Below are 43,278 nucleotides of genomic sequence, written 5' to 3'. Positions count from 1 at the left end.
TGGAAACTTGATAATGTTCCTCAAGTCTTAGCTCATCGTTGTGCTTATCTTAATGGATTAATCTTTGCCCACTAAATAAAAACTGGGATGCTCCCAAAGCGATCGCACTTGCTTCAAAAAAATATGATTTGCAATTTCAACAGTGATTGCATACATGAATCGGCTGTAGGGGCATACAGCTGTACGCCACTACCTATGTATCTGTATCTGATATTTGATGAAATCAGATTAAATTTTCACCCGTGTGCTTAACTCAAGCGTATTAAGCTATAACCAACTTTGATTAATTTTAATTCCTCGGCTTTGCATTACTTCTTCAAATAAATTTGTTGGTAGTGCTTCTTCCACAGCAAAAACACCTGGTTTATTGAGTTTACCTTCTAGCATTAATTGGGCAATACTACCTGTGCCGTAACCAGAAGCCACTGCTGTATTTTCATGCACTACAGTTGAACAATAAACGGCGGTTTCACCATTTTTTTGCCCTGTAACTTCTGAACGAACTGCTACCCCAATTCCACTAAAATTATTAGTGATATCTGTCATTGAATGGCTGACATGAGACAGAAATTCAATCATATAACGACGCTGCATTAACCACTTGGGAAAAACATGTGCCGCAATCCAAGTTAGGTGATTGTAAAAATCGGGAACAGAACCAAACTTAGTAATTACAGTTTTTACGGATGGGAAAGCTTTGGGCAGTGTAAAGGTTTCTGGCATATCAAACCAGTAAACTCCGCTGAGTCCGTAGGGAGGTGGAAACTCAACTACTTCTCTTTCACTATAAGGCTTGATTACCTCCCATTTTCCATCTATCCATGTCTCAAAAGGATACTGCAACCCCAGAAAAGTTGTCCGCATCACCGTAATGCCAGCACCACCAGAACCTGAAACCAAATAACTTAAATGGATCTTTTCTGCTTGATCAAATTGTTCAACACCCTGACGTACCATGCTGTTAGAAATACCAGGAAAAATGCCAGTATTAATAATTGCTGTCACACCAGCAGCAGCAGCTTGTTCATTATACTTGAGAGCTTTGCTGGTATAGGAACGATGGTCGCTGACATCTACATAGTTAACGCCTTGAGCAATACAGGTTTCGAGAACATTAGTATCTCGATAGTGAAATGGGCCAGCACAGTGGATGACTAAGTTAGAGTTTGCGATCGCATCTCGCAGCTTGTCAACTTCTGCCAAGTCCAATACCAAAAACTGGACTTGTCCTCCAGAAGACAAGCTAACAGCCTTCCCAAACTCCGCAGAACGTCCAGTAATCGTAATTTGTGCCTGCGTATGGGTAGCTAGATCCTGAGCAACACTGCTACCAATCCGCCCCCGTCCACCAAGAATTAAAACGCTGTCTGTCATTACTCCAGGTTAGCAATACTAACCTTATTTCAGCAGTTTTCTGTCCCCTTTGTCATCGGTTACAAGTATGACTTGCCTGCCAAGGAAGGAGGACTTTTCCATTAGTGATAGTTGATCAGTTTTGTGCTTCAATTTGCCTGACTACCGTTAGCGCCGAATAACTCACCCCAGCCGTACCTTCGCCGGGATGGGTAGAGTCACCAACTAACCACAGATGCGGGATTGGTGTACGATTAGCGAACCCAAAGGGGCCAAAGGTAGGAATTCTTTGACCTATGCCACCAACTATACCCCGATCGCGGGCTGTAAAATGGGCAAAGGTGCGCGGTGTTGCCGCTTCTTGATAAATAATCGTTTCTGGTTTGAGATAGAAATATTGGGCAAGACGAGCGATCGCTTCTTGAGTAAACTTTTCTTTTAGTCCTTGATAATCTTCAGTCTGCCACCACTGTGCAGGATCGACAAATGAAGAAGCGATAATTGTCGCTTTCCCCTCCGGGGCGCGACCATCTCCAGGATGACTAACAGAAACAAACAGAGAATTATTTTCGCCAATGGGGCCATTGACATCGTACATAAATTGGAGGTGGGGAGGGCATCCAGGCGGAATCGCGCTGGCATCTACACCCAAATAAATCACAAACGCGCCCGATGCTTGGGGCAGTTTTTCCACCCGGTTTTGATAACCAGATGGCGCTTGTTCTCCCAATAACTGCACCAAGTTTTGCACAGTGACATTGCTAACTATATGGTCGGCTGCTTCTGTCCAGACTTCGCCAGTTTTTTGATTTCTAATCACTACAGCAGTAGCTTTGCCATTCTCTACTTTGATTTCTTCTACAGTGTGGCGCATCAACAATTTGCCGCCATCTCTTTCTAAGGATTGTACCAGGCGATCGCTTAGTACTTGCATACTTCCCTGGAGGTGAAACAATCCTTGGGGCAGTTGGGATACACTCAATGCTGTGGCGGCATAAAGTAATGCTGTCTGTTCTGCATCCACCTGGGAATACAACTTCAGTTGCAAATCTAAAAAAGTCCTCAGTCGTTGGTCATTTCCCAGTCCACATAACCGTAAAGCGTCTCCTACCGTAAACAAGGTGAAGGGTACGGTAATTAATGTACTGGGACGCACCGCTTGCGTTAGCTGCCACAAATCCCATAAATTACGTGGTGGTAACACCGGATCGCGTCCTTGAAATTCCCAACTGGCATTAAATAAAGTTGCCATCAATTGCCAGAATGGTTCGCTACCGGGAAACTGTTTTTGTCGTTCCTCTTGCCATTTCTCTTGGTCGCGCCAGACATTAATCGGTGTGCTTTCCCCAGGTAAATACACCGCACAAGCAGGGTCACAAGGCGTTGCTTGTGGTAAATCTATTGACAATTCTGAGAAAATGCGGTGGTGAATTCCCCCTGGTTCCAACCCCGCCACCTGAGTTGCTCCCACATCGAAGGTAAATCCCTGCCGTTTAAACGTCGAAGCACAGCCTCCAGGTACAAGGGCTTGATCCAAAATTAAGACGCTGTAACCTCTATGAGCTAATAATGCTCCAGCAGTCAATCCACCTATTCCGGCACCGATAACGACGACATGAGAGTTACTTTTGTCAAGAGAAATGCTGGACATTGATTAGTTTATTTAAAATTCTTAATACTTTTACTTATAATTTTACCTTACTCTCAAAGTTAAATAGAGACCTAACCCCCAACCCGTTCCCTACAAGCGTTGGGGAGTAAGATTCAAAGCCTCTCTCCTCTTAGGAGAGAGGTTTGGAGAGAGGTCAAAGTGAATCACCGGCGGATCAACCTAAACCCAAAAAATTTGAAATCAACGGCAATAGATTGCTGCACTGTTCAACCAACTTTGTAGCACTGGGTAAACTAGAAATTGTCCCTTTTAAAATCTTTATAGCCGTTTTCGCCGCCTTTTGCATCGCCCCCTCTTGAGGACTTTTCCCCGCTTCTGCTAAAGCTTTCACTTGTTCTAATGCCTCAGCTTTATCTTCTTGCGGTAAATTTGTATCAGCCTCAATTGCTGCTTGCAATTGCGTTAACAGTTCCTTAATTCCCGGTTTCTCAGGTTCGGGTGATGCTGGTAACTGGTTGATAGTATTTGTTACCGTACCGCTAATATCACCTAAATTTAAAGCTTGTCCACTGGCATTAAAATCTCTGCCAACACTACCAATTTCAATTTTGCGGCTGGCATCATTACTATTAGTCATATTTTTATTCTCTACTTTATTGTCAACTTGAACATTAATTGGTTTATTCGCTAATAATCTTACAATCTCTGTCATCTCTCCACTTTGTTGTCGATAAACGACTATTTGCTCATCTTTAGCTTGTAATTGTGCTTTATATTTTTCTTCTACAGCTTGCAATGCCAGTTGATAATTTTGCGTAAAGTCGCTATGAATCTTTTCTTTATCAGCACCATCAGGTACACCAACTTTAACGACTACTACGCCATCGCCTTTATTTTCAATACTCTGTAGAGCTAATTCTGTGTCTGCATTTTGATTTTGTACTGTTTGGAAGGCGTTAATAAAAGCTTTCCAGTCTATGCCGTTGCGGAAAATTAAATCAACAGTATTTAAAACTTCTTCAAATAGCTTGGTAAATTCTCTTGGTTGAAACTCGCCACTACTAGGACGGCGTTCGCGGTCGTCTGTTTCAGGCTTGGGATGTTCTAGAAGATAGATAAAGCGACAATCTATATTATCTAATTTGGTTGTACTTTCAATATTCCACGCTTCTACACAAGCACCTGTCATTTGGGCGCTGGTGAAGTTAGTACCTACAGCTTGAGTTAGAGTCAGGTTTGCCCCTTCTAAACAAGCTCCTTGAAAGGTGGCTTCACTAATATAAGCGTCTTTTAGACTCGCTTCTTTTAAATCTGCACCTATCAGGTTAGCGCCTTTCAGGTTTGCACCAGCATAAGATTTTCCTCGACCATTACCAGTGAGGAGTAATTTTATAACAGCTAATTTAGTTAATATGGTGTCGTCAACTCTGGCAAAGTCAAGTTTTTTTGCTTCATAAAAACGGGTGCGTGTTAGGTTTGCTTTTCTAAAATTTGTGTTTTTCAGGGTTGCACCAGTAAAATCAGCATCGGTTAAATCGGCATTGCGGAAGCTAGTTCCACCTGTCGCAGCAAAGGCGAGAGCAAATGAGCGAATCCAAGCATCTTTTTCATCTCCCGCGAAACTACGCCAGCCAATATAAGCGCTAAATAATGTAAAGGCTGCGGCTACGGCTGCGGCTACGGCTCCGGCTCCAGCTCCGGCTCCGGCTACGGCTACGGCTGCGGCTACGGCTGCGGCTACGGCTGCGGCTCCAGCTCCGGCTGCGGCTACGGCTACGGCTGCGGCTCCGGCTCCGGCTATGGCTCCGGCTGCGGCTACGGCGAAGACTGCGGCTAAGGTTACGGCGAAGGCTGTGGCTATGCGTCTGGCTCCGGCTGCGGCTACGGCTACGGCTCCGGCTATGGCTCCGGCTCCGGCTACGGCTACGGCTACGGCTACGGCTCCGGCTGTTAGACTCTTACGAATGGTAATAATAAAAAAAACCAGTATCACAATTAGGGAAACTATCCCGATGATGACGTTTTGAGTGCTTTTGATATCAAAAATAGATGCGATCAATCTACCAACTAAGATTGAGAAAAACCCTGATATTACCGATAGCAGCCATGAGGCTATAAGCAACCCAATAGTCCAACGTCGCTGTAGTCCAGCCTTACCACCTGTAAAATCAGCATCTTTAAGAATCGCGTTGGTAAAGTTTGCTCCTCTAATATCTGCCTTGCTAAAGTTTGCCCCAGTCAGGTTTTGACCTTTAAAAGAGCGACCTCGAAGATTTTGACCGGAGTAGTCTGGTGGCATAATGGCGTACTAATTCGTAATTCGTAATTTGTAATTCAGATTAAATCTGGGTTTGGGGGTTTGAATCTGGTGACGGATTTTAGAGAATTAGTATTACTGAGATTTTATACAAGTTTGCTGTGCAATATTTCGGATTTCGGCAAAATAAAGAAAATATAAAAATTTTGGATGCAAGACGTGGTACGAGAGCATAACTGTGCGCCCTTACCTTTAAATGCTTAAGGTATCATCAGCAATATTGAGGTTGGTGTCACTATACTTAAGCTGTAGTTATCAATATTGCAGCTGTAGCGGTCTACCTCGTGACGGGAGCGGTTCTCCAACTTATGGGAGCGGTCTACCTCGTGACGGGAGCGGTTCCCGAACTTATGGGAGCGGTCTACCTCGTAACGGGAGCGAACTAACTTGCAACATTACTCACTAACACCCAGTTTGTGTCTACGCACTATCTACCACTCATGACAGGAAATGGCACAAATTGCCATAATGATTGTAGAGAAGCCAAATAATCAAAACTGATGACAAGTATAAATATTTCTCTGCCTGACTCAATGCGTGCGTATGTAGAGCAACAAGTTGCAAGTGGTGGTTACAGTAGTGCAAGCGAGTATTTTCGCGAATTGGTGCGCCAAGACCAAAAGCGCAAAGCTAATGAACGGCTGGAAGCAATGCTGCTAGAAGGTTTGAATTCTGGAACTGTAACTGAGATGACTGTTCAAGATTGGGACGATATTCGTCAGGCTAGCGTCAAGAGCAAAATCAAGCTTAATGAGTCAAGTAAATAAACGACCGCAAGTCATTCGTGACTTAATAGAATTAGCAACTTACATAGCACAAGATAACCTGGATGTTTCTGACCGTTTTCTTGCAGCAGCCGAAGAAACATTTCAACAACTGGGTAAAATACCAGGGATGGGAAAAGTTTGCGAATTTTTCAGCCCTAATCTAGCAGGGTTTAGGCAGTAGTCAATAAAGGGATTTAGAAAATATCTTGTTTTCTACCGTTATACAAACACTGGTGTCATCGACTCCTCTATATATATAGTGTGAGATTATTCCATTTTTTCTTCACCTAGAACTACTACAATTACTATTGATGCTAGATAATGGGAAGGCTTTGACATTTTCTTGCCAATCTAGCCCAGATAAACAGAACTAACACTTATGCGAACTCACTATTGCGGCGAACTCCGAAAAGAACATATTGGAGAAACAGTTACCTTTTACGGATGGGTAGACCGTCGCCGCGATCACGGTGGTGTGATATTTTTAGATTTACGCGATCGCTCTGGAACTGTCCAAATCGTCAGCGATCCGCAACGCACCCCAGATTCATACGAACAGGCGAACGCCCTGCGAAATGAATATGTTGTCGAAATCACAGGTAGGGTAACGCAACGTCCCGAAGAATCGTTGAATACCCGCATCCCAACAGGCGAGGTGGAAATCTACGCCGATAAAATTCAACTCCTCAATGCTGTCCGCAAACAGTTACCTTTTCAAGTTTCCGTAGCTGATACCGAGCCAGTGCGGGAAGACTTGCGGCTGAAATATCGCTATTTAGATTTGCGACGTGAACGGATGGCGCAAAATTTGCAACTGCGTCATCAAATTGTCAAAGCGATGCGTCGTTATCTGGAAGATTTGGAAGGTTTTATCGAAGTCGAAACCCCAATACTTACCCGTTCTACTCCAGAAGGGGCGCGGGATTATATTCTACCCAGTCGCGTCAATCCTGGTGAGTGGTATGCTTTGCCGCAATCACCCCAGCTATTTAAACAATTGCTGATGGTATCCGGCTTGGACAGATATTATCAGATTGCCCGTTGCTTTCGTGACGAAGATTTACGCGCCGACAGACAACCGGAATTCACGCAGTTGGACATGGAAATGAGCTTCATGTCCCAAGAAGAAATTATCGAACTAAACGAGAACTTAGTTTGCCATATCTTCAAAACAGTTAAAGGAATTGAGTTACAGCGCCCTTTCCCCCGCCTCACTTACGCTGAGGGGATGGAACGCTACGGTAGTGATAAACCAGATACCCGCTATGGTTTGGAATTAGTTGACGTCTCAGATATTGTCAAAGACTCTAGTTTCAAAGTCTTTCGGGACACCGTTAACAATGGTGGTATTGTCAAAATTCTGCCCATTCCCAACGGTAACGATGTAATTTCTAATGTCCGGATTAAACCAGGTGGCGACTTATTTAAAGAAGCCAGCGAAGCCGGTGCGAAAGGTTTAGCTTATATCCGCGTCAGGGATGATGGCGAAATTGACACCATTGGGGCGATTAAAGACAACCTCAGCGTTGAACAAAAACAAGAAATTTTACGCCGCACAGGTGCAAAAGCTGGACATTTGCTGTTGTTTGGGGCTGGTGATGCTGGTACAGTTAATAAAACATTAGATAGATTACGGCAAGCGATCGCTAGGGAATTTGAGTTAATTGATCCAGAAAAAATCAACTTGCTGTGGATTACAGAATTCCCGATGTTCGAGTGGAATGCTGACGAAAAACGTTTAGAAGCACTGCACCATCCATTTACAGCACCGCATCTTGATGATTTGAGCGACTTAAAGACTGCACGCGCCCAAGCTTACGACTTGGTACTCAACGGCGTGGAAGTTGGCGGCGGAAGTCTGCGGATTTATCAGCGAGAAATTCAACAGCAAGTCTTTGAAGCGATCGGTTTATCTCCTGAAGAAGCACAAAATAAATTTGGCTTTCTTTTAGAAGCATTTGAATATGGTACACCGCCGCATGGTGGCATCGCCTATGGTTTAGATCGTTTGGTAATGTTGTTAGCTGGAGAAGAATCCATTCGAGATGTCATTGCTTTTCCGAAAACACAACAAGCGCGTTGTTTGTTAACAGATGCACCTTCGAGTGTAGATGCTAAACAGTTGAAAGAATTGCACGTTGCTTCGACTTATAAACCAAAATCTTAGTGAACTAGGGAATTGTCCAATACCAATTTTCTCTAAACTTGCATAAAATAATTATTAACTTATCTCTCCTTTGCGTCTTTGGCGTCCTTCTCTACGGACGCTGCGCGTTGGTGGAAGCCTCTCGTAGAGATGGCGGTTCATTTAATAAATATTACGTGCATCTTCCCGGAGAATTGGTATAAGCAGGGTGGGCAATGCCCACCAATTACATAATATACCTCTTTGACCACAGCCATAATTTGTTTTAAAATTCATAGATGACAATAAACAAACTAAAAGCCTTAGAGCTTTTTGCAGGTATCGGTGGCTTTCATCTAGGTATGGCAAATGCAAATATTCAAACAGTATGGGCGAATGATATCAATGAACTTTGCTGTAAAGTTTATGAAAGTAATTTTGGCAAAGACTCTATTGTTTTAGGCGATATCAACGAAATTTCCATCTTAGACATTCCCAATCATGATATTTTAACTGCTGGCTTCCCTTGCCAACCTTTTAGTCCTGCTGGGAAAAAACTCGGCGTGAGAGATAGAGTTAGGGGAACACTATTTGAGCGCATTATAGAAATATTAGATCAGAAGCAGCCAAAATACTTTTTTTTGGAAAATGTCAAAAGACTTTTGACAATGGAAAACGGCTATCATTTTAGATTAATTTTAAATGCACTTTCTGAATTAGATTATTTTATCGAATGGCGAATAATTAGTCCCTTGAGTTTTGGTATTCCTCAAAATCGAGATAGAGTTTTTATCTTTGGTACAAAATTAAACTCAACAGATATAACACTTAATACTTTAGAAAAACTATCAGTTTTTTTTAACTAAAGAAGACAATATTTTACTGCCAAACTTCGATGCTCCATTGGTAAAATACATGTTGCCAATCATGACGATGAAAAGGAAAAACGATAATTGGGGAATTGCCTATAAAAATCAGATGTTCACTCAAAATATTTCGTCATTGCCGAACATCAAGCCGAGAAAGAGGCTACAGGATATTCTTCAGGATGAGTCAATGGTGGATACCCAGTTTGATTTTACTGCCGATACGCTGGAGCGGATTAAGCAAAGTAAGCCTGTAAATCGTTATTGTAATGGAGTTGAAATTTTGTATAACCAAGACGGAGGCGCGAGACTTGGCTATACCATATTCGGAACTAATGGCATTGCATCAACATTGACTGCCTCAACATCAAGGCATTATGAACGCTATCAAGTAGGTGATAAGTTTCGACGTTTAACTAATATTGAATATGCTAGACTTATGGGTTTTCCTGATGATTGGTGTCAAGTTGCCAAAATTTACGATCAATACGGATTATTTGGTAATGCCATTGTACCAGCTTGTGTAGAGTGGGTGTGTAAAAGAATCGGTCAAATAAATTTTGCATTGACTAAATCTGGTTGGCAACAATTAACTTTGGCTATTTAAAAAATGGAAGTGCTAACCTTATCTTCTCTCAAAACTGCTGCACGGGATTTTTGTGTTGTACTTAGCGCCACACCAATTCCTAATCTATATGGGGTTACAGATGGCAAAGCAGTAGGAACATATGTTGAGTTGACTTTTAATCAATATTTGTCTACAAAGTATGAATATACCCTTGGTAGTGCTGCTTTAGGAATTGATTTTCCTAGATTAGAAGTTGATTTAAAAGTGACATCAATTCGTCAACCCCAATCTTCTTGTCCCTTTCGTAATGCCAGTCAAAAGGTATATGGATTAGGCTATCATCTGCTGGTATTGGCATATGAAAAGATTGATGAGCATATCTCTCGTACTGCTAATTTAAAATTCCAGAATGTTGTCTTTCTATCAAGAGAAAGAACTGGAGATTATCAAACAACCTACGGGCTAAGAGAAATCTTACGTCGTAATGGTAACAAAGAAGATGTAATAGCATTTTTAGAAGAACGCAACTTTCCTTTAGATGAAATTGGGCGTGAAATACTTGCAGAAATAATTTTGCAGCAACCGCCAGAAATTGGCTACCTGACAATTTCTAATGCACTACAGTGGCGGTTGCAATACAGTAGGATTATCCAGGTAGCAACTACGACGACAACAGTAGATGTAGAAAATCTACTGCTAGGGTGAAGGAAATTGATGCTGCTGCCACAATAGAATTAAGCCGCTACTCCCAGAATTCCTTATGAGTGAATCTATCATCTTGACAGACGCTGGCTTATTACCAGAAGATTTGTTACCAGATGTTAGTTATCTGGTGACAGAGGACGATGAACCCTTGGATAATCTGCCATCTGAAAAACAACAACGGCTGCTGACAGAAACCCTTTACAGTTCTTGGAATGGGGTAAGTAATGCCCAAGGGTTTCTAATCGCTGCCAATGTGGGGTTATTTACCACTGGAAAGCAACCGCCGATTGTGCCAGATGTATTTTTGAGCCTGGATGTACAAGTAGCTGAAAACTGGTGGGAAAAACGGCATCGTTCTTATTTCTTTTGGGAGTTTGGCAAACCGCCAGAGGTAGTAATTGAAATTGTTTCCAATCGAGAAGGCAATGAAACAGGGCGAAAATTATTAGAGTACGCCAGGATGCGGATAATGTACTACATTATCTTTGACCCAACTCGGCAACTTGGTGGTGAAGTTCTTCAGATGTACGAGTTGCGTGGGCGACAATATATGGCTACGAGCGAGCAATGGCTGGCTGAAGTTGAGTTAGGTTTATGTCTGTGGGAAGGTGCGTATGAAGGTAAGCAGGATGTTTGGCTAAGGTGGTGTGACGCCACAGGGAATATAATTCCTACTGGTGCAGAACGAGCCGAACAAGAGCGAGAAGCCAAAGAAGCTGCTCTGCAACGGGCTGAACGCTTGGCGGCACAGTTACGAGCCTTGGGTATAGAGCCGGAAGTCTGAGGATGGGGAGTGGTGTAGTCCAATTAATTGAAAAACGCTCTTAAAACGAAATTGCCAGAAACCCCCTAAAAACAAAAAACCCGCCGTAGCGGGTTACACAACAAACTAAGAACATTGAAAACTTGATTTAGCTGGAATACCTCATCTCAGCTTCCAGTTGACGAATCAGTTGTTCGTCGCCTTTTGCTCTAGCTACTTGCAAGCGATGCTCTAGGCTTCTTTGAATATTTTCTCTGTGAGCTTCTTGTGCTTTCCTAGTCCTTTGTAGTCTACTTTGATTCATAGTGATTACCCTCTTAATTTTTTGTTTTATGTCTTGTATCTTTAATATAACACATATTTTGTAGCTTTTGCTACAGAAATTTCTGTCTTAATGTAGATTTTACAAAAACATGTTTAAGAACCAGATAGATCAACAACCACTCCTAACTTTACTGAGCGATTTTAGCGATCGCGATGCTTATGTAGGCATAATGAAGGGAGTCATAGCCCAAATCAACCCTAGACTGACGGTGGTAGACTTAACACACCAAATTCTGCCGCAAGATATTGCCGCAGCCAGGTTTTGCCTGATGAATGCTTATCCCTATTTCCCAGTTGGGACAGTGCATGTGGCAGTAGTAGATCCGGGTGTGGGAAGCAAGCGACGAGCGATCGCAGTAGAATTTGCTCAAGGGTTTCTCGTAGGCCCAGATAATGGTATCTTCAGTGGGGTACTTAGTCAAAGTCCAGCGATCGCAGCCGTCGAACTCACAAATCTTAACTATTGGCGAACTCCTCAACCAAGCAACACTTTTCACGGTAGAGATATCTTTGCACCAGTGGGAGCTAGTCTTGCTAGTGGTGTCTCCCTCAAACAGCTAGGACAAGAAATTGATCCAGCAAGTTTAGTAAAACTGGATATAGGCGAGTGCAAGCAGACAACTACAGGTGTAGTGGGTTGCATTCAATATATTGATCATTTTGGCAACTTAGTCAGTAACATTGCAGGGAGTTACGTACAAGGCAAAACTTGGTATGTGCAAGCCGCTGGATTGAGTATACCAGGCTGTGAAACTTATAGTGATGTCAAGGTTGGAGAGATAATAGCTTTAGTTGGCAGTCACAGCTGGGTAGAAATTGCCATTAATAACGGCAATGCTCACTCACAGTTGCAGTTAGATTGGCAAGAAACGCTACAAGTTGTGCTAACTTAAATACGCACCTCGTGAGTGCCGCATCAATTCCAAACAAGAAGCGCTATAGTGCGATTATATCCGCTCAATAAAACGGGGCGGACTACCAGTGCGGGAACGATTTCACGTCGTTTGAGGCTTGTCAATAAGCGATTTACCCCGGATTATTGAGCGTTTACTTGCAAACGACATTACTTAATCGGCACTATATTCATCCCAAACCACGGGAAAGGAATAATCTGATAAGGCCGAGAAATCATGATTGCTGCTGCGGGTTTCTTCATCCAAAACTTTGACAACTTTGTTATAAATATCTTGTGCTTGTTGCGGGGAATCACCGATGCTGGTTAATCCCAACTTGCCAAACTGCGAGAGGCAACCCATAAGATGAAACACTGTACCTGTCTCAGTACCGCTGTCAAAGTGCAATCTGTGTTCAGCGATGATATCCATCAAATCATTAGGTAATAATCCCTGATAGCGCTCTTTTTGCAGATTGTCAGTGGCAACGTAGTATTTTGCACGACCTTGCTGACTATAAAATAAGCCCGTGGAAAGGTCATAGCGACCGTTCGTTAATAATTTCAAGGTCATGAATGGATGAGTTGTGCCGCCTTTACGCAGGTTAATTTCGATCGCCTGAATATCCCACTCTCCATTACCCTTGTCAACAGCGATGAAATCTACGCCAAATCGCTCTAAAGTGCCTTTCTCTGCTAACTTTCGGCCAACTTGTAGTCCCAATTGCTGTAATTGGAACCGATAGCTTTCATCAGCCGGAAAGCGACAACCAAGATAAATCTGACCGTCTGGGCCTCCGAGAATTTGGTCGTGGGTTGAAAGGATTTCCACTTCGCCATTGGGTGTGATCCTTCCTTGGACACTGGGCGATCGCTTAATTTCACCTTCCACAAATGCTTCGGCGATTCCTCCTAATTCAGGAAGTTTTCCGGAAAAATTGTCCCAAGTTTCTTGTTTTGCTTGAAAGCGCATTGTTGAGAAGCGATCGCTAATTGCTGCTACCCTTTGGGCATGAGTCCCTTTATTGGGTGCTACATTCTCAATTGGTCTAAAGTCTAGCAGCGCATTCCCTTCTCCAGAAATGCCTTCGTTGAGTTTCACTACTACCCGTTTTAACGTCGGTTGGCGTTCCCACAAATCACTAGTAGCTTCTGCTAAATCTGTGTGGTTCCAAACTTTTTCGCTGCCATCTGGATAAGGTACTCCACTTTCGGCAAAGATTTGCCGACTGCCACTTTTTGTCCCCCAAATCTGTAAATCTGGTGCAGCAGCATACAGTGGTACACCCAATTTTACAGACAATTCGCCTTCCCACTGCGTAGAGTTGTAGCAAATCATAAATGATTTGTCTAGCCTCAAAGCTTGATGAATCCGCTCTAGCAGGCGGGGGCGTTCTAAAATCTTTTGGCTCAGAGGCTTAAGGGAGGAATCGTAAGTAGAAAGTAGCAACAAGCGATTGCGAGCATGAGAAAAGGGAATTCCTGGCAACAGTTGCAGATAATAATCAATGATACTAGGATGCAGCGGTACTGATGTTACATAAACCAGCCGAGTTCGGGGATTTTGCAACCGAATTAAGGAAAATAGTAATCTTTCTTCATAATGTTCACAGCCTTCGATCTTTTGGAGTTCGCGCTGGTCGATACTCAAAGAGGGAATAATTAAAATATCCGCTTCATCATTGTCAAATAGCTCGATCGTTTTCCAGCGATCGCGCAAGGTTAATTGTAAGTGGCGAAACTTTTCAACCTGCTCTAACTCGGAAATATTTAGTGTTGCCATAACCCCTGCCCTTTAATGATCTCAATGTAGCGCACCACGCACACTTTTGGACGATTCGTCTGGAGGTATAGCCGCGATATAAGGATTCAGGTACTTTTGCAATAAATTTAGTCTGCAAGAAGGCAGCTATGCAAATATCGACCTAAATTAATATTAACCACAGTAGATGGTATGATAATAGATATTTTTGCTACCACAAAGGAGAAAGTAGAAATCTATATTTTAATTTATCCAAAATGGCACAATTATTGAGCCATAAGAGATGATAATAAACTAATTCAGTAACTCTTATTTATTTAATTTCTATTCCGTCTTAAGGTTGAGCAAATTTCAGGTTGCTTTCCCTCTAGGGAGCGATAAACTACAGCAATATAATAGTTAACTTGAAAGCGGATGAAAAAGATAAATCCTTCATCAGATGAAAGTTGTGTACTTATTTTTGGTGGTCAGGTGAATAGCATGTATCACGTATGAGAATAAATAATATCAGCCGCCTACACTTACCAACAATAAGTACGTTTGGCAAGCATCTGAGGTATAAAGGACTAAAATTGCAAATGGCTAGTGGGAGCCAAAGCGAAAAGTAAACCTTGGGTTAAGTTTTCGATCCAAGGTTTACTTTTGGAATCAGCAAGAGGCAGAGGATGCTTATTTAACGCAGGCTTTACGGCTACGTTCAGGACAAGCGAGCGTACAAGTGCCCAATTCAATATTCAATTACCAAGACAAAACCTATGCCTAAATCAAAAGAGCAAAAAGAAAAAAAATTACAACTGCCACAGCAACAAGAAGTACCAGGTGTTGAATCAGAAATGACACCAAAACCCAAAGCAGATGATGCCCAGTATCAGGGTAGTGGCAAGTTACAAGATAAAGTAGCATTGATTACGGGTGCAGATAGCGGTATTGGTCGTGCTGTAGCGATCGCATTTGCTAAAGAAGGTGCAGATGTGGCGATCCTTTATCTCAATGAACACGACGATGCCAAAGAAACAAAACATTTGGTAGAAAAACAAGGGCGTCGTGCAGTAATCATTGCAGGCGATATTGGCGATGAAACTTTTTGTCAGCAAGCTATACAGCAAACAGTTAGTGAGTTTGGCAAACTCGATATTCTGATCAACAATGCCGCCGAACAACATCCTAAAGACAGTATCGAGGAAATCACCAAAGAACAACTAGAGCGTACTTTTCGCACTAATATATTCTCGATGTTTTTCATGACTAAAGCTGCACTCAAGCATTTACAAACAGGCAGTTCTATCATCAATACCACATCGGTAACAGCTTATAAAGGGAGCTCACATCTACTAGATTATTCTTCCACAAAAGGTGCGATCATTGCCTTTACTCGCTCCTTATCACAAAATTTGATCTCAAAAGGAATTCGCGTTAATGCTGTCGCCCCAGGGCCAATCTGGACACCTTTAATTGTCTCAACTTTTCCTAATGATAAAGTTGAAACTTTTGGTAAACAAGTACCAATGCAACGAGCCGGACAACCAGAAGAAGTTGCCCCTAGCTACGTATTTTTAGCCTCTGATGATAGTTCTTATATGTCTGGACAAGTGTTACATGTCAATGGTGGAGATGTTGTCAATGGCTAAGTAAAATAGTTAGGAGTTATAAATTATAAACGATATATTTATAATTTATAACTCTTAACTTTTAACTCCTAACTCTACCCTAATTGTCTTCCATTGGAGGGATGAGTCAATGTAAAAATATTGATAAACTATCTTGCAGCAAACATTTAATAAAAAATAACTACGTCTATGGCATCTCCTACACCACTGCAGGGCACGGAACTAGTAGATTGTGCTAGAGCAAATGCCAAGCAAGGAATTGAAACTGCTGCTTATCAATGTGGCTATGGTCAAGACCTCAACAAATTTGCACGAGAACTCAGACGAGCTTGTGAAGAAATGAATCTACAAGTGAAGGAACTCAGCGGATTGATTACTGACCAGGACTTGATACTGGAATTGGGTACTGGCGAAATTGTTGCTCCAGATACGGCATCAGAATTGTAGAAGTCAGGAGTGAAGAATCAGGAGTTAGGAGTTACGAGTAAGCAGTGAGGAGTTTTGAATTTAATAAATCTTTAGCTTATAATTCATAATTCATAACTTATAACTCATAACTTATAACTCATAACTCATAACTCATAATTTTAAAATTACCTGTGCAAAATAGAAGTAAATCAAAAAGCCCACGACATCAACTGCTGTGGTGATATTAATGCCGGAGCTAAACGGAGGTAGCGAAATAGAAACGGCAGTGCTTAATAAAAGATAGAAGTTAAAATAGAAATAGCTACCAGACTAATACCGCAAGGCGGAAATCAAAAGTCACTTGTACTGAGCGTAGCCGTAAAGCCTGCGGCATAGCTTCTCTTCAAGACGCGGCGCGAACGCTTAAGGCGCAGCCCAAGGTAGAGAAGTAAAAGTCACTCATTCAAAAAAATTATATTCCTTGCTCTTGCGCCATTTTGTAGACGCAAAGCGGCTTCCCGGAGGGTATGGTTGCTTGTCTTGCAAAGTGACGCTCCTCTGTTGCAAACAATTGTGCTTGGAGAAAATAAAGCCAGACAGTAGTGATCGCATCTAACATTTTTCCCAATAATGCCCCAGCGCAGACGCTTCCTCGGCTTGTCGTCAGACATTGCCTCTGGGCCGATTAGCTGCAATGCGCCAAGCGTGGAACGTCAAACTTGTAATTTTTCCGACTTTGAATAAATTGAAAACTTTTGTAAATTAACAAAAGAGTAAGGATTTCGGAGTTAATAATTCCTTGCGTTCAGCGTCCCTTGGGCGTCTCGTAAAGCCTGCGGCATAGCTACGCTTAGAGCGCAACCCAAGCTAGAGAAGAGAAGCTATCGCGTAGCGATTCGCTAGATAGTCTATCTACAACAGAGTTACTCGAAAAGTACGGTAATCTCTTAATTCCAGCAGGCAGATTGTGTTCTCTAGCTTAAATGCATGACTGGTAAGGTTTTTACAAAACTTTTCGCTCCATTGACTTTAGGTTAGTACTATATCTGTGCGGTTCTTGTAAGAAAGATATGAATTGACAGTTGAGAAACAGTATAGATAAATAGTACTTTTTCAAATCTTTAAATATAAAAAGTCTTCTTTATAAAACTTTTATCTAATCAATATATATACGGATAAAAAACATGCGATCATCCAATAAGTTGGCAATTTTTATTTAAGGTTCATCAAGACTTTATTATTCTTTTAGAAAGGATATATCAATGTGAATATTTAAACAAAGTTCCACAAAAAATATAGACGTAATACCATGATATAGTGTCAAATGTATGGTTGATTAATCCCAGAACAATACTTAAATGAAAATATGTAAAGTTATCATCTTTAAGTACTTAAGTATCTATCCGCATTGATTGGGCGTTTCTTCACTCAAAATTGATGCACATGCATATCAATGAGATTAGAAGCTCTCAATAATGGTGATTTATAATTTTTGACTAAATTCACTAAACTAAATTTATATGCATCAAAAACTCAGGAATTTGTTGAAAGAAAATAAAGATTAATAATGACTAATAAGTCCTTAAATTAATCTCTAGTATTTCTTTTCATACACATTTTTCTATATGTCTGCTTTCAAAGAAGAGATAGGAAGATATATTACGTCATGCTTTGTTATTTTTATGTTGATAGAAATAGGCAACAAAATATTAAAGCAGAAGCTCGAAGAAGTAGACATAAAAGAAATAATTTGTATCAAAAGTTTAGTGAAACACTATCAATATTAATAAATAAATAAACATATTGAAACGTTAATAAAAATTAGCGGCTCAATATGTTTAAACCTAGCATTTTTAGGCATTTTCTGTTGAAAACATTAAACATAAAACTAATGCTAAAGCATTGATTATGGCATTAGTTTTAGCTCTATTGTGAGGCATATATTTCTAATGAATGCACCGAATCAACAGTTGACAACATCTTCAAGTCAAACAATTGCTCCTCTATCATCTGGTCTAGATAATCAGACACAACTCAGCAATATTTCCCCTCGGGCTAGTGCCAGCGTGCTTTCTCAGGGAGATGGACTCAAAGCAGAGTACTACGACAACATCGACTTCACCAACCTGAAGGTAACTCGCACAGATCCGAGGGTGAACTTTGTCTGGGGCACTGGTTCTCCAGATCCGTCCATCGGTGCAGATACCTTCTCAGCGCGTTGGACAGGTCAAGTAGAAGCCAAGTACAGCGAGACTTACAAGTTTTACACCACTAGTGATGATGGTGTGCGACTATGGGTAAATGGTCAACAAATCATCAATGACTTTGTCGATCACTCGGCCACAGAAGACAGTGGCTCAATCGCACTGGTTGCAGGTCAAAAGTACGATATTAAACTCGAGTACTACGAGAATACCTACTCTGCCGTTTCTCAACTTTCTTGGTCAAGCTCCTCTCAGGCAAAGGAAATCATTCCTCAGTCTCAACTTTATAGTAATGTGACTTCTAATACTGATGTCACTCCACCCAGTGCTACAGCAAATGCTGCCAATCTAACCACAAGTAGTGGAAATTACACTTTCACTGTTGTCTACAACGACAATACAGCCATTAATGTTAATAGCTTAGATAGCAACGATCTACTTGTGACCGGAGCCAATGGGTACAGTCAAGTAGCAAAATTTGTTAGTGTAGACAACAACAGCAATGGTAGTCCACGGACTGCAACTTACAGCATCAATCCTGTGGGGGGAAGTTGGGATGCCGCCAGCAACGGCTCCTACACGATCGCGCTACGAGCTAACCAAGTCTGCGACACTAACGGCAATTTTGCTAGTGCTGGTACCATCGGCAATTTCCAGGTGAATATTGCATCTGGGAGTGGTAGCGGTATTGGTAACGGTACAGGACTGAATGCAGAATACTACGACAACATCGACTTCACCAACCTGAAGGTAACTCGCATAGATCCGAGGGTGAACTTTGTCTGGGGCACTGGTTCTCCAGATCCGTCCATCGGTGCAGATACCTTCTCAGCGCGTTGGACAGGTCAAGTAGAAGCCAAGTACAGCGAGACTTACAAGTTTTACACCACTAGTGATGATGGTGTGCGACTATGGGTAAATGGTCAACAAATCATCAATGACTTTGTCGATCACTCGGCCACAGAAGACAGTGGCTCAATCGCACTGGTTGCAGGTCAAAAGTACGATATTAAACTCGAGTACTACGAAAATGCCTACTCTGCCGTTTCTCAACTGTCTTGGTCAAGCACTTCTCAAGCAAAAGAAATCATTCCTCAGTCCCAACTTTATTCACCAGTCCTTCCAAATCCACCAGTCCTTCCAACCACTATTACCTTGGGACAAGGTAATACGACTGTCAACGAAGGTGATGGTAGTGTTACCTTGAGTGTGCTGCGAACTGGCGATCTAAGCGGTACATCTTCAATTCTGTATTCTACTCAAAGTGGTACTGCAAAAGCAGGAAATGACTACGGCAATGGTGCAGAAGAAATCCAGGGGCAACTCACCTTTGCACCAGGAGAAACTAGCAAACAGGTGAAAATTCCGATCATTGACGATAACGTAATAGAAGGAGATGAAACCTTTAGTTTCCTCATTGATCAGCCACAAGGGGCAACATTAGGAACCCAAAGAACTCTTGGAATTACGATTCAAGACAATGATAGTCAAAGTTTGAATTTTACTGAGCCACAAGTTAATGAAAATGCCGGTAATGCTATCGTGACAGTTACACGGGGTAAAGGTTCGGGGACTGCTAGTGTAAAGTATACAACCGTGGATGGAACTGCTAAAGCTGGCTCTGACTACCAAGCTGCATCTGGAACCTTGACCTTTGCACAAGGAGAAACCAGCAAGACAATTTCTATTTCTATTAAGGATGACAATATTCAGGAAGCGAATGAAGCATTTACTTTGAAGTTTAGTGACGCAGTTGGCGTGCAACTGCCTACTAATCCGGCAGCAACTATCACTATCATCGATAACGACTCGAATTTTAATCAAAAAACTGTGGTTTCTGGGTTGGTTCAACCCACAGAGTTTGACTGGTCAGCTGACCATAAACTCATGTTCATCGCTCAAAAAGATGGGCAAGTGAAGGTATTTAACACTGTTACCAATACCTTAGAAGCACAGCCATTTATCGATATTTCTTCACAAGTAAATGATGTGAACGATCGCGGTTTGTTAGGCATGGCCGTACATCCAGATTTTGGCAAAAGTCCGAACGGCAATAACTACGTTTACCTGTTATTTACCTACGATCCACCAGAAACAAATCCAAACAATGCCAACAACAATCCCAATAGCACCTTAGACAATCCCGATCAGGGAGGTAATCGTGCTGGACGGCTAATTCGGGTGACAGCCGATCCCAAGACCGATTACGAAACTGCGATCGCTGGCAGTGAAGTGATACTACTAGGCAAAAATGACACTTGGAACAACATCAGCCACCCGGATTTTGACAGCACAGTGGTTGATCAGACTGATGAAACAAAGAATTATGGCCCATCAGGTATTATAAATAAAACCACTGGCAAGCTGTTTGCCAATGTCCAGGATTATCTTAACGCGATTAAAAATAATAACATTACAAACATCCAGGATTTTATCGCCACTGATAGTTCAACTCACTCCGTTGGTAGCGTGCGCTTTGGTAACGATGGGACTCTGTTTGTAAGCCTTGGTGATGCTACTTCCTACAACCGAGCAGACCTCCGAGCACTTCGCGTCCAGGATCTCGATAATCTCTCTGGTAAGATCCTGCACATTGACGCCATTACTGGTCAAGGTTTATCAACTAATCCTTATTACAACGGTGACCCCAATAGTAATCGTTCTAAAGTCTATGACTTAGGTGTGCGTAACGCCTTCCGCATCACCGTAAATCAACAAACGAATATTCCTTTTATCGGTAATGTGGGCTGGTACTCTTGGGAAGAGGTGGTTACTGGTGGACCTGGCAAAAACTTTGGCTGGCCATTCTATGAAGGTGGATATGATGCAAATGGCAATCTCGTCAGCCTCAAACAATACGCTTATTCTCAGCTAGATGTAGCTAAAGACTTCTACAACAGTGGCACAGTCGTTACACCACCAATTTACGCCTATGATCATTCAAGCGGTTCTACTTCGATCGGTGTAGGTGATTTTTACACTGGCGGTGGTTTTAACAATGCTTTATTTATCTTCAATCCCAGTAAAGGAACTATCGATGCTTTAACATTGAACAGTCAGAACAAAGTTATCGCAACTACACAGTTTGCTTCTAATTTAGGGGTGCCTGTGGATGTTAGGGCTGGGGATGATGGCAAGCTATATTACGTAGACTTGGTATTAGGTGAAATTGATAGCTGGACACCTGTTTAAAGAGAAATACATCTGGGGACTAGAGAAGAGTTTTTCTAAACTAATCCCCATTCCAATCTAATTGATAATTCATAATTACGGACAGATTAACTTGATGTAATTATGAATTATCAAAGTCACCTTATATCACATAATTAGGAATTTTTAAGATAACTTTGTCAGAAATTCCAACAATTTTTTGGTATTTGATGTTAGGAGTGTTCGACGATAAACATCAGCTGCTTTTTTAATAGCTTCAGCTTGAGTGGGATAAGGATGAATTACACTGCTTAACTTACTCAAACCGATTTTATTCACCATTGCCGTAGTCACAAGTGATATCATCTCACCCGCGTGACTGGCGACAATAGTTGCACCGATAATTTCATCAGACCCCTTTTTATGGTGGATTTTGAGAAATCCTGACTCTTCACCATCTGCGATCGCTCGGTCTACACTATTAAAAGGTATCTTGATTGTCATCACTTCAATACCCAATTTCTGCACCTCATGTTCGGACAACCCTACATGGGCAATTTCTGGGTCAGTATAAGTTACCCAAGGCATCACCAGATTACTGAGTTTAGAGCGTCCGAAGCCAAAGGGAGAAAACAGCGTATTTTTAATCACAATCCGCGCCGCTGCATCAGCAGCATGGGTAAACTTCCAGTTCATACAGATATCGCCAGCTGCATAAATTTTGGGATTCGTCGTTTGGAGATAATCATTTACCTTCACACCTTGGCGCTTGTCATATTCTACACCCACTGCCTCTAAATTCAGACCTTCCACATTCGGCGATCGCCCCGCACCGACTAAAATTTCATCTACTGTCACCGAATCTCGATGACCATTGGAGGAAAAATAAAGCCGTTTCCCCTCGGTAACTGTTACCACTTCTTCTAACTTGGAATTCAGTACCACGCGAATTCCTTCGCTAATCAAAACCTTTTGGAGAATTTCAGCGGCGTCAGCGTCTTCTTTATTCAGAAGATGAGAACCGCTATGAAAAAGTACCACTTCAGAACCCAAGCGCCGGAAAGCTTGCGCTAATTCGCAACCAACGGGGCCGCCACCAATCACCGCTAAACGTTCTGGTCGTTGAATCAGGGAAAAAACCGTCTCATTAGTTAAATAACCTGCCTTTTCAATTCCCGGAATCGACAGTTGTGTAGCTCTAGCGCCAGTAGCAATTACAGCTTTTTTAAATCGGAGGGTTTTATCACCAACTTCCACGGTATTTTTACTCGCAAATCGACCGCTACCGAAAAAGACATCGACACCCAAGAATGAGAACCGCTCCGCCGAGTCGTTATGGCTGATACTAGCCCTTACTCGCCGCATCCTTGCCATAACTTTCGGAAAATCAATATCAATATTATGTTGGGGAATATTAACTCCCAAGTCTTTAGCATCCCAGATTTCGCCAACTACGCGAGCAGACCGAATAATAGTTTTAGATGGTACGCAACCAACATTTAAGCAATCCCCACCCATAAGATGCTTTTCAATTAACGCCACTTTTAAACCCAAATCCAGACCCGCCGCACCCGCCGCCACCACTAATCCCGCCGTACCAGCCCCAATTACTACCAAATCGTAAACATCGGCGGGTTGAGGATTAACCCAATTTGGCGGATGGACATGAGACACCAACTTTTGGTTATATTCATCCATTGGGCGAACTGTGACTATCTCGAATTCGGAATTGGTCATTGGTGGAACCTCATTTGAGAATTAAAAATGCTCAAGTCAACGCCTTTGCGGTATTCAAAATTAAGAATTCCGATAAGTTTAGGCGGCTCAATATTTTATTTTTTATGCTTGTTTAACAATGAATACAGCCTTTGAATTATTTTGTCCGTTTGAGAATTGACAGATACTATTAAAGCTTTCGTGTATAAACGTTTCAGCAATCGATAATTTATAGCAATTTGCAGTTGAATAGACCACAGCTAGCTGTGCTACCCTACACAGTGGATAAATTTTGTATATATTAATTATTCTGAGTTTGATCATCGGTTATTTCTTCGATTGCCACACTTTGAGCTAGCGCTTTCTGAGCAACTTTTGTGATATACACAGTCACAGCAACGGTAGCAATCAACCCAACCACTCGCATTACCCATTGCCAATGTAGGCGATAGGCCCTAAGACCCCAAGACTCTGAACCAAATGACTGAGGTCTGTAAAATTCCCTGAATGTTCAACTGTTTAGCAACAATTATTAGAGTGACAACCAGACAACTTAACAGTAGTAGTTTGAGCTTAAAATTCAATACACGCTTCTTCATTATTTATAAGTTTTACCTTTAGAAGCTGAAGTTTCCTGTTCGGAACCTGAAGTTTTGTGTTCAGAGCCTAAAGCTCCGTGTTCAGAACTTCAACATTGAAGCTCAACATTTCAAATTTAATGTCCCTAAGATATATTACTTACATGAAAAAGTAAACTTTCAAGACAAGCATCACAAAAATAGTTTACAATGAGAGAATAAAAATTTTATTTATTTTGTGCTATTGTTTATTCTCTCCACAGTGCCACTTGCTGTTTAACTTCTCTAATATCTAAATAATCACTAGTAAAAGCTTTCCGTAAAAGTTGATGAGGAATAAATTGATCATACTTTTGAATTTCCGGTGCTTCTGAAGTACTGACTAAATGTTCTGGGAGAATTCTTTGCTGACATAATGAAGCAATTTCATGATAAAGATATTTAAATTTATCCTTGCCTAATTTAATTGTTAAATAATAGGGATTTAATCCACCAATACTTATAATTTCCAACGATTCCCGACAATAAAAGTTGAGTAATCTTTCTAAAGTGCGATAAGCAACCGTACCCATCCAGGGAAAAATACAGCATTTACCTTTTTCCAATTGCAAGACATTTTGTTTATCTAATCCAACCTGCTGCACCAATTGGCGAACTTTACGTATACGCTGTAAAGCATTTTTTTGTAAGTAACTATACTCAACATTCTCAAATAAAACTTGCTGCATTCGTTGCAAAACTTTGGTATGAATAGTGCCACCACTACCACGCCAATAAATACTAGCTTTCCCCTCGGCTTGTTTAACAAAAATAGCCTTTTTTTTAAAGTCAACTTCTACGACTTCCCAAGTTTTCCCAGCTAAAGCAAATTGATTGCCAACAGCAGGCGGCGTGACGATACTGCCAATTTCCGTTGCACCTTGCTTAACAATATATTCTTGCTGTTCAGTAAAGACAGCATAAAACTGAAATTTTCTTACCACCTTTTCTCCTGTCAAACCCAGGATTAATTTACCTTGATCAGTATGCTGAATATGACCAATCTCAATTAAATAGCGGAGCAATAGTTGGAAATCCTCTTTTAAAATAGCAGCAAAGGGCGGCAGACTAAAAATTTGTTTAGCTAGGGCATTAGGTGAAATTTCCCCTGTTGCTGTTAAAATACTCATTGTCTGATGATAAAGCAAACTTAAAGGGTATTTAATAGGTCTGATTGGTTCAATCCATTGCTCCTCTAAATAAAGTTGAATGATAGCGATAGACTGCAAAAGTTGCCAGGGTATTTGTTCTGGTAGAGAAGCTTCTGGTAATGGTTTATCTTCGGTGCAGATAAAGCGCATATCGGCAGCTTCACCTCTTCTCCCACTACGTCCTAAGCGCTGTAAAAAACTAGCTACAGATAAGGGAGATTCTAACTGAATAACTCGTTCTAAATGACCGATATCTATGCCTAATTCTAAAGTCAGAGTGGCGGCGGTAACAGCTGGATTGTTAGGTTCACGCATTGCATTCTCAGCTGCTTGCCGCAAGCTAGCAGATATACTCCCATGATGCACATGATATATATCTGGTAGTTTTTGTTCTGTGGCAATTTGTCGCAAAGATGCGATTACAGATTCGGTACGTGTTCGATTATTAGCAAATATCAAGCATTTGCGAGATTTGCTGAGGTTGAAAATATATTGTTCATAAGCTGTCGCCTTTGATTCATCTAATTCATCAGTAATATAAAAATGTTCTACAGCTAGTTTTATTTGGCGTTTTATGGCCTCAATTTGCGGTGTAATCACTGGCTTCTCTGTTCCAGAACGCAACCACTCTTCAGCTGTTGAATAATCACCAAGAGTCGCCGATAAACCAATACGGCGCGGTTGTTTTTGCGTCAACTTTGCTAAACGTTGTAATTGGCAAATAATTTGACAACCGCGTTCTGAACCCATAAAAACGTGAATTTCATCAATAATCACAAATCTTAAATCACCAAATAAGTTAAATAGCTCGTTATTTTTGTTGATTAACAGACTTTCTAGAGATTCTGGTGTAATTTGTAAAATGCCTTGAGGATTCTTTAAAAGCTTGTTTTTTCGACTTTGAGATACATCACCGTGCCAGTGCCAAACTGGAATATCTGCTTCTTTGAGTAAGTCGTTGAGGCGCTCAAATTGATCATTAATTAAAGCTTTGATTGGACTAATATATAATGCCCCAATAGTGGCAGCTGGGTTAGCATGTAATAGAGTCAAAACTGGCAGAAAGGCTGCTTCTGTTTTACCCGCAGCAGTTGCAGCAGTAACTAGCAAGTGAGCATTAGTATCAAATATAACTTGACAAGCGGCAATTTGAACTGGTCGTAATTCAGTCCACTGGTGATGATAAATATATTCTTGGATGAAGGGTGCAAGTCGGCTAAAGGCATCACTCATTTTTTTATGAATAATTAGTAACAGGTAATGAATTTACTACTAGATTATTACTGATTATTTATTACACCAATAAAGTTTAAATAATATCATACTAAGCAATGCGAGCATTAAAGAATCACCACATAGCTGTAAGAAGTGATGGGCAATTAAAATGAATCTCTTAATTAAGTAGTATTTGGGAAAATTTTGCCGATTTTCCTCCTATTGACTCAAGACAGATTAACATCCATAAATCAAACTGAAGTAATAGGGACAAGTATATAATCAGGCAAAACCAATGAAAAAGTATAAAGAACTCTTACGTGTCATGCTTGCTATATCCATCATTGTGGTTGGAGTGACACACTTTGTTATTCCAGAACCATATGTCAAAATTATGCCACCGCAACTTCCTTACCCTTTAGGGTTAGTTTATCTTAGTGGCTTTTATGAAATTTTAGGTGGTATTGGGTTATTAGTCCCGCCTGTAAGTCAAGCTGCTGCTTGGGGACTTATTGCTCTTTTTATTGCCGTTTTCCCTGCCAATATCAACATGGCAGTTAATCATATTCATCTAGAACACATACCAGATTCACCTTGGGTACAGGTAGTCAGGCTTCCCTTTCAAGCCGTTTTAATTGCTTGGGCTTGGTGGTACACGAAACCTTCAGATAGAGAAAAACAAGCTTCTATCATTCCCAAGTCACTCATTCCCAAAGAACTAGAATTAGAATAAGTGCGTTTTTTATATCTGAATCATGCGCGTTGCAACTTTGTTTGGGATAACACTCTCGTTAGCAATAGGCATTGGGGAAGTTGCTGCTCCGGTAACTCAAGCTGTGCAGCTTAGAGATGGTACAGTTTACTTTGTCCAACCCCCGAAACTTGTTGGCGCGACAACTACTTACAAAGATGTGAATGTTTGGGGCGCAACTTACTATTTCACTATTAATGTGCCGGATAATGCTGGAGAATCTCTCCAAAAGGTAACGATCGCCCAGAGGGAGGGATCAGAAAATATCCGCTACGATCTTAATGATACCCGCGCATTTGTTGGAAAAAGCGATCGCAAAGAAACGCGACTTAGACTAGGCGCAGTCACCAGGGAACGCAAGACACGAACAGTTACTGTGAACTTTGATCCGCCTGTGACTCCAGGACAGACAGTCACAATCGCCCTCCGCCCTGTGAAGAATCCCAGCTTTTCTGGTGTCTATTTACTAGGTGTGACAGCGTTCCCAGTGGGTGAAAATTCCCACGGACAATTTCTCGGCTTTGGACGGTTTCAGTTTTACAGCAATGGTAGAAGCTGGTGGTTTCCATAGGGTGCATTCCGTCAATCCGATGAACAACGCAAGTTTGTAGAATCACGACAGCTTAATCTGATTGAGAACCTATCCGGCAAGTGAGCGTTCGCTTGCAGAATTTTGGGATAACTCTATATGGAAAAAGTAGAATTAGTGAGCGTATAAGGAAAGTATTTTTATGAGCATCCCACTTGTAGACCAGCCCACAGAAGAAAAACTGGTAACTCTCAAGAATGTTTCTTGGGAGCAATTTAAAGGTATCGAAACACAACTTCAAGAAAATCGCAATGTCAGACTATCTTATTTGTCAGGAATTCTAGAAATTATGTCCCCCATTGGAGATAAGCATGAAAAAGTGAAAAGTACTGTTGGCTTGCTGTTAGAAGCTTACATGAAAGAGTTGGGCATCCGGTTTTACAGACGTGGTGGTTTCACTTTGGAAGAACCTGGCTATGCTTCTGGCACACCAGATGAATCTTATAGTATTGGCACAGAAAAAGAAGTTCCTGACATTGTTATTGAAATTATCGTCACCAGTGGAACCATTAACAGGAAGGAGTTATACAAGCCCAAAAAAGTGCCGGAAGTTTGGTTTTGGAAATCTAATGAAATAAAAATATTCCGTCTTAGCGAGAGTGGCGAGTATGAAGAAGTAAACCGGAGTGGGTTTTTTCCAAATTTAGACCCCACTTTACTGCTGCGTTATATCGCAATGGCTGACCAGTACGATGCTATTATTGAATTTGAGCAGGTGATCCGAAATTAATAAATATTTATCCCTAGATTATTTGCAAATTTAAAGTAAACCCTGGTAAAACATCTTCTCCTGATAATTGTTGTGGTGATTCTAAGAGGATGTTTGAAAAGTCGTAAAGTATACTATAAACCCCACTTCCATTCCTCTCCCCGAAAGGTCGAGAGGCTTTGAAACCTCCCCATTCTCTACAAGGGAATGGGGTAGGAGGGTTAGGTTTCTGAGGCTTTGATGTTAATAAAAATACTTTTCAAACATCCTTTAAGCGTCAATTTCGATTCCTTCCAAAAATCGCACTTGGGCGGGGGTAATTTGGCGTACTTCTTGCATTCCTGGCAGAAAGCGCCGCCGCCATATTTCGGCATCAAGATAATTTATCCCCAGGCTTGACGCCGCTTTTTTATCCTCTTTACGGTCTCCAATCATCCAGCAATCATATTCTGGATCTACTTTACATGATTCTAGAAAATACTCGACATTAATTCGGGAATATTTTTCAATCGCTGCTCTAAGCATTCCATCCCCAGGCTTCCTGAAATTAATTTCTCTTAAGTTACCTACTAAATTATATCCCTCTTCAGAATCTAGAGAATATTTAATAATTTTTTCTCTAGACACCATTACACATTTTCTACCCTCAAAATCCGGACAGAAGAATATTTCTTGAAGTTTAGGGAATAATTGTAAAGTAAATTGCATTTCTACAATTGTAGCTTCTAATATTTTGTAGCCGGCTGCAATTGCCGCTTGATTAGATATTCCTATAATCTGCCAATCCCGAGCAGCAAAATGTTCTATCGCTTTATCCGCGCCAAGCATCGGTTTTTGTCCTTGGGGCCATTCAATATACTTGCTCGTTTTTCCACAGCGAATTGTTCCGTTCAAGTCAAGTAATAAAATTTTCATTCTGTTTACTTTCCTATCATCTATATACACGATTGTAGTTACCGCGTATATACATAGTATGATGATTTAGTAACTACTAATTACAATCATCATGAATAATATCTCCATGCAAATACTCGTTTAGTGAATGGGTTTGATGACATGATTCGCACAGCACTACAACAGCCTGGGACTGTGGCTGGTGCGTTTAACTTGCGGATTGATGCATCACTTTTAAGTTTACGATGGGTGGAGTGGGAAGTAAATGCGCGATCGCATTTCTGGCAAATGCCCTATGGCGACCAAGCAATTTTTTTTACAAAAGCAGTATTTCAGCAAATTGGCGGTTTTCCCGAATTGCCCATCATGGAAGACTTTGAACTCATGCGTCGTTTAAAATGCACCGGACGCATTGTAATTATCCCCACACCAGTTGTTACCTCAGCCCGTAAATGGCTGCAAAAAGGAGTATTCAAAACTACGTTACTTAATCAAATAGTAATTATTGCTTATTTACTCGGCGTTTCACCTGAGCGAATTTGTCGCTGGTATCGCTGAGAAAAATTTAGGAGGGTTTAAGCTGTTTCCGTATAAGGGCGCACAAATGTGCGTCTCTACTTTATGATTTAATTCCTGAAAATTGCAACAATTTCTAAAAATCATCCGGTTTTATATTTAATTTAACCTACCTACTTATGGTTTAATTACCTGAAAATTGCTACAATTCCTGAAAATCATAAGTAGGTAATCCAGTAACATCAGTTTGGAGAGCAAACAAATCACCAGAGTAGAAACTTTTTTCAATCTCTGCTTGGCTGAGTCCAACTGAAGCAGTGGTAATGTAAAGTGTTTGCAAATCCTCGCCCCCAAAAGTGCAGCTAGTTGGCAATTGTACAGGTAGCTTTATCCGCAATATCTCTTCACCCTTAGCGTTGAAACGAATCACACACCATCCATCCCACATAGCTGACCAAATATGTCCTTCACTGTCTATTGTCAACCCATCTGGGTAGAAGGATTCATTAGTTAAATCAACAAAAATACGGCGATTACTAATATTTCCTGTTACTGAATTAAAGTCGTAAGCATATATTTTTTGGTGGGGGGAATCTGTCAAGTAAAATGTCTTTTCGTCAGGACTCCACCCCAGACCATTAGAGAGAGTTAATCCCGTTTCCATCACATGCAATGAACCATCATTGTCATAACGATAGAGGCTAGCATGAGGTTTTTCCAAAGAACACATTGAGCCAAACCAAAAGCGACCTTGAGAGTCGCATTGGCCATCATTAAAGCGATTATTTAGCAAATCCGCTTCAATCTCCAAAATTGGGGTAACTACACCTGTCTGGGTGTTGAGGAATGCCAGGTGATGACGCAGCGCCATAATTAATCTATCTGCACCTGCTGTTGCGATCGCACCGACAACATCTCCTACATCAAAAAAGCTGTTTTTCCCGGTGGTAGGATGAAACTGATGCACCCGATGGTTATAAACATCGACCCAGTACAGTAAGTTTTGGGTAGAGTTCCAGATGGGCCCTTCACCTAAGCGAGCACGGGCTTCTAGAACATTGTGGAGTGGATATTGCAACTTGTTCATTTTATCACCTAATAACACCATTTATAGAAAATAATTTCAGTGGCATTGACGCAATGTATTAAAAAACGTTTGCCGAATAATAGACAACAGGAAAAAGTTTTCTTTCCTATTCAAGGAAAAACTAAAGACGTGATGAATTGCATCTTTCTAAAGTAAAAGAAAAGATTCTATCTTTTGACTAAGGCTGAGATTCCTGACTTATTTAAAAAGTCAGGAATCTTGTTGTTAAACAGCTTGTAAAATCTCCTCATCTACAGAGAAATCTACTTCGGCTTTGTCTTTTGCATTAGCTAAATAATCATTTTCCAGAGAGTCATTCAGTCCAGAAATTAAATCATATTCGGGTTGCCAATTTAATTCTGTTTGCGCTTTATTCACCGAAGCAAAGAAATGCTGCACCCGCATTGGAAATGCTTTGCGCTTGCCGAAATCAAACTTTTTCGGGTCGTAATGGACGATTTTTACAGCATCGGGTGATTTACCAGCAGCTACAGCGCTAGCACGGGCTAAACCATCAAAAGTGACAAAGCGATCGCCAGAGATATTATAAATTTGCCCTATTGCTTGTTGATTGCCCAAAACCTGAGTCAAAGCTTTTGCCAAATCTTTTACATGACCTAGCTGCGTGATATGCAACCCATTTCCAGGGATGGGAATCGGGCGATCGCGCACAATTCTATCAAAAAACCAGCTCTCCAACTCATTATAATTACTAGGGCCGTATATATAAGTAGGACGAATAGAGGTAAAAGGCAATCCCAATTGAGTCAGATAAGCTTCTGTTTCATGTTTACCCTTGTGGCGACTTTTGGGATCTACTGGATCACCTTCTACATGGGGCAATTGGTCAGATTTGAGATATACCCCCGCAGAACTCATATACACAAAATGTTGCACTCGGTCTTGAAAAATTTCTGCTAGTGGTTGAGTATCAGTCAGTTCCCGCCCGTTATTGTCAAAAATCACATCAAAATTTTCTTGTGATAATTTTGCTTTTAATTGGGTAGCATCCGTGCGATCGCCTATAATTTGTCCTACTCCCTGTAAAGAAGGTGCTGGCCGATTCCCACGATTGAACAGCACGACTTCATATCCTTGTTCTACTAGTAGTTGAGTCAAATAGACACCAATGAACCGAGTACCACCCATAATTAGAATTCGCATAAATTCCTTCTTTCTATATCAGTTGTCATCAAAGGATTGGAACTGGGGACTGGGGATTGGGGACTAGGCACTAAAAAGACAAGGAGGACAAGGAGAATAACCCATGCCCAATACTTCTCTACGAGAGGCTGCGCCAACGACTACGCTCAGTACAAGTGCCCCATGCTTAATGCCCCATACTTCGGCTTACCTCGGCTTTCCTCGGCACAAGTCGCTCAGTACAAGTGCCCAATGCCTCATGCCCAATCCCCAATCCCCAATCCCCAATCTGAGATTATCAGGTTGCAGCATCCATCTGGAACCTCTCAAAGAAAGATTGCGTCTTCTGTGCTAATCTGGAGCGCTTCCCATTAATTAATCACAAGGGGAAACTTTTCAGTTAACCTGATCAAGTTGGCCTTTGTATTTTCCATTTATTCAAGTTAGCTGTGCCCTTGAAATATGCTCTAGTTCATGAGTGGCTGACACCCAAAGCCACCGGTGGTTCAGAACTCGTTGTCCGAGAAATTTTGAATCACATTGATGCTGATTTGTATGCTCTGATCGATTTTGAATCCAGCAATAGAGAAAGTTATTTATACAAGCGTCAGATTGGCAAGACCTTTCTCCAGCACTTTCCCTATGCCCGCAACGGTGTACAAAAATACTTGCCTTTGTGGCCTTTGGCAATTGAACAACTTGATTTGCGGCATTATGAGGTAATTCTGTCTTCATCTCACGCTGTTGCTAAAGGAATCCTTACCACTCCCGAACAGATGCATATTTGCTACTGCCACAGCCCTATGCGCTATGCCTGGGACTTGACCTTTGATTATCTGCGCCACAGCAAACTGGGTAGTGGTTTGCCTGGCTGGGTGACGCGATATTTATTACATCGTTTGCGCCAGTGGGATGTATTGAGTGCCAATCGCGTTGATTACTTCATTGCCAACTCGCAGCACACAGCTCGACGGATTTGGCGTTGCTATCGACGAGAAGCAACAGTCATTTACCCACCCGTAAATATTGCGGAATTTCCATTTCTGTCTGAGAAAGAGGACTTTTACCTGACAGTTTCCCGGTTAGTGAGTTACAAGCAAGTATCGTTGATTGTCAATGCTTTTAATCAACTAAAACGACCATTAGTAGTTATTGGTACAGGAGATGAAATGAAAAAGATTCGCCAGATGGCAAACTCCAATATCCAAATACTGGGATGGCAACCTGATAATGTGGTAAAAAAATATATGTCTAGGGCTAAGGCGTTTGTATATGCAGCTTGTGAAGATTTTGGTATTGCCCTAGTGGAGGCACAAGCCTGTGGCACGCCAGTGATTGCCTACGGTGCAGGGGGTGCTCTAGAAACAGTGCGAGATATCCGCTATTGTGTGGATACAGGGACAGGTATATTTTTCAGGACGCAAACAGAGGCAGCTTTAGTGGAGGCAGTAGAAAAGTTTGAAGTCTATGAGGGTTCGTTCAGTTCCGAGTATATGCGATCGCACGCCGCGCAGTTTTCACCGCAAATCTTTGCAGATCGTTATCTAGATTTTGTAAACAAGTGCAACGAAAAAAGACCGTTTTTGGAATGATGGTCTTGGTTAATCTCTTATTTTTTTAGGCTTTTGGCAATTTCCCCCCAGAAGCACCTCATTTTGGCTTTAATATTGGGACTATGTGTGGTGTGGATTATTAAGGAGTATGATGACTGCCCAGAGCTCACTCCTCTCCGGCAAGCGAGGCGTACGGCAAGACACTAGAGCGTCTGTGCGTACTTTCTTAAAACGCGGTCAAAAAACAAAGACGCCAAAAGTTAAACCCAAAGGTTTATCTTTTCAGGGTTTAAACGGAGAGTTTGCCAAACGACTGTTCGATATAGTGTTTTCGCTGTCGGTGTTAATTTTATTCTTCCCCGTCTACTTAATTTTGGCCTTGCTGATTGCTTTCAGTTCAGAAGGTCCAATTTTTTATGTCCAGGAACGGGTGGGGAAAAATTACAAAGCGTTTAATTGTATTAAATTCCGAACAATGGTGAGTAACGCGGACGAAATCCTCATGCAAATGATGGAAACATCGCCCCAGTTGCGACAAGAATTTGAGAGCAGTTTTAAGCTGAAACAAGACCCCCGGATTACCAAAATTGGTCGATTTTTGCGAATTACTAGCTTAGACGAATTTCCCCAGTTCTGGAACGTTTTAAAAGGGGACATGAGTGTAGTCGGTCCCCGACCTTTAGTGGCAGAAGAACTGCCAAAATACGGTTGTTATATTGATGAGATTTTAACAATCCGTCCGGGAATTACTGGATTATGGCAGGTGTCTGGGCGTAATGATATTCCCTACCCTCGGCGAGTCCAAATAGACCTGCATTATGTCAAATTTAGAAATTTATGGCTTGATTTATGGATCATCTTGAAAACTGTTGATGTAGTCATTCTGCCCAAAAATAACGGGGCATACTGAGTAACTACTTAGGGTCGATTCTGTGGGGCAGTTAATGCCCCTAAGTATTAATTTTTTCTGTAAAACTGACTGTTCATCTTTCTTATAGTTATCTATATTTGTGCCTTTATACTTAGCTCAGACCTCTTGAAGTGGGGATTTTTAGTTTGTTTTGCTCAGATTCGGATTTTTCAAGAAGTCCAATCTAAAAATACCTACAGCAGATTGCAACTTCTCTACCTTGGGCTATACCAAGGTGGGGTACAGATAATCGTAGGGAACATGGCTGTGCCCTTACCCATGTACTTCATTTACCTGAAGTACGCTGTATTTTATTCAGTCTTCACAAAACTAGAGATATATGAAGTTTTGACAAAAAACAACGTACACAATACATAATATTTAGAAAATCTTGAGCTATCTGGTAAAAGAAAAATATACATAATTAAACAATCTTGATCTATCTAAGGTTGAGCTTAGATGTTAAATTCCTTTTTCTTAAGTATATTTATTGATAGAAAAAGTCTCATGATCACAATAACTCGTAGGTTTCCCATTAGGCAATTCAGCAATTACCTGCTAGGTTGTATCAGATTGGCTGTAACTTTTTAATCAAAGACAATAAGGGATAATTGAGCATGACGCAACAGAAGCGAGCGTTGATTACTGGTATTACCGGTCAAGATGGTTCATATCTGAGTGAGTTTTTGCTGGAACAAGGTTATGAAGTTCATGGCGTTATTCGCCGGACTTCTACCTTCAACACAGACCGCATCGATCACATTTACGAAGACCCCCACAAAGAAGGAGTGCGGTTGTTTCTTCACTACGGTGACTTGACAGATGGTACGACGTTGCGGCGCATTTTAGAAGAAGTCAAGCCAGTAGAGATTTACAACCTCGGCGCTCAATCCCATGTCAGAGTCAGCTTTGATTCACCAGAATACACGGTGGATGCTGTAGGAATGGGGACGTTGCGTCTGTTGGAAGCAATTCGGGACTACCAACAGCGTACCGGAATTCAGGTGCGATTTTACCAAGCGGGTTCTTCAGAAATGTACGGTTTAGTACAAGCAATACCTCAAACTGAGACAACGCCGTTTTATCCCCGCAGTCCCTATGCCTGTGCGAAAGTTTACGCCCACTGGCAAACTGTAAATTATCGCGAGTCTTATGGTTTGTTTGCTTGTAATGGCATACTTTTTAACCACGAGTCACCAAGGCGGGGTGAAACCTTTGTAACCCGCAAAATTACTAGAGCAGTAGCTGGTATCGTTGCTGGTAAGCAGAAAAAAATTTACATGGGTAATCTAGATGCCAAGCGAGATTGGGGCTATGCGAAGGATTATGTCAAAGCAATGTGGTTGATGTTGCAGCAAGACCAGCCAGAGGATTACGTAATTTCTACTGGTGAAACCCACTCGGTGCGGGAGTTTTTAGAACTGGCATTTAGTTATGTGAATCTCAATTGGCAAGATTATGTAGAGTTTGACGAGCGTTACCTTCGTCCATCTGAGGTAGAGTTATTGATTGGCGATTCTACCAAAGCACGGCAGAAGTTGGGCTGGACACCATCAGTAACCTTTCAAGAACTAGTTTCCTTAATGGTAGAAGCGGACTTACAAGCATTGGGTCACACTTCACCCAATGGAAATGCTTCGCAATTTCCATTGGATATTGCGACTATTCGTCAACAACTGGGCGCTTTGCACTTCTGATTTGCACCACAGAGGATAAAAATATGACCGCCTTAAAACTAAAAAATCAACGCATTCTCGTCACTGGTGGGTCGGGGTTTCTAGGTCGTCAGGTGATAGATCAACTGTGTAAAGCAGGGGCTGATCGTCAGAAGATTACAATAGTGCGATCGCGCGATTGCGATTTGCGTGTCTGGGAAAATAGCCAACGTGCAGTTGACCAACAAGACATAATTATTCACTTAGCAGCTCATGTCGGTGGTATCGGTCTGAACCGCGAAAAACCCGCAGAGTTGTTTTACGATAACTTGATCATGGGAACCCAGCTAATTCATGCTGCCTATCAAGCTGGAGTAGAAAAATTCGTTTGTGTTGGGACAATTTGCGCCTATCCTAAATTCACTCCAGTGCCATTCAAAGAAGACGATCTTTGGAATGGCTACCCAGAGGAAACCAACGCCCCTTACGGAATTGCAAAAAAAGCACTTTTAGTTCAATTGCAATCTTACCGTCAGCAGTACGGTTTTAATGGGATTTACCTACTGCCAGTAAATTTATATGGCCCAGAAGATAACTTTGACCCCGGAAGTTCCCACGTCATTCCAGCGCTAGTTCGCAAAGTTCATGAAGCCCAAATTAAAGCAGAAAAGCAACTTGCAGTTTGGGGTGATGGCAGTCCCACCCGTGAGTTTCTGTATTCAGAAGATGCGGCGCGGGGAATTGTTATGGGGACTCAATTCTATAACGAATCGGAACCAGTTAATTTGGGAACCGGTTATGAAATCTCTATCCTTGATTTAGTAACTCTAATCTGCAAATTGATGGAGTTTAAGGGTGAAATTGTCTGGCAAACTGACAAGCCTAATGGTCAACCCCGCCGCTGTTTAGATACTGAACGAGCAAAGCAAGCCTTTAATTTCACGGCTCAGGTGAGCTTTGAAGAAGGGCTAAAGAATACCATTGAGTGGTATCGTCAACACGCTGCATAACAACAATGTTCTAGTGAATGTAGAGTGATACAAGCTGGGCGATGCCCAGCTTATTTTTTTGACTATATTTTATGGACAAAGTTAATCATCAACTAAATAAAGTAGAACTGCGCCGCACTCTACTCAAAACACGTCAATCAATGTCCGTTGGAGAATGGAGAGAAAAAAGCGATCGCATTTGTTCTCATTTACAAAACTCTACTTTGTTTACCCAAGCAAAAACAATACTCGCTTATTTCAGCTTTCGCCAAGAACCTGATCTCAGTCCACTATTTGCAAACAGCAAATACCGTTGGGGATTTCCTCGCTGCATTAATAAATCCCTATGTTGGCATATTTGGCAGCCTAACGATTCTGTCAAAAGTGGCGCTTATGGCATTACTGAACCCCACCCCGACGCTCCAATCTTAGATGCGGCTGAAGTTGATTTGATTCTCGTCCCCAGTGTAGCTTGCGACTATCAAGGATATCGCCTGGGTTATGGCGGCGGATATTACGATCGCTTACTCAGTTTACCGCAGTGGCAGACAAAGCCGACTATCGGAATTGTCTTTGATCTTGCCTATTTGTCCCAAATACCTATTGAAATTTGGGATAAACCATTACAAGCTGTTTCTACGGAAACCGGATTGACTAAAAAAGGCTGAAGGATTCAGCATGATGAAGAAATATCATTTTGCTGATTATTGTGCTTACTGTCGCACTGCTTTGCCTCACCTATACTAGATAACTATTTTCACGTATGGACAATTCATGAATTGCCCCTACAGCGTTTACTTTTGTGTAAATCTTAACCCTATACAACGTACTTGCTATTTTCTTCCCGTAACCGAGCATCTTGATCATTATAAAAGAACGAGAGGAGAACAAAACGCCGTCCACTTGTGACAGGAGTAGCTTCATGCAGTAGAGAGCAAGAAAAGATCACCGCTTCTCCCACATTGGGACTATAAAGCTGGAGTCCATACTCTGGAAATCGTAGTTCTCCGCCTTGGTAAGCTCCAGTATTGAGATTTAGCGACATAGCAAATCGTCGGTGCGCCGTACCTTTGGTAGTATTATCACGATGACGATTAAAGAAGCCTTTATCAGTTGCTTCGTAACAGGATATCAGATGGCGTTCAAAGCGAGTGATGCTAAATTGGAACACCTTCTCAATTTCTGGTTTAACCCGTCGTATGATCATTTCATTGATTTGCTTTAATAGTTGAGGATCAGAAATTAAATAGTCTCGGCGTTTTTTAAATTCATAGTCATAGACTGCGATTGTTTTGCCATCGATTTCTCGCATGAAGCCAGAATCCTGACCACCATCTGCTTCGTACAAATGAATTAAATGTTGACAAAAGCTTTGACTCAGCACATTTGGTATAAATGAAACAGGTGCTTGTCTGGCTGCTGGAATATTTTGTGAGATTGCAGGTAAGCTATTGATAAACTCAAATACTTGTTCCAAAGGTTGAGTAGTAGCTAAAATTGGCAAAACTTTTAGAACTCGTAAATTTTCATCCAAAACAAAAATTGTTGGTCTGTATTGTAGTTCGTTCCCTGCCTGATTACTTGGTTGAAAAATACCGTATTGTAAACTGACTTTCCGTTCAAAATCCCAAAGGAATTTGAAATAAGTTCGATTCTGTATTAACTCTGCTAGGAAAGTGTCATCTGGGTCTATACTCACACCAAAAAATGGCACTTGATAAGCAGCCAACTGCTGCTGTCGATTACATAACTCATCAATAATTTTCCGAATATAGTTGTTTTTGCAACTTCCGAAAAAAAACAAAATGCTACGATATCCGCCAACCGAATTAAAGTGAAAGGCTGGATTTGAAGTTGAGGGAAGAATGAACCAGGGAATCGGGTCACCAACAGTAAGAGGTAGCATAAGATATCAGATTATATTTATGCGATCATTGAGTCTGGTAGACAGGAGCGAGGATTTCAAGTATTATCTAAGCGCTGGATTGTTGATTGTACATTCGGGTGGTGAAATCAATATCGTCGCTTGAGGAAGGATTACGAACTTTTACCAGAGATGAGCGTGTCTATGATTTACACAGTGATGATTCGTTTAATGTTGAAACAACTGGCAAAAAACTAGAGCTAGATAGACATTAAATATTTTTCCAAATAAACCGCAAGTAGGTGAGTATTTACATCCTGTTGAATTATAAAATAAAATTCGCAATCATTTTGCTGATTTTTGTGCTTCCTGTGCAAAAATCTTTCAAAAAGATAATTTCCCTTATTAATCAAATGCTGAACTGGAAAAAATCACGATCGCAAATTCTGCTCATGTATGCGCTATTGGGAGCGATCGCACTGGTGATGCTCTTTCCTTTACTATGGCTAATTAGCACAGGCTTGAAATCGCCTACGGAAAATATTTTTCAGTCGCCGCCACAGTTGTTGCCCAATCAACCAACACTAAATAACTTCTTTAGTGTATGGAACTCCCTACCTTTTGGACAATACCTGTATAACAGTACTTTGGTGTCAGTGCTGACTGTGGGCTTAAATCTACTGTTTTGCGCTTTAGCTGCCTATCCGTTGGCAAGATTGTCGTTTGTAGGGCGAGACTGGATTTTTGTAGCGATCGTCTCCACGATTATGATTCCCTTCCAAATCGTGATGATTCCCCTTTATATTTTGACAGTTCACTTGGGTTTGATAAATACTTATTTAGGGATGATTTTTCCGAGTTTAGCTTCTGCTTTTGGAATTTTTCTGTTGCGCCAAGCTTTCATGAGTGTCCCCAAAGAGATAGAAGAAGCTGCCCGGATGGATGGCAGTTCGGAGTTAGGTTTGTGGTGGTATGTGATGTTACCAGCAGTTCGCCCAGCACTGGTAACTTTAGCTATTTTCGTATTCATTGGTGCTTGGAGTGACTTTTTGTGGCCTTTAATTGTCATCCAAGACGAAAATTTATATACTCTTCCCTTGGGAGTTGCGAAGCTAGCAGGGACATTTTCCCTTGACTGGCGGTTAGTAGCTGCTGGCTCAGTGATTGCGATCGCCCCAGTATTATTACTATTTTTGTTTTTACAACGTTACATTGTATCCACGGAAACTGGTAGCGGCATCAAAGGTTAAAAATCTCTCTCCCCATGCCCCAATTCAATAAGCACCAGTCTTTTTCAATACTACCCAGATAGTTTTAACAATCAGACTCAGGTCATAAGTTACAGACCACTTGCGTTGATAATCTATATCCATCTTGACAATGGTTTCAAAGTCTGTAATGCTGGAACGTCCATTAGCCTGCCATTCTCCGGTAATGCCTGGTTTGACTAGCAATCTGTCCCAGTGGTGTGGATCGTAATGCGTGACTTCATCAAGAGTAGGTGGACGAGTACCAACCAAACTCATGTCCCCTAATAAAACATTCCAAAATTGAGGTAATTCGTCCAAGCTAGTACGTCGCAAAAATTTACCCACACGAGTAATGCGAGGATCGTCAATAGATTTAAAGATGTGACCTTTGGCTTGGTTTTCAACCAAATGCTTGAGTTTATCGGCATCGACGATCATAGAACGAAATTTCCACATGCGGAAAGTTTTTCCGTTCAAACCACATCGGATTTGCGAATAAAATATTGGACTTGGCTCATGAATAAAGGTAGCAATTGCTACAGGAATTGCTACCATAAATGTAATTATCAGCCCCACAATAGCTCCAACAATGTCAATTAATCGTTTTCTGGCACTTAAAGTTGACGGGTGTGAAGGCTGTTGCAAACAATTAACTGAATAAAGATAAAGATTATTCACAAGAGCTAACTTATTTTATAACAGGAATTTTTGTATTAGTAGTATAAACATGGACATGATTTTTAGGCGATTTTTGTTGCTTTTGTTGCTACTACCGAGTGTTAACATACACAAAATTGAAACAATAGAAAAACTAAAAACTCAAAATTTACAGAATCTTTCAATTAAGGTGGCAGATTATAAATTTACTTAATTTTCTATATCAAATAGAAAAGATATATGGTATATATCCAAAAAATTACTGTCCTGAACTACTAGTGGTGCTTTACAAAATTCCAAATGCTTATGAGGTAAGCATTTGGAATTTTGAGTAATATCCTTATTTCTAGCCTGCTGTACTAGTCTTAATGATGAACCTCTAAGGCAAAATTCACCGTATATGGTTCCTCCAATGATTGCTGATTACTAGCCTTGATCGCATCTAGATAACGACGCAAAGACAACAGTTGTTGGGAATTGGGACGATAAGTGAGACTCCCTTGTTTCTCAAAAAGTGGTGCTGTGGCGATCGCCTGATAGTCAGGATTTTCTTGCGAACTCTGGGTGAGCCAAGTTGAATCTGTAACTGAAGGTATCAAACCCGAAGGCAGTTCACCTTCCAAAAAAGCTAGCAGGCGTTGCTGACAAGTGCGAGTATTGATCCCACGACCCTCAAATAACTGGATAACTTCACCGAAAGATAAGGGTCGATCTGGTAGCAGCCGCAGCAATTCTGTAAACAGGAAATAATCAGTGTATTGTTGCCTGGGTATATCTAATATCTGGGGATGTAGAGGCAGCATCGCCAAACCATAAGCAACCCGACTACAATTGGGAGCACCGTTTTCGCCGAGATATAAATCTTGAATAATCTTAGCGTTGGGGAGTTTTTGCCGTAGCCAGCGGTTCACCGTCCCGATACAAGCCACCCCACCAGTCAGGATAGCTTGATTAATTGCTTCTGTAGGGATGCCACGAGCTACTAATAACTTGTTGAATTCTCGGTTCAGGCGGCGCACAAAGGGGATAAATACCTGGCTTTCTAAGTCTCGTCGCTGCAAAATCCACCGCTGATCGGCCAATTCTAGGGTAAAAGAGTCTTGGTGTTGCAAAATCAGCTTTAAGGCTAGTGCCGCATCTAATACCGCCTGTCCCAGCAGAGAACTTTCTAGACGCTGCTGGAGGCTAATTCGAGCGGTGATATCTGGTTCTCCGACTCTGGGTAGTTCTAATTCTTCCAACCCTAAAGTCTGCCAACGCATTTGGTCTAAACCGGGAATTGACGGTTGCCATTGCCAAGGATTAGTGGTGGTAGTCTTGCCATCGCTTTGTGTTTCTATGCGTGATTGCCGAGATAATGGTGGCAATAGTAGCTGGCAGATAATATCTTGTTCAATTCCCTTGCCAGCATAGGCAAAACTGTGGAGCATGAAATCATTGTATGTCAATTGCAACAATGTTTCTGGTATATCGACCAGCAACATTTCTGTGGCAGTTGTCCCAATGTTAATCACCAGGGTGTTGCCAACAATGGGATGTTCACTGGTTTTTGCCAGATGAGAACCCTGAGGTTCGCTTAATTTTACTTGCTCACCGTTAGCAGCATCGAGTTCTGGGAGTAGACTAGCGATCGCTTCTTCCACAAAAAAGACTTGCTGCGGATGTTGGATAAGTTTGCTAGTGAGCAAAGCTTCCCGCACGTTGAAGCGGTATTGTTCCGACCAGCTAGATGGACAGGTGCAAATGATACCAGCAATATTATTGATAATCTTCGGAAAATTTTGTTCGCTGATCCCAACAGCAGCAGCCATTAAACTAGGGGTAGTACAAGTTTTTTCGGATTTAAGGGTTAAGAGTAGTTTAGAGAGCGATCGCACAACCCAAATCAAAGGGCCTGCCGAAAATTCATTTAATTGCAAAACAGGTTCCCATTTCTGTCGTTCACTCTTGTAGGGAATGGCTACTTGTAAATAAGGCTTCAACTGCGCCGAGTAGAGATTATTTCTCGTCGGATCTGCTGTTGATCTCGGTGTTGCAGGAGTGGTAGCCGAGTGTTCAGGCACTTTATCTTGGGCAACAGCCGCAGGTGCTGTCTGTTCATGCGTTTCGATACTTTCATTTTCACCGTGGGGTACAGAAGCTGTAGGCAGATAAACCTCTGTTGGTAAACGAAACGATTGCTGAAAAGAAGTTGTTCCCGGCGGATTTTCTGCTGACCAGTAGATAGGATGTACAACAAAAGTCGAGCGATTTAATAATGCGGCAGAAATTCCTGTTGTACCCAAATCAATTCCTAAATACCAGACTGATTCTAGCACATTGAGCGAAACTTCTGGATTATTTATGGAGTTGGAAATTGAAGGTAAAGAACTTTCTTGAACAGGAGTTGTAACTTCCTTTTTTTCAGTTTCTACCAGGGGAACTGCCAAACTGGAAAAAGCAGTAGTTGAGGTATTTTCTGCTATTTGGAGATTTTCTGTTTGCGACTCAGGGGAAGTTGTGGGTATTACGTCTTGATTTTTACCAACCAGTTCCGGATAAATCACCAAGTTAGTAGCTGACTGCGGCTCAGAATTTAGCTGCCGATCA

General features: G+C 41.4%; 36 protein-coding genes and 1 pseudogene (1 of these 37 cut by a window edge). 22 read left to right on the top strand and 15 right to left on the bottom strand.

The genetic code is table 11. The features are described 5' to 3' along the window. Nucleotides 1-267: 267 nt before the first annotated feature. From V7L29_RS04915 to V7L29_RS04905, 3 genes are all read right to left on the bottom strand, one after another. Nucleotides 268-1,374 (bottom strand): saccharopine dehydrogenase family protein, encoded by a 1,107-nt coding sequence (locus V7L29_RS04915; protein WP_334693226.1) that lies wholly within the window; start codon nt 1,372-1,374, stop codon nt 268-270. Between the two features lie 115 nt (nt 1,375-1,489). Beyond that, nucleotides 1,490-3,004 carry a C-3',4' desaturase CrtD gene (crtD, locus tag V7L29_RS04910; RefSeq protein ID WP_334734711.1) on the bottom strand — a complete coding sequence of 505 codons (1,515 nt, stop codon included), beginning with the start codon at nt 3,002-3,004 and terminating at the stop codon, nt 1,490-1,492. 175 nt (nt 3,005-3,179) lie between these two features. After that, on the bottom strand, nt 3,180-5,264 hold the full coding sequence (locus V7L29_RS04905; protein ID WP_334734710.1) for a pentapeptide repeat-containing protein: 2,085 nt from the start codon (nt 5,262-5,264) through the stop codon (nt 3,180-3,182). A gap of 518 nt (nt 5,265-5,782) precedes the next feature. Between V7L29_RS04905 and V7L29_RS04900 the strand changes: the two genes are divergently transcribed. From V7L29_RS04900 to V7L29_RS04870, 7 genes are all read left to right on the top strand, one after another. After that, nucleotides 5,783-6,049, top strand: coding sequence for a type II toxin-antitoxin system ParD family antitoxin (locus tag V7L29_RS04900; RefSeq protein ID WP_334734709.1), 267 nt, complete (start codon nt 5,783-5,785; stop codon nt 6,047-6,049). Continuing rightward, nucleotides 6,033-6,230 carry a type II toxin-antitoxin system RelE/ParE family toxin gene (locus V7L29_RS04895; protein WP_334693222.1) on the top strand — a complete coding sequence of 66 codons (198 nt, stop codon included), beginning with the start codon at nt 6,033-6,035 and terminating at the stop codon, nt 6,228-6,230. Before V7L29_RS04900 ends, V7L29_RS04895 begins: the two co-directional genes overlap by 17 nt. Nucleotides 6,231-6,428: 198 nt before the next feature. Then, complete coding sequence (gene aspS / locus V7L29_RS04890; protein WP_334693221.1) at nt 6,429-8,216, top strand: aspartate--tRNA ligase; 1,788 nt, start codon at nt 6,429-6,431, stop codon at nt 8,214-8,216. Between the two features lie 257 nt (nt 8,217-8,473). After that, entirely contained in the window at nt 8,474-9,040 is a 567-nt protein-coding gene (locus V7L29_RS04885; RefSeq protein WP_334734708.1) for a DNA cytosine methyltransferase, read from the top strand. Nucleotides 9,041-9,107: 67 nt separating this feature from the next. Next, nucleotides 9,108-9,647 (top strand): DNA cytosine methyltransferase, encoded by a 540-nt coding sequence (locus V7L29_RS04880; protein WP_334734707.1) that lies wholly within the window; start codon nt 9,108-9,110, stop codon nt 9,645-9,647. A 3-nt stretch (nt 9,648-9,650) separates the two neighbouring features. Further along, the gene (locus V7L29_RS04875; protein ID WP_334734706.1) at nt 9,651-10,313 is read left to right on the top strand and encodes a restriction endonuclease; all 663 of its coding nucleotides are present in this window, start codon (nt 9,651-9,653) and stop codon (nt 10,311-10,313) included. A gap of 55 nt (nt 10,314-10,368) precedes the next feature. Then, nucleotides 10,369-11,097: a Uma2 family endonuclease gene (locus V7L29_RS04870; RefSeq protein WP_334734705.1), complete on the top strand. Its 729-nt coding sequence runs from the start codon at nt 10,369-10,371 to the stop codon at nt 11,095-11,097. Between the two features lie 127 nt (nt 11,098-11,224). Here the strand turns inward: V7L29_RS04870 and pirA are convergent, their stop codons facing one another. Then, nucleotides 11,225-11,380, bottom strand: a complete 156-nt coding sequence (gene pirA, locus V7L29_RS04865; RefSeq protein ID WP_298907975.1) for an arginine synthesis PII-interacting regulator PirA — start codon at nt 11,378-11,380, stop codon at nt 11,225-11,227. Between the two features lie 109 nt (nt 11,381-11,489). Between pirA and V7L29_RS04860 the strand changes: the two genes are divergently transcribed. Beyond that, nucleotides 11,490-12,293, top strand: a complete 804-nt coding sequence (locus V7L29_RS04860; RefSeq protein ID WP_334734704.1) for an SAM hydrolase/SAM-dependent halogenase family protein — start codon at nt 11,490-11,492, stop codon at nt 12,291-12,293. Between the two features lie 174 nt (nt 12,294-12,467). Here the strand turns inward: V7L29_RS04860 and V7L29_RS04855 are convergent, their stop codons facing one another. Next, nucleotides 12,468-14,075 carry a peptide ligase PGM1-related protein gene (locus V7L29_RS04855; RefSeq protein ID WP_334693216.1) on the bottom strand — a complete coding sequence of 536 codons (1,608 nt, stop codon included), beginning with the start codon at nt 14,073-14,075 and terminating at the stop codon, nt 12,468-12,470. A gap of 734 nt (nt 14,076-14,809) precedes the next feature. Between V7L29_RS04855 and V7L29_RS04850 the strand changes: the two genes are divergently transcribed. Then, nucleotides 14,810-15,682, top strand: coding sequence for an SDR family oxidoreductase (locus V7L29_RS04850; protein WP_334693215.1), 873 nt, complete (start codon nt 14,810-14,812; stop codon nt 15,680-15,682). Between the two features lie 168 nt (nt 15,683-15,850). After that, nucleotides 15,851-16,108 carry a hypothetical protein gene (locus tag V7L29_RS04845; RefSeq protein WP_334693214.1) on the top strand — a complete coding sequence of 86 codons (258 nt, stop codon included), beginning with the start codon at nt 15,851-15,853 and terminating at the stop codon, nt 16,106-16,108. A 433-nt stretch (nt 16,109-16,541) separates the two neighbouring features. Here V7L29_RS04845 and V7L29_RS04840 read toward each other — a convergent pair whose 3' ends face one another. Then, nucleotides 16,542-16,688 (bottom strand): hypothetical protein, encoded by a 147-nt coding sequence (locus V7L29_RS04840; protein ID WP_334734703.1) that lies wholly within the window; start codon nt 16,686-16,688, stop codon nt 16,542-16,544. 1,330 nt (nt 16,689-18,018) lie between these two features. Here V7L29_RS04840 and V7L29_RS04835 point away from each other — a divergent pair. Next, nucleotides 18,019-21,465: a PA14 domain-containing protein gene (locus V7L29_RS04835; RefSeq protein ID WP_334734702.1), complete on the top strand. Its 3,447-nt coding sequence runs from the start codon at nt 18,019-18,021 to the stop codon at nt 21,463-21,465. 144 nt (nt 21,466-21,609) lie between these two features. On the opposite strand, the gene V7L29_RS04830 is transcribed toward V7L29_RS04835, so the two are convergent. The 3 genes from V7L29_RS04830 to V7L29_RS04820 form a co-directional block, all read right to left on the bottom strand. Then, nucleotides 21,610-23,160 (bottom strand): mercuric reductase, encoded by a 1,551-nt coding sequence (locus V7L29_RS04830; protein ID WP_334690887.1) that lies wholly within the window; start codon nt 23,158-23,160, stop codon nt 21,610-21,612. Between the two features lie 280 nt (nt 23,161-23,440). Beyond that, the gene (locus V7L29_RS04825; protein WP_334734701.1) at nt 23,441-23,566 is read right to left on the bottom strand and encodes a hypothetical protein; all 126 of its coding nucleotides are present in this window, start codon (nt 23,564-23,566) and stop codon (nt 23,441-23,443) included. Between the two features lie 399 nt (nt 23,567-23,965). After that, a complete protein-coding gene (locus V7L29_RS04820; RefSeq protein WP_334734700.1) occupies nt 23,966-26,140 on the bottom strand; it encodes a DEAD/DEAH box helicase in 2,175 nt (724 codons plus the stop codon). Nucleotides 26,141-26,417: 277 nt separating this feature from the next. Here V7L29_RS04820 and V7L29_RS04815 point away from each other — a divergent pair, with 277 nt between their 5' ends. From V7L29_RS04815 to V7L29_RS04805, 3 genes are all read left to right on the top strand, one after another. After that, nucleotides 26,418-26,855, top strand: a complete 438-nt coding sequence (locus V7L29_RS04815) for a DoxX family protein (RefSeq protein WP_334690884.1) — start codon at nt 26,418-26,420, stop codon at nt 26,853-26,855. A 22-nt stretch (nt 26,856-26,877) separates the two neighbouring features. Next, nucleotides 26,878-27,444 (top strand): DUF2808 domain-containing protein, encoded by a 567-nt coding sequence (locus tag V7L29_RS04810; protein WP_334734699.1) that lies wholly within the window; start codon nt 26,878-26,880, stop codon nt 27,442-27,444. A gap of 160 nt (nt 27,445-27,604) precedes the next feature. Then, complete coding sequence (locus V7L29_RS04805) at nt 27,605-28,192, top strand: Uma2 family endonuclease (RefSeq protein ID WP_334734698.1); 588 nt, start codon at nt 27,605-27,607, stop codon at nt 28,190-28,192. A 249-nt stretch (nt 28,193-28,441) separates the two neighbouring features. Here V7L29_RS04805 and V7L29_RS04800 read toward each other — a convergent pair whose 3' ends face one another. Further along, nucleotides 28,442-29,086 carry an HAD hydrolase-like protein gene (locus V7L29_RS04800; RefSeq protein WP_334734697.1) on the bottom strand — a complete coding sequence of 215 codons (645 nt, stop codon included), beginning with the start codon at nt 29,084-29,086 and terminating at the stop codon, nt 28,442-28,444. Nucleotides 29,087-29,185: 99 nt separating this feature from the next. Between V7L29_RS04800 and V7L29_RS04795 the strand changes: the two are divergent. Further along, nucleotides 29,186-29,623, top strand: a pseudogene (locus V7L29_RS04795) (TIGR04283 family arsenosugar biosynthesis glycosyltransferase); the annotation flags it as partial. A gap of 160 nt (nt 29,624-29,783) precedes the next feature. Here the strand turns inward: V7L29_RS04795 and V7L29_RS04790 are convergent. Continuing rightward, nucleotides 29,784-30,668, bottom strand: a complete 885-nt coding sequence (locus V7L29_RS04790; RefSeq protein ID WP_334690536.1) for an SMP-30/gluconolactonase/LRE family protein — start codon at nt 30,666-30,668, stop codon at nt 29,784-29,786. Nucleotides 30,669-30,893: 225 nt separating this feature from the next. Next, on the bottom strand, nt 30,894-31,832 hold the full coding sequence (locus V7L29_RS04785; RefSeq protein ID WP_334690535.1) for an NAD-dependent epimerase/dehydratase family protein: 939 nt from the start codon (nt 31,830-31,832) through the stop codon (nt 30,894-30,896). Nucleotides 31,833-31,935: 103 nt separating this feature from the next. On the opposite strand from V7L29_RS04785, the gene V7L29_RS04780 reads away from it, so the two are divergent. From V7L29_RS04780 to V7L29_RS04755, 6 genes are all read left to right on the top strand, one after another. Then, nucleotides 31,936-32,166: a hypothetical protein gene (locus V7L29_RS04780; protein WP_334734696.1), complete on the top strand. Its 231-nt coding sequence runs from the start codon at nt 31,936-31,938 to the stop codon at nt 32,164-32,166. Between the two features lie 94 nt (nt 32,167-32,260). Continuing rightward, nucleotides 32,261-33,403 carry a glycosyltransferase gene (locus tag V7L29_RS04775; protein WP_334690533.1) on the top strand — a complete coding sequence of 381 codons (1,143 nt, stop codon included), beginning with the start codon at nt 32,261-32,263 and terminating at the stop codon, nt 33,401-33,403. 112 nt (nt 33,404-33,515) lie between these two features. Then, a complete protein-coding gene (locus tag V7L29_RS04770; RefSeq protein ID WP_334690540.1) occupies nt 33,516-34,274 on the top strand; it encodes a sugar transferase in 759 nt (252 codons plus the stop codon). Nucleotides 34,275-34,891: 617 nt separating this feature from the next. Then, a complete protein-coding gene (gmd, locus tag V7L29_RS04765) occupies nt 34,892-35,971 on the top strand; it encodes a GDP-mannose 4,6-dehydratase (protein WP_334734695.1) in 1,080 nt (359 codons plus the stop codon). 23 nt (nt 35,972-35,994) lie between these two features. Further along, nucleotides 35,995-36,939 carry a GDP-L-fucose synthase family protein gene (locus tag V7L29_RS04760; protein ID WP_334734694.1) on the top strand — a complete coding sequence of 315 codons (945 nt, stop codon included), beginning with the start codon at nt 35,995-35,997 and terminating at the stop codon, nt 36,937-36,939. Nucleotides 36,940-37,010: 71 nt separating this feature from the next. Further along, nucleotides 37,011-37,586, top strand: a complete 576-nt coding sequence (locus V7L29_RS04755) for a 5-formyltetrahydrofolate cyclo-ligase (RefSeq protein ID WP_334734693.1) — start codon at nt 37,011-37,013, stop codon at nt 37,584-37,586. A 149-nt stretch (nt 37,587-37,735) separates the two neighbouring features. Here V7L29_RS04755 and V7L29_RS04750 read toward each other — a convergent pair whose 3' ends face one another. Next, the gene (locus V7L29_RS04750; RefSeq protein ID WP_334734692.1) at nt 37,736-38,824 is read right to left on the bottom strand and encodes a 2OG-Fe(II) oxygenase; all 1,089 of its coding nucleotides are present in this window, start codon (nt 38,822-38,824) and stop codon (nt 37,736-37,738) included. A 371-nt stretch (nt 38,825-39,195) separates the two neighbouring features. Between V7L29_RS04750 and V7L29_RS04740 the strand changes: the two genes are divergently transcribed. Beyond that, the gene (locus V7L29_RS04740) at nt 39,196-40,032 is read left to right on the top strand and encodes a carbohydrate ABC transporter permease (RefSeq protein WP_334734691.1); all 837 of its coding nucleotides are present in this window, start codon (nt 39,196-39,198) and stop codon (nt 40,030-40,032) included. A 24-nt stretch (nt 40,033-40,056) separates the two neighbouring features. Here the strand turns inward: V7L29_RS04740 and V7L29_RS04735 are convergent, their stop codons facing one another. Both V7L29_RS04735 and V7L29_RS04730 read right to left on the bottom strand, forming a co-directional pair. After that, on the bottom strand, nt 40,057-40,710 hold the full coding sequence (locus V7L29_RS04735; RefSeq protein ID WP_334690527.1) for a sugar transferase: 654 nt from the start codon (nt 40,708-40,710) through the stop codon (nt 40,057-40,059). 344 nt (nt 40,711-41,054) lie between these two features. Further along, nucleotides 41,055-43,278, bottom strand: the 3' portion of a protein-coding gene (locus tag V7L29_RS04730; RefSeq protein WP_334734690.1) for a hypothetical protein. 1,916 nt of this gene lie beyond the right edge of the window; the window shows 2,224 of its 4,140 coding nt (coding positions 1,917-4,140); its start codon lies beyond the right edge, outside the window — the gene reads right to left on this strand; it ends in the stop codon at nt 41,055-41,057.

This window comes from Nostoc sp. (assembly GCF_036916575.1).
Classification (GTDB): domain Bacteria; phylum Cyanobacteriota; class Cyanobacteriia; order Cyanobacteriales; family Nostocaceae; genus Nostoc.
Note: the sequence above shows the minus strand (reverse complement) of the source record. Positions and strands in the feature narration are given on the sequence as shown.

Excerpts from the sequence above, each read along its gene's own strand:
- V7L29_RS04915 (WP_334693226.1), bottom strand. The coding sequence starts at position 1,374 with ATGACAGACAGCGTTTTAATTCTTGGTGGACGGGGGCGGATTGGTAGC.
- crtD (WP_334734711.1), bottom strand. The coding sequence starts at position 3,004 with ATGTCCAGCATTTCTCTTGACAAAAGTAACTCTCATGTCGTCGTTATC.
- V7L29_RS04905 (WP_334734710.1), bottom strand. The coding sequence starts at position 5,264 with ATGCCACCAGACTACTCCGGTCAAAATCTTCGAGGTCGCTCTTTTAAA.
- V7L29_RS04900 (WP_334734709.1), top strand. The coding sequence starts at position 5,783 with ATGACAAGTATAAATATTTCTCTGCCTGACTCAATGCGTGCGTATGTA.
- V7L29_RS04895 (WP_334693222.1), top strand. The coding sequence starts at position 6,033 with ATGAGTCAAGTAAATAAACGACCGCAAGTCATTCGTGACTTAATAGAA.
- aspS (WP_334693221.1), top strand. The coding sequence starts at position 6,429 with ATGCGAACTCACTATTGCGGCGAACTCCGAAAAGAACATATTGGAGAA.
- V7L29_RS04885 (WP_334734708.1), top strand. The coding sequence starts at position 8,474 with ATGACAATAAACAAACTAAAAGCCTTAGAGCTTTTTGCAGGTATCGGT.
- V7L29_RS04880 (WP_334734707.1), top strand. The coding sequence starts at position 9,108 with ATGAAAAGGAAAAACGATAATTGGGGAATTGCCTATAAAAATCAGATG.
- V7L29_RS04875 (WP_334734706.1), top strand. The coding sequence starts at position 9,651 with ATGGAAGTGCTAACCTTATCTTCTCTCAAAACTGCTGCACGGGATTTT.
- V7L29_RS04870 (WP_334734705.1), top strand. The coding sequence starts at position 10,369 with ATGAGTGAATCTATCATCTTGACAGACGCTGGCTTATTACCAGAAGAT.
- pirA (WP_298907975.1), bottom strand. The coding sequence starts at position 11,380 with ATGAATCAAAGTAGACTACAAAGGACTAGGAAAGCACAAGAAGCTCAC.
- V7L29_RS04860 (WP_334734704.1), top strand. The coding sequence starts at position 11,490 with ATGTTTAAGAACCAGATAGATCAACAACCACTCCTAACTTTACTGAGC.
- V7L29_RS04855 (WP_334693216.1), bottom strand. The coding sequence starts at position 14,075 with ATGGCAACACTAAATATTTCCGAGTTAGAGCAGGTTGAAAAGTTTCGC.
- V7L29_RS04850 (WP_334693215.1), top strand. The coding sequence starts at position 14,810 with ATGCCTAAATCAAAAGAGCAAAAAGAAAAAAAATTACAACTGCCACAG.
- V7L29_RS04845 (WP_334693214.1), top strand. The coding sequence starts at position 15,851 with ATGGCATCTCCTACACCACTGCAGGGCACGGAACTAGTAGATTGTGCT.
- V7L29_RS04840 (WP_334734703.1), bottom strand. The coding sequence starts at position 16,688 with ATGTTAGATGCGATCACTACTGTCTGGCTTTATTTTCTCCAAGCACAA.
- V7L29_RS04835 (WP_334734702.1), top strand. The coding sequence starts at position 18,019 with ATGAATGCACCGAATCAACAGTTGACAACATCTTCAAGTCAAACAATT.
- V7L29_RS04830 (WP_334690887.1), bottom strand. The coding sequence starts at position 23,160 with ATGACCAATTCCGAATTCGAGATAGTCACAGTTCGCCCAATGGATGAA.
- V7L29_RS04825 (WP_334734701.1), bottom strand. The coding sequence starts at position 23,566 with ATGCGAGTGGTTGGGTTGATTGCTACCGTTGCTGTGACTGTGTATATC.
- V7L29_RS04820 (WP_334734700.1), bottom strand. The coding sequence starts at position 26,140 with ATGAGTGATGCCTTTAGCCGACTTGCACCCTTCATCCAAGAATATATT.
- V7L29_RS04815 (WP_334690884.1), top strand. The coding sequence starts at position 26,418 with ATGAAAAAGTATAAAGAACTCTTACGTGTCATGCTTGCTATATCCATC.
- V7L29_RS04810 (WP_334734699.1), top strand. The coding sequence starts at position 26,878 with ATGCGCGTTGCAACTTTGTTTGGGATAACACTCTCGTTAGCAATAGGC.
- V7L29_RS04805 (WP_334734698.1), top strand. The coding sequence starts at position 27,605 with ATGAGCATCCCACTTGTAGACCAGCCCACAGAAGAAAAACTGGTAACT.
- V7L29_RS04800 (WP_334734697.1), bottom strand. The coding sequence starts at position 29,086 with ATGAAAATTTTATTACTTGACTTGAACGGAACAATTCGCTGTGGAAAA.
- V7L29_RS04790 (WP_334690536.1), bottom strand. The coding sequence starts at position 30,668 with ATGAACAAGTTGCAATATCCACTCCACAATGTTCTAGAAGCCCGTGCT.
- V7L29_RS04785 (WP_334690535.1), bottom strand. The coding sequence starts at position 31,832 with ATGCGAATTCTAATTATGGGTGGTACTCGGTTCATTGGTGTCTATTTG.
- V7L29_RS04780 (WP_334734696.1), top strand. The coding sequence starts at position 31,936 with ATGCCCAATACTTCTCTACGAGAGGCTGCGCCAACGACTACGCTCAGT.
- V7L29_RS04770 (WP_334690540.1), top strand. The coding sequence starts at position 33,516 with ATGACTGCCCAGAGCTCACTCCTCTCCGGCAAGCGAGGCGTACGGCAA.
- gmd (WP_334734695.1), top strand. The coding sequence starts at position 34,892 with ATGACGCAACAGAAGCGAGCGTTGATTACTGGTATTACCGGTCAAGAT.
- V7L29_RS04760 (WP_334734694.1), top strand. The coding sequence starts at position 35,995 with ATGACCGCCTTAAAACTAAAAAATCAACGCATTCTCGTCACTGGTGGG.
- V7L29_RS04755 (WP_334734693.1), top strand. The coding sequence starts at position 37,011 with ATGGACAAAGTTAATCATCAACTAAATAAAGTAGAACTGCGCCGCACT.
- V7L29_RS04750 (WP_334734692.1), bottom strand. The coding sequence starts at position 38,824 with ATGCTACCTCTTACTGTTGGTGACCCGATTCCCTGGTTCATTCTTCCC.
- V7L29_RS04740 (WP_334734691.1), top strand. The coding sequence starts at position 39,196 with ATGCTGAACTGGAAAAAATCACGATCGCAAATTCTGCTCATGTATGCG.